Origin of the sequence: Bacillus sp. DNRA2, from assembly GCF_012843265.1 — a bacterium.
Lineage (GTDB): Bacteria > Bacillota > Bacilli > Bacillales > Cytobacillaceae > Bacillus_BU.
Window position 1 is genome coordinate 57,672 of sequence record NZ_JABAIT010000017.1, and the last position, 47,577, is coordinate 105,248.

General features: G+C 36.7%; 49 protein-coding genes, 1 rRNA gene, 2 pseudogenes and 2 riboswitches (1 of these 54 cut by a window edge). Of the genes and pseudogenes, 51 read left to right on the forward strand and 1 reads right to left on the reverse strand.

Annotated features, from left to right (window positions below):
- The 46 genes and pseudogenes from celB to HHO41_RS15035 form a co-directional block, all read left to right on the forward strand.
- Positions 1–1,142, forward strand: partial view of a PTS cellobiose transporter subunit IIC gene (gene celB / locus HHO41_RS14805; protein WP_169099988.1) — the 3' portion only. The gene continues 196 nt to the left of window position 1, outside the view; 1,142 of the gene's 1,338 nt are visible here — the last part of the coding sequence; its start codon lies beyond the left edge, outside the window; the stop codon is at positions 1,140–1,142.
- A 313-nt stretch (positions 1,143–1,455) separates the two neighbouring features.
- Complete coding sequence (locus HHO41_RS14810; RefSeq protein ID WP_282434287.1) at positions 1,456–1,791, forward strand: PTS lactose/cellobiose transporter subunit IIA; 336 nt, start codon at positions 1,456–1,458, stop codon at positions 1,789–1,791.
- Positions 1,792–2,002: 211 nt separating this feature from the next.
- Positions 2,003–3,493 (forward strand): family 1 glycosylhydrolase, encoded by a 1,491-nt coding sequence (locus tag HHO41_RS14815; RefSeq protein ID WP_169099990.1) that lies wholly within the window; start codon positions 2,003–2,005, stop codon positions 3,491–3,493.
- A gap of 489 nt (positions 3,494–3,982) precedes the next feature.
- Positions 3,983–4,279, forward strand: coding sequence for a WXG100 family type VII secretion target (locus HHO41_RS14820; RefSeq protein ID WP_169099992.1), 297 nt, complete (start codon positions 3,983–3,985; stop codon positions 4,277–4,279).
- Between the two features lie 191 nt (positions 4,280–4,470).
- Positions 4,471–4,722 carry an EsaB/YukD family protein gene (locus HHO41_RS14825; RefSeq protein ID WP_169099994.1) on the forward strand — a complete coding sequence of 84 codons (252 nt, stop codon included), beginning with the start codon at positions 4,471–4,473 and terminating at the stop codon, positions 4,720–4,722.
- Positions 4,723–4,790: 68 nt separating this feature from the next.
- Entirely contained in the window at positions 4,791–5,972 is a 1,182-nt protein-coding gene (gene essB / locus HHO41_RS14830; RefSeq protein WP_169099996.1) for a type VII secretion protein EssB, read from the forward strand.
- A 58-nt stretch (positions 5,973–6,030) separates the two neighbouring features.
- On the forward strand, positions 6,031–10,584 hold the full coding sequence (gene essC / locus HHO41_RS14835) for a type VII secretion protein EssC (RefSeq protein ID WP_169099998.1): 4,554 nt from the start codon (positions 6,031–6,033) through the stop codon (positions 10,582–10,584).
- The gene (locus HHO41_RS14840) at positions 10,544–11,674 is read left to right on the forward strand and encodes a peptidase M16 family protein (RefSeq protein ID WP_169100000.1); all 1,131 of its coding nucleotides are present in this window, start codon (positions 10,544–10,546) and stop codon (positions 11,672–11,674) included. The genes essC and HHO41_RS14840 overlap by 41 nt, the downstream gene beginning before the upstream one ends.
- A complete protein-coding gene (locus tag HHO41_RS14845) occupies positions 11,661–11,957 on the forward strand; it encodes a hypothetical protein (protein ID WP_169100002.1) in 297 nt (98 codons plus the stop codon). Before HHO41_RS14840 ends, HHO41_RS14845 begins: the two co-directional genes overlap by 14 nt.
- A 14-nt stretch (positions 11,958–11,971) precedes the next feature.
- On the forward strand, positions 11,972–13,375 hold the full coding sequence (locus HHO41_RS14850; protein WP_169100004.1) for a T7SS effector LXG polymorphic toxin: 1,404 nt from the start codon (positions 11,972–11,974) through the stop codon (positions 13,373–13,375).
- 39 nt (positions 13,376–13,414) lie between these two features.
- Positions 13,415–13,834 (forward strand): DUF5082 family protein, encoded by a 420-nt coding sequence (locus HHO41_RS14855; protein WP_169100006.1) that lies wholly within the window; start codon positions 13,415–13,417, stop codon positions 13,832–13,834.
- Positions 13,835–13,987: 153 nt separating this feature from the next.
- The gene (locus HHO41_RS14860) at positions 13,988–14,569 is read left to right on the forward strand and encodes a hypothetical protein (protein WP_169100008.1); all 582 of its coding nucleotides are present in this window, start codon (positions 13,988–13,990) and stop codon (positions 14,567–14,569) included.
- 23 nt (positions 14,570–14,592) lie between these two features.
- Positions 14,593–14,991 carry a hypothetical protein gene (locus tag HHO41_RS14865; protein WP_169100010.1) on the forward strand — a complete coding sequence of 133 codons (399 nt, stop codon included), beginning with the start codon at positions 14,593–14,595 and terminating at the stop codon, positions 14,989–14,991.
- A 97-nt stretch (positions 14,992–15,088) separates the two neighbouring features.
- Positions 15,089–15,538: a hypothetical protein gene (locus HHO41_RS14870; RefSeq protein ID WP_169100012.1), complete on the forward strand. Its 450-nt coding sequence runs from the start codon at positions 15,089–15,091 to the stop codon at positions 15,536–15,538.
- A 30-nt stretch (positions 15,539–15,568) separates the two neighbouring features.
- The gene (locus HHO41_RS14875) at positions 15,569–15,967 is read left to right on the forward strand and encodes a hypothetical protein (protein ID WP_169100014.1); all 399 of its coding nucleotides are present in this window, start codon (positions 15,569–15,571) and stop codon (positions 15,965–15,967) included.
- Between the two features lie 12 nt (positions 15,968–15,979).
- A complete protein-coding gene (locus HHO41_RS14880) occupies positions 15,980–16,411 on the forward strand; it encodes a hypothetical protein (RefSeq protein WP_169100016.1) in 432 nt (143 codons plus the stop codon).
- A gap of 28 nt (positions 16,412–16,439) precedes the next feature.
- Positions 16,440–17,234, forward strand: a complete 795-nt coding sequence (locus HHO41_RS14885) for a hypothetical protein (protein WP_169100018.1) — start codon at positions 16,440–16,442, stop codon at positions 17,232–17,234.
- Between the two features lie 177 nt (positions 17,235–17,411).
- The gene (locus HHO41_RS14890) at positions 17,412–17,867 is read left to right on the forward strand and encodes a hypothetical protein (RefSeq protein WP_169100020.1); all 456 of its coding nucleotides are present in this window, start codon (positions 17,412–17,414) and stop codon (positions 17,865–17,867) included.
- Positions 17,868–18,112: 245 nt separating this feature from the next.
- Positions 18,113–18,487, forward strand: a complete 375-nt coding sequence (locus tag HHO41_RS14895; RefSeq protein ID WP_169100022.1) for a hypothetical protein — start codon at positions 18,113–18,115, stop codon at positions 18,485–18,487.
- Between the two features lie 39 nt (positions 18,488–18,526).
- The gene (locus HHO41_RS14900) at positions 18,527–18,826 is read left to right on the forward strand and encodes a WXG100 family type VII secretion target (protein ID WP_169100024.1); all 300 of its coding nucleotides are present in this window, start codon (positions 18,527–18,529) and stop codon (positions 18,824–18,826) included.
- A complete protein-coding gene (locus HHO41_RS14905) occupies positions 18,823–19,533 on the forward strand; it encodes a DUF5081 family protein (protein WP_248278481.1) in 711 nt (236 codons plus the stop codon). The genes HHO41_RS14900 and HHO41_RS14905 overlap by 4 nt, the downstream gene beginning before the upstream one ends.
- Positions 19,526–19,852: a hypothetical protein gene (locus tag HHO41_RS14910; RefSeq protein ID WP_169100026.1), complete on the forward strand. Its 327-nt coding sequence runs from the start codon at positions 19,526–19,528 to the stop codon at positions 19,850–19,852. Before HHO41_RS14905 ends, HHO41_RS14910 begins: the two co-directional genes overlap by 8 nt.
- Before the next feature lie 3 nt (positions 19,853–19,855).
- On the forward strand, positions 19,856–21,667 hold the full coding sequence (locus HHO41_RS22410) for an AHH domain-containing protein (protein ID WP_248278482.1): 1,812 nt from the start codon (positions 19,856–19,858) through the stop codon (positions 21,665–21,667).
- Entirely contained in the window at positions 21,640–22,128 is a 489-nt protein-coding gene (locus tag HHO41_RS14920; protein WP_169100028.1) for a cytoplasmic protein, read from the forward strand. Before HHO41_RS22410 ends, HHO41_RS14920 begins: the two co-directional genes overlap by 28 nt.
- Before the next feature lie 146 nt (positions 22,129–22,274).
- Complete coding sequence (locus HHO41_RS14925) at positions 22,275–22,973, forward strand: SMI1/KNR4 family protein (protein WP_169100030.1); 699 nt, start codon at positions 22,275–22,277, stop codon at positions 22,971–22,973.
- 446 nt (positions 22,974–23,419) lie between these two features.
- Positions 23,420–24,721: an AHH domain-containing protein gene (locus HHO41_RS22415; RefSeq protein WP_248278483.1), complete on the forward strand. Its 1,302-nt coding sequence runs from the start codon at positions 23,420–23,422 to the stop codon at positions 24,719–24,721.
- 20 nt (positions 24,722–24,741) lie between these two features.
- Positions 24,742–25,251 (forward strand): ankyrin repeat domain-containing protein, encoded by a 510-nt coding sequence (locus HHO41_RS14935; RefSeq protein ID WP_169100032.1) that lies wholly within the window; start codon positions 24,742–24,744, stop codon positions 25,249–25,251.
- Positions 25,252–25,532: 281 nt separating this feature from the next.
- Positions 25,533–25,775: a hypothetical protein gene (locus tag HHO41_RS14940; RefSeq protein ID WP_169100035.1), complete on the forward strand. Its 243-nt coding sequence runs from the start codon at positions 25,533–25,535 to the stop codon at positions 25,773–25,775.
- 3 nt (positions 25,776–25,778) lie between these two features.
- On the forward strand, positions 25,779–26,738 hold the full coding sequence (locus HHO41_RS22655; protein ID WP_282434288.1) for a hypothetical protein: 960 nt from the start codon (positions 25,779–25,781) through the stop codon (positions 26,736–26,738).
- A gap of 5 nt (positions 26,739–26,743) precedes the next feature.
- Complete coding sequence (locus tag HHO41_RS14950; RefSeq protein WP_169100037.1) at positions 26,744–27,181, forward strand: SMI1/KNR4 family protein; 438 nt, start codon at positions 26,744–26,746, stop codon at positions 27,179–27,181.
- 533 nt (positions 27,182–27,714) lie between these two features.
- Entirely contained in the window at positions 27,715–28,014 is a 300-nt protein-coding gene (locus HHO41_RS14955) for a hypothetical protein (protein WP_248278484.1), read from the forward strand.
- Positions 27,993–28,319 (forward strand): annotated as a pseudogene (locus HHO41_RS14960) (DNA/RNA non-specific endonuclease); the annotation flags it as partial. The gene HHO41_RS14955 and the pseudogene HHO41_RS14960, both read left to right, overlap by 22 nt.
- A gap of 2 nt (positions 28,320–28,321) precedes the next feature.
- Positions 28,322–28,807, forward strand: a complete 486-nt coding sequence (locus HHO41_RS14965; RefSeq protein ID WP_169100041.1) for an antitoxin YezG family protein — start codon at positions 28,322–28,324, stop codon at positions 28,805–28,807.
- 286 nt (positions 28,808–29,093) lie between these two features.
- Positions 29,094–30,182 (forward strand): pre-toxin TG domain-containing protein, encoded by a 1,089-nt coding sequence (locus HHO41_RS14970; RefSeq protein ID WP_169100043.1) that lies wholly within the window; start codon positions 29,094–29,096, stop codon positions 30,180–30,182.
- A 13-nt stretch (positions 30,183–30,195) separates the two neighbouring features.
- Complete coding sequence (locus HHO41_RS14975; protein ID WP_169100045.1) at positions 30,196–30,540, forward strand: phospholipase D-like domain-containing protein; 345 nt, start codon at positions 30,196–30,198, stop codon at positions 30,538–30,540.
- 544 nt (positions 30,541–31,084) lie between these two features.
- Positions 31,085–32,308 carry an HNH endonuclease gene (locus tag HHO41_RS22745; protein WP_348981288.1) on the forward strand — a complete coding sequence of 408 codons (1,224 nt, stop codon included), beginning with the start codon at positions 31,085–31,087 and terminating at the stop codon, positions 32,306–32,308.
- Positions 32,305–32,793 carry an SMI1/KNR4 family protein gene (locus HHO41_RS14985; RefSeq protein ID WP_169100047.1) on the forward strand — a complete coding sequence of 163 codons (489 nt, stop codon included), beginning with the start codon at positions 32,305–32,307 and terminating at the stop codon, positions 32,791–32,793. The genes HHO41_RS22745 and HHO41_RS14985 overlap by 4 nt, the downstream gene beginning before the upstream one ends.
- Positions 32,794–33,055: 262 nt before the next feature.
- Positions 33,056–33,349: a hypothetical protein gene (locus HHO41_RS14990; protein ID WP_169100049.1), complete on the forward strand. Its 294-nt coding sequence runs from the start codon at positions 33,056–33,058 to the stop codon at positions 33,347–33,349.
- Between the two features lie 19 nt (positions 33,350–33,368).
- The gene (locus tag HHO41_RS14995; RefSeq protein WP_169100051.1) at positions 33,369–33,626 is read left to right on the forward strand and encodes a hypothetical protein; all 258 of its coding nucleotides are present in this window, start codon (positions 33,369–33,371) and stop codon (positions 33,624–33,626) included.
- A complete protein-coding gene (locus HHO41_RS15000) occupies positions 33,623–34,114 on the forward strand; it encodes an SMI1/KNR4 family protein (protein WP_169100053.1) in 492 nt (163 codons plus the stop codon). The genes HHO41_RS14995 and HHO41_RS15000 overlap by 4 nt, the downstream gene beginning before the upstream one ends.
- Positions 34,115–34,276: 162 nt before the next feature.
- Positions 34,277–35,320, forward strand: a complete 1,044-nt coding sequence (locus tag HHO41_RS22425; RefSeq protein WP_248278485.1) for a hypothetical protein — start codon at positions 34,277–34,279, stop codon at positions 35,318–35,320.
- A gap of 15 nt (positions 35,321–35,335) precedes the next feature.
- On the forward strand, positions 35,336–35,845 hold the full coding sequence (locus tag HHO41_RS15010; protein ID WP_169100055.1) for an Imm6 family immunity protein: 510 nt from the start codon (positions 35,336–35,338) through the stop codon (positions 35,843–35,845).
- A gap of 468 nt (positions 35,846–36,313) precedes the next feature.
- Entirely contained in the window at positions 36,314–36,790 is a 477-nt protein-coding gene (locus HHO41_RS15020) for a polymorphic toxin type 15 domain-containing protein (protein WP_348981289.1), read from the forward strand.
- 19 nt (positions 36,791–36,809) lie between these two features.
- Positions 36,810–37,354, forward strand: a pseudogene (locus HHO41_RS15025) (T6SS immunity protein Tdi1 domain-containing protein).
- An 89-nt stretch (positions 37,355–37,443) separates the two neighbouring features.
- The gene (locus HHO41_RS15030; RefSeq protein ID WP_169100061.1) at positions 37,444–37,869 is read left to right on the forward strand and encodes a pre-toxin TG domain-containing protein; all 426 of its coding nucleotides are present in this window, start codon (positions 37,444–37,446) and stop codon (positions 37,867–37,869) included.
- 129 nt (positions 37,870–37,998) lie between these two features.
- Positions 37,999–39,084, forward strand: a complete 1,086-nt coding sequence (locus tag HHO41_RS15035) for an FHA domain-containing protein (RefSeq protein WP_169100063.1) — start codon at positions 37,999–38,001, stop codon at positions 39,082–39,084.
- Between the two features lie 49 nt (positions 39,085–39,133).
- On the opposite strand, the gene HHO41_RS15040 is transcribed toward HHO41_RS15035, so the two are convergent.
- On the reverse strand, positions 39,134–39,388 hold the full coding sequence (locus HHO41_RS15040) for a YciI family protein (protein ID WP_147536262.1): 255 nt from the start codon (positions 39,386–39,388) through the stop codon (positions 39,134–39,136).
- A gap of 346 nt (positions 39,389–39,734) precedes the next feature.
- Positions 39,735–39,836, forward strand: a riboswitch (purine riboswitch).
- A gap of 114 nt (positions 39,837–39,950) precedes the next feature.
- Between HHO41_RS15040 and guaA the strand changes: the two genes are divergently transcribed.
- The 5 genes from guaA to HHO41_RS15065 all read left to right on the forward strand — a co-directional run.
- Positions 39,951–41,504 carry a glutamine-hydrolyzing GMP synthase gene (guaA, locus tag HHO41_RS15045; RefSeq protein WP_169100065.1) on the forward strand — a complete coding sequence of 518 codons (1,554 nt, stop codon included), beginning with the start codon at positions 39,951–39,953 and terminating at the stop codon, positions 41,502–41,504.
- A gap of 113 nt (positions 41,505–41,617) precedes the next feature.
- A riboswitch (purine riboswitch) is annotated at positions 41,618–41,719 on the forward strand.
- Between the two features lie 120 nt (positions 41,720–41,839).
- Positions 41,840–43,165: an NCS2 family permease gene (locus HHO41_RS15050; protein WP_169100066.1), complete on the forward strand. Its 1,326-nt coding sequence runs from the start codon at positions 41,840–41,842 to the stop codon at positions 43,163–43,165.
- Between the two features lie 173 nt (positions 43,166–43,338).
- Entirely contained in the window at positions 43,339–44,178 is an 840-nt protein-coding gene (gene glcT / locus HHO41_RS15055) for a glucose PTS transporter transcription antiterminator GlcT (RefSeq protein WP_169100068.1), read from the forward strand.
- Between the two features lie 189 nt (positions 44,179–44,367).
- A complete protein-coding gene (gene ptsG, locus HHO41_RS15060; protein WP_169100070.1) occupies positions 44,368–46,425 on the forward strand; it encodes a glucose-specific PTS transporter subunit IIBC in 2,058 nt (685 codons plus the stop codon).
- Between the two features lie 594 nt (positions 46,426–47,019).
- A 16S ribosomal RNA gene (locus HHO41_RS15065) occupies positions 47,020–47,577 on the forward strand; the annotation flags it as partial.

The window sequence follows — 47,577 nt, forward strand, 5'->3', positions numbered from 1 at the left end:
CTACATGGGCTGCAAAATTATCGTATCCAGTTGATGCAACTTTCAATATCATGTCAATTATTGCAGCATTTGCGGTGGCTTATAGATTAGCAGAAAGCTATAAGCTTGATGCGATGAGTGCTGGTACCATATCAGTCGCTGCTTTCTTTTTAACCATTCCATTTAGTTTCCAATTCACTCCAGCTGGAGCAACAGAAGGAGTATTGGTAACTGCAGCAATTTCTAAAGCTTTCTTAAGCAGTAAAGGTTTGTTTGTTGCCTTACTATTTGCGATTTTATCAACTGAAATTTATCGTTGGGTCGTTAAAAAAGATATCGTTATTAAAATGCCAGCAGGCGTACCGCCAAGTGTTGGTAAATCATTTGCAGCTTTAATTCCAGGACTTTTTGTTCTTCTTACAGTTTGGGTAATCCGTTTACTTGTTGAGTTTACGCCATATGTAAGTATCAATGGCTTAGTTACAACTCTTTTAGGTGATCCACTAAAAATGGTAGGTCTAACACTAGGTGGAACCATTGTTGCTGAATTATTCGTAACTGTTCTATGGTCTACTGGATTACATGGTACAAACATCGTTAAAAGTGTAATGGAACCAATTTGGTTCGGTGCGATGGGTGATAATATGACAGCCTATCAAGCTGGTGAACCGTTACCACACATCGTTACTCAACAATTCTGGGATAATTTCATCCACATCGGTGGAACAGGCGTAACATTTGGATTAGTTCTTTCCATGATATTGTTTGCGAAATCTCAACAAATGAAAAATCTTGGCCGTTTGGCACTTGGACCTGGTATCTTTAATATTAATGAGCCATTAATCTTTGGTATGCCAATCGTGTTAAATCCATTGTTAATCATTCCATTCGTTCTTACTTCAATCGTTACTGTTATTGTAACTTTCATTGGAATGGATATGGGATTAGTAGCTAAACCAGTAGGTATTGCAGTACCTTGGACAATGCCTCCGATTATCTCTGGATATCTTGCAAGTGGCGGACATGTTTCAGGGGCCATCATGAATGTGGTCAATATTGCTATCTCATTCCTAATCTATACTCCTTTCTTTAAAATGTATGATAACGCGAAGAAGAAAGAAGAAGATGCAATGAACACAACTGAAAAAGAGAATATCGCTTAATTAAGATACTGACGGGCATTAGTTTGGCTGATGCCCGTCATTTGCATTTGACTGTGTTAAAACGTATTGTTGATTTTCTGCAAGTTGATTGGAGCGGAAGGCACGAAGACTCCTGCGGGAGTAGCTGGTATGGGAGACCCCGCAGGCGCGAATGCGCCGAGGAGGCTCCCAACTAGCCCTGCGGAAAGCGAAGTGCCTGCAGCGGAAATCAACATTCATGTTTTATGTAATCTTATTTTATAATGTAAATGACCAAATGAGCAGGAAAGGGAACTGTCCCCTTCCTAGTAAATTATATGAAAGGCTGTTAAACATGAATAAATCAGTTATGAATAAAGAAGAACTTTACAGTCTTGCATTTCAACTTATCCTCCATGCTGGAAATGCAAGAAGCTTTGCGATGGAAGCGATGCAAGTTGCTAAAGAAGGAAATTTTGATGAAGCGGAAGCGAAACTAACCGAAGCAGATTCCGCCTTCAACGAAGCACATCATGTTCAAACTGATTTAATCCAAAAAGAAGCAGGCGGATCGGAATACGATATCCCTCTTATTATGATTCATGCACAAGACCATTTGATGACGGCATTGACTCTTAAAGAGTTGGCCAGAGAAATCATCGATTTGCATAAACTTATCAAAAAGGATTAATCCAAAAATCAGCTTCGAGCAGGACTAAAAAAGTTAAACATTGTTGTAAAACCTTGCGAAACGCATGGTTGAGAGACGCTTTCGACTTTCAACCGTTGTAATTGAAAATACTAGTCATTATTTAAAGCCCAATTTAATCTGGGCTTTTTTTAAATCAAACTTATTTCTCATTCTAATTCTTACAATATATTTAGAAAGGAAATGAAAATAAATGAAGAAAACATTCCCGGAAAATTTTTTATGGGGTGGAGCAACCGCTGCAAACCAATATGAAGGTGGATACAATCAAGGCGGAAGAGGTCTAGCGACAAGCGACTTTATTACAAATGGTACTGCAGACCGTCCAAGAAAAATTACCATCAAGCTAAATGATGGCCAAAAAACGATCGTAAATCGACGCCCAACTGGTGACCCTAAATTAGATACGATACCAGAAGGGGCAGCTGGATATATTGATGAAAATGTTTATTATCCAAGCCATAAAGCGGTTGATTTTTTCCACCAGTATAAAGAAGATATTGCGCTTTTTGGAGAAATGGGTTTTAAGTGTTTCCGATTATCGCTTAGTTGGTCTCGTATCTTCCCAAAAGGTGGAGTTGAAGGGGAACTGCCAAATGAGGAAGGGTTAAAATTTTACGAGGATGTTTTTAAAGAGTGTAAAAAATACAATATCGAGCCATTAGTGACTCTCTATCATTTTGAAACGCCTGCTTATTTGGCGGAACATTATAATGGGTGGGGCGGTCGTGAGACCATTGATTGTTTTTTAAGAATGTGCAAAGAGGCTTTTACAAGATATAAAGATTTGGTCAAGTATTGGATCACTATTAATGAAATTAATGTGTTAAATGGTTACGCCTTTATGGGAACTAGGGAGGCTACGGCACAGGCGCGTTATCAAGCAAAGCATCATATGTTTGTTGCGAGCGCCCTCGCTAACAAGCTTTGTCATGAGATTATTCCAGAAGCTAAGATTGGCTGTATGGTTGCCTTAAGCTGTATTTACCCGAAAGATTGTAAGCCAGAAAATGTATTTGGAGCCTTGGACTATCGAAGAGGAGCTTTGATTTATTCAGATATTATGATGAGGGGATATTACCCATCCTACGCCGACCATTTCTTTGAACAGATGGGCGTAACGATAAAAAAAGAACTAGGGGATGACGAAATCATCAAGGCGTATCCTTCTGACTTTTTATCATTTAGTTATTACCGTAGTAGTGTATACCATACAGAAATCGTTCAGAATACCGATACAGGCGGACAAATGGGGGATGTAAATCCATTTGTAGAAAAAACAGAGTGGGGTTGGGCGATTGACCCTGTTGGGTTAAGGTACACCCTATCTGAACTTTATGATCGTTATCAAAAACCACTCTTTATCGTTGAAAATGGAATGGGAACCATTGATAAACAGGACGAAAACGGCTATGTTGAGGATGATTATCGAATCCAATATTTCCGAGATCATATTGAAGAAATGAAAAAAGCGGTTACTTTAGACGGTGTTGACCTGATGGGTTATACACCGTGGGGATGTATTGATCTAGTTTCAGCAGGAACTGGAGAGATGAAAAAACGCTATGGTTTTATTTATGTAGACATGGATGATGAAGGAAATGGAACATTAAAAAGATCAAAGAAAAAATCATTTGATTGGTACAAGAAAGTGATTGCAACCAATGGTGAAGACCTTAGTTAAAGATTAACCGTCTGCGATTTTGTGAAGCTATAAAAATATTCTACACTAACAAATCACATTAGGGGAAAAGAAGACTACAATTCTTGAATTTCAAGAATGTAGTCTTTTTTTGTTCTATATAAATAAAAAATAAAAATGGTAAGAAAGACCTAAAAACGGTCGTGAAACCATTTTTTATTAATACAATGTATAACTTATAAAATGCGGTTTCATTATGTTTGGAATTAAAAATATAGAACATTTTCCCTGTGTCTGATATTAACATGAATGCAATTATTGGGTACAAAGCACTAGACGAAATTCGATTTATAATATGGGGCAATTTGACGAAATTAGACACAAATGGTAAAAAGTAATATAGGAAAAATAATCCAAATATTTCGAGTATTCTCGGAACGGAAGAATAAACATGGTTTATCATAATAATATTATATGATAAAAAATTTCCATATTAATATGGACAAACACGTATAAAGGAGATGGAGAAGAGTGTCAGGACAAATTCGTATGACTCCAGAGGATTTAAAAGCAAAAGCAACCCGCTATGAAAACGGGGCGCAACAAATTGAGGCAATTTTAAAGGATCTTACAAATTTACAAACAGAGCTTTCCGGAGAATGGGAAGGACAAGCTTTTAGAAAATTTGACGAACAATTTCAACAGTTATCACCAAAGGTTCAAAACTTTGCTCAATTAATGCATGATATCAACACTCAATTAAATAAAACAGCTGATGCGGTTGCAGAGCACGATGAAGCTTTATCCCGTAACTTTGGTCTTATTTAACCAATTGTAAGCTTGAGTTAATTCAAACAAAGAGGATTGAGTCTTCTAAAGTCTAGGTCAAAGGCCACGCGACAAAGGGTTGTGTGGCTTTTGGTCATGAAGAAATTTATTAGCTCAGGCCTAGTTATAACAGTTACCTGTGTCGGAATTTACCTTATGTTAAAAAAATGGCTTGGATAAGGAGTAGGATCATGCCAAAGGATACACATATTAACGTAACCGTTGACTTTCGTGAGTGGGGTAAAGGGAGCTATGACTTGCGAATCCCTGTTCATCAACCTGTTAAACAACTTCTGCGAAACCTAGTTGAAGCCTTGAATCTTGAAATGACGAAAGAAGATTTGTTTACGATAAAAATTCCAGCAAAGGGAATTTTGCTTACGGATGATGACCGACTAATAGATTATCCGGTAGCAAACGGTGATGTTTTACTAGTTTTATAGAAGAAAGGGTCACTTCTCCCCTCCCTTTCCAAAAGTAAGAGCGTAACACGAAAAAGGAGTCGAAAGACATGAAGGAAACAACGCTAAATATGGAGTCATTAAACCTCCAATTTTTAATTTATGAGGACCTATGGCAGTTGAAATTGCCAAAATCACAAACCCACGTGAATGATATACAGCATTTGTCGATGATGAATGGTGCCTCAGATTTATTTTTACCGGCAGTTATTGAAGAGGAAGAGGACCTAGTTACCTTTTCGTTTTTGATCAATCAAAGAGCGAAAACATGGGAAGAAGTACGCAAACTAAATCGAAGTGATAAGCTTCGTTTGTTGTGTAATGTTGCCCGCTTCAAAAAATGCCTTTCCTCACGTATTACTTTCTTCTTACATCCGGATAATTTGGTATTTGATGATAATCTTATGCCGAAGCTGGCATATCGCGGAATCCGAGATTTAGTTCCCCCTTATGAGGTGAATGAAGCAAAATTTCTTCTTCAATATAAATGCTTAATTATTGCATTATTTTCAAAAAAATATAGCTTTGAAGAACTTTATTACGGTTCATTAGCTAATGTCAAAGAAAGCGATTTTGAGCGAAAAATTGTTACGATTGAGGACTTTGATGCTTTGTTTAACTTTTTACAAACAAGTTATCTGAAAGAGGTTACCGAGCATGAAAAAACGATGCAAGTTGTACCTAAAAAACGATTCCGGCTTTTTAAGGGAATAGCATTCTCGATGATAACTCTATCCATTCTTCTAGCTATCCCATTAATCTATTTCGGATTTGTTAAACTTCCATCTCAAGGACATCTACTCGAGGCTAATCATGCCTTTTTATCAAACGATTACGGGAATGTGATAAAAGAGTTGGAAGGACAAAATCTGGAAAAGCTCCCGAAAGATAGCAAGTATATGCTGGCTGTTTCTTACATACAAAAGGAAAAACTTTCAAAAGACCAAAAGGAAGCATTCCTAAAAAATGTTGATTTGAAAAGCAACACAAATTATTTATTATATTGGATTTACAACGGCAGGGGTGAGTTAGATCAGTCGATGGACCTCGCCAAATTTCTGGATGATCCCAATTTGATCATACACGGACTGATTAAACAAATGGATCAGGTGAAAAAAGATCCGGAATTAAAAGGTACGGAACGTGAAGAAAAAATGGATAATTACATGGATCAATATGAGAAATACAAAGAGAAGTACGGACTAGACGATAACACTATAAAACCAGAATAACAGTAGGGATATTGCGAACGGAATATATGTTTTTATTTGATTGGAAAGGGAGAGAAAGATGGCGCAACGATTATTACTGCTGAGTTGTGGGGAGCAATTGCATAAATGCCATTTAAAGGTAAATGAACCGAAGAAATTGACGATTGGGAACGATTTATCCAGTACGATTACCTTTAGTAATTTCGACTATTCATTGTCAATTGGTTGGAATGGTGAATCCTGTTTGGTCGGAGAAAATCAACTCAATGTGAACGAGCGTTTAAAACTGAAGCATCACGATTTCACGATGCAGCTTTTTTTGATAGAAAGCAAGCAACCGTACGTATATGATACGACGCAGCGCTATAATCTTACGTTTGGTTCAAATGAATTTGACGATGTATGTGTAAAAAGTTCGACTGCTGATTTTATTTTTATTCGGGAGGAACTGGAAGCTCCGTTTAAATTGATCGTAAATAAAGGTCAGATTTTCCATAACTATCTTCAGACTAATGGCGATATTTGGCTAGAGCCAGGAGATGAGCTCTATTTTGATGGTTGTTTAGTTCGAATTGGCAAGGATTCAATTGGTATTCTCACTCCAGAGTCGATTGTGCAGACTAAATTAGTACGTTTGTATGGAGAGAATCGAGTCTTCGGGGAGAACTATCCTGATTACCATCGTTCTCCGCGAATTATTTATCGAGCGCCGGAAGAAAAACGCAGAATCGCCAAACCGTCTAATAAACCTGGAAAACCGAGTGAACAACTGGCCAGGACAATTGTTCCTTCAATTGTAATGATCGTGGCAACCGTATTAATCGCGTTTATGCGGACGAATGCTATTTATATTATCGCGATGCTTGCGATGACTGTAACAACAGTCATTTTTGCGATTACTTCTTATTTGAAAAATCTTAAGCAGTATCGGATTAATTTAAAGGAACGAGACAGTAGTTACCGTGATTATTTAAAAGATAAGACGAAAGAGCTTTATCAGGCTAGAAAAGAACAACGACATTCGCTTGAGTATCATTATCCAGGTGTAGACCAAATGCGGACGATGGCGATGAACGTTCATTCACGTATTTATGAAAAGACGATGTTTCACCATGACTTCCTGATGTACCGAACTGGTTTGGGGAGAGCGAAAACGAGCTTTGATATTGAATTTAATATTGAAGAGTTTACTCAAGAAAAGGATGAACTAGTCGAGGAAGCTCGAGCAATTCGTTCGCAATACCTTACACTTGATCATGTCCCGATAGTCACATCGTTAATGAAAGGTCCGGTTGGCTATATTGGATCGCGTCAGCTTGTACTCGAGCAACTTCAAATGCTTGTGATGCAGTTGTCGCTATTTCATAGCTATCACGAATTGCAATTCGTTACGATTTTTCCGGAAGAGGAAAAGGGAACTTGGGAATGGATGCGCTGGCTTCCTCATGCGAGCCTTAGAGATATCAATGTGCGCGGATTTGTTTATCATGAGCGCTCACGTGACCAAGTACTAAATTCACTATATCAAATCTTAAAAGAGCGCAAGTTAGCAGTTGATGAAAAAAAGAATAAAAATGAAAAATTCTATTTCTCACCTCATTATGTCGTATTGATAACAGATGAAAAATTGATTTTGGATCATTCTGTTATGGAGTATTTTAATGAAGATCCGCGCGAGCTTGGCGTTTCGCTTGTGTTTGTTCAAGATGTCATGCAGTCACTGCCCGAGCATGTGAAGACTGTCATTGATATTCGTGATGCAGCCAATGGAAATATTCTTCTTGAGGAAGGGGAACTAGTCAATCGCAGCTTCACCCCAGACCATTTTCCAGAGGAGTTTAATAAAGAAGATTTTTCACGGAGTTTGGCACCGCTAAACCATTTACAAAATTTAAAGAATTCCATTCCAGAGAGTGTGACTTTCCTTGAAATGTATGGGGTTGAGAAGGTGGAAGAACTCTCGATATCAAAGCGATGGGCGAAAAATGAAACCTATAAAAGCTTGGCTGTTCCTCTTGGCTTGCGCGGGAAAGAGGATTTGGTCAGCCTAAATCTGCATGAAAAAGCACATGGTCCTCATGGTTTGGTCGCAGGTACAACAGGTTCTGGTAAATCGGAAATCATCCAATCTTATATTCTATCACTGGCAGTGAATTTTCATCCACATGAAGTAGCATTTCTGCTGATTGACTATAAAGGCGGTGGGATGGCAAATTTATTTAAAAATTTGCCTCACTTATTGGGGACGATTACGAACTTGGATGGAGCTCAGTCAATGCGGGCGCTTGCTTCAATTAAAGCAGAATTACAAAAGCGACAGCGCTTATTTGGCGAATATGATGTCAACCATATCAATCAATATCAAAAACTCTATAAATCGGGTGAGGCTAATGAGCCAATGCCGCATTTATTTTTAATTTCAGACGAATTTGCAGAGCTTAAATCAGAACAACCTGAATTTATGAAAGAGCTTGTTTCGACAGCTCGGATTGGACGGTCACTAGGAATTCATCTTATTTTAGCGACGCAAAAGCCTAGCGGTGTTGTTGACGATCAAATATGGTCGAACTCAAAATTTAAGCTGGCATTAAAGGTCCAAAACTCAAGCGATTCGATGGAAATTTTGAAAACGCCTGATGCAGCCGAAATCACCCTACCAGGACGTTCCTATCTACAAGTCGGCAATAATGAGATTTACGAGCTATTTCAAAGTGCTTGGAGCGGAGCCGATTACATTCCTGATAAAAATGATGAAGATTTACAGGACACAACGATATACGCCATCAATGAACTAGGACAATATGACATTCTATCTGATGATTTAAGTGGGCTTTCAAGGAAAAAATCAATCTCGAAGGTCCCGACTGAACTCGACGCTGTCATAGATTACATCCAGTTTTACACGAAGGAAAACAATATCGAGGAGCTGCCTAGACCGTGGTTGCCACCGCTACCGGAACAAGTTTATTTGAATGAATTAAACTCTATAAACTTTAACGTGGAATGGAAGGGGCCGAAACGTCCGCTTGTTGCTACGATTGGTTTATTGGATCAACCAGAATTGCAGTCTCAAGTTCCTTTGACTTTAGATTTATCTAAAGAAGGACATATTGCTGTGTATTCTAGTCCAGGGTATGGAAAATCGACATTTTTACAATCGTTGGTCATGGATTTAGCTAGACAAAATAATCCAGAACAATTGAATGTTTATCTATTAGATTTTGGAACCAACGGATTGTTGCCATTATCAGGACTACCGCATGTAGCAGATACCATTATGGTTGATGAAGTGGAAAAGATGGAAAAGTTCTTACGTAGAATGGCGAACTTATTGAAAGAGCGAAAACAAAAACTAAGTAAACATGGTATGGCGAATATTAGTATGTATGAACAAGCTAGTGATGAATGCATTGCTAATATTGCCATTGTCATTGATAACTATGAAGCTGTTCGCGAATCTGGCTTTGCGGATGGATTTGAAACATTAATCACTCAAATTGCTCGTGAAGGAGTTAGTGTAGGCATTTATCTTGTTATCAGTGCAGGTCGCCAAAATTCTTTACGTATGTCATTAACTTCAAATATTAAAACTCAAATAGCACTATTTTTAATTGAACAAAATGAAGCACGTTCAATTGTAGGAAGAACAGATATACAAAGTGAAGAGCTACCTGGTCGTGGATTAGTCAAGCTAGAAACTCCAACCTTATTTCAAACAGCGCTTCCAGCAAAAGGCGAGGATCCACTGCAAATCATTAGTAATCTTCAATTTGAATCAAAAAATATGGCTGATACATGGAATGGAAAACGACCTAAACCAATTCCAATGGTTCCAGACGTTTTATTGTTTGATGAATTGGCAAGCAGGGTTGATACGGTGGAGATAGTTAACAATAGTCAAGTCACATTTGGTGTTGATACAAATGAGGTTAAGCCAGTACCGTTCCAAATTCAAAAGGTATCACCGTTTATTATTACTGGGAATGAATATGCCAAAACAACGAATGTTATGGAAATCTTAATAGATTCATATATTGAGCAGCCTGGGACGCAGGTCATCGTGATAGACAATGATCAATATAATTATGCAGGCTATCGGGATAAGGAATGCGTATATGGACAAGGACGTGACTTCTTCTTGCAATCACTCGATGATATTTTGAACTGGTTTAATGCCAGAAGAGATGCTGTAAATCATTTGCGGAAGTCTGGTGCATCAAGTGAAGAATTGATGAATGTTTATCAAGAAATGAATCCTGTCAACATTGTAATTACTGACCATGCGATGTTAAAAAACAAATTAGATTCACAAACTGAAGATAGATTTATAGAGGTACTCAAGCAATCTCGGGAGTACAACATTAACTTTATTATTGCTTCTCAGCTGCAATTGCTTGAAGGCTATGATTCATTATCCAAGTATTTAAGAGAGCATGGAAACGGTCTTTTATTCAATGAATTCAAGAAACAAAATGTGTTCAACTTCACCAACGGCGGTTCATATGAAAAGAACCTCAAAGAAGATGAAGCCTATTACATTGCCAATAATTCATTTGTCAAAATGAAAACAGCTAAAAAGGGAGGTAAAGTAAATGAAAATGTTCAGAACAAAAGGCCTTCTTACGCAAATTAATAATACACATTTAGATGGACGGATTTTTGTTTCAATTAATATCGGGGTGGGCTTCAGCTCATCCTGGATATATGCAGATGATGAACGTAAATTTCTAGGGTCAGCTACTTCAAAATTATTTTCCAATTATATAAAAGCGGTAGTTAAAGAAAAATATTCCTTAGATATTCATAGTATTGTCTCGATGAATTCTACAAGTTTTTTCTGGGAGTCATCTGAGGATCATTATCTTCAGGAAACTGAGAATATCATAAACGAGATGGTAAACCCGGTGATTAATGAATCTTTATTTAAACTTGAAAAACAAGAAACGATTGAGAGATTTAAGACAAATTATAAGAACTTAGAATTCCGCGGTCGGATGAAAATGCTAGAGTTTTCAAGTAAAAATCGAGATTATCATTTTGATCAATTAGCGATGGACTTGCAAAATGTTGATCTTGAAAATGTGAAACTTTTACAGAAGAACTTATTAATCCCGGATAATATATTTTTATTTTTCCATGGTAATGCAAACAAAGAAGACCTGAAAAATTTGAAACTTCCTACATTAACAAATAAGAATGTAAGATTTCTATTTGAAATTCCGAATCTTGCTGACCTTCAAGATGAATCTTTAGTGGTAAATAGTAAAGGTAACTACCAATGTGGTTGTATAAAATTTGAAAGACTTCCTCAAGAAAACAATTTAACGAAAGAATATACAGTCCTAGACATCATTGCGGAAATCATGTTTAACGGGGATTATACCCTCGACGTAGATCTTTTAGATGCAAGCATTACTTACTACAAACATCCTTTAAAAACATATAAAAACGAGGTCTTAAATTGTCTAACGGAAGAACATGTTGAAATTGCAAAAGCTAATCTATTAAAAAGATTAGGTAAAAGTTTAGCCCTCTATCCAAACGAATTTACAGAAACAGCCGGCAGGTTATTTTTTAATAAAATCAATATTTTTGAGTGGAAAGAAACTATATTGGATATTGACTATCAATCAATAAAAGAATTTCTCGATTCCAGAGATTATCAGATTAGAGAGGGATACTTAATGTATCACAAGGAGGATATAGAAAGTGGGATCATCTAAAGAAATCTTTTTAAAAGTAGACGAATTTGATGCAGAATTGAAAGCGTTAGAGGGCAGTGTTACAAGCATATCTAAGGTGAAATCGGACGATATTAAAAATGTGAATAAGAAGGTCATTTTAGAGTCAATGGATATCATGCATTCAATTATTACCACTTTCACCAGTAGCATTGAAGCATACGTAAAGCTTTCAAAAAAGGATATTAAAGAAGCAGAATCGATGAAGGAAAAGTGGATTACTAAGGATAATGAATTGGCAAATAGTATAAAAGGAGGAAAATGAGCTTGCCACGTTTAGTGAATGATGAAATAAATGAACTTGTCGACAATTTGAAGTCTTATAAAGAAGATTTATCGAAAGAAGTATACGGGCAATATAAAGCATCAGTCGTCCTTTCCAAAACTATTAATTTAAGAGGAAAAACAGGTGATGCTTTTAAAAACTACATCAGTGTTGTTCATCTGCAATTAGCACAAAAGATCATCAATATCATTGGTGAAATAGATAAAGCAGCAAACCAAATGAAAAAGGATTTCGAAAGCTATGAAAAAGATGATAAGGGAATTGTTGGCTCAGGTACGCTAACTGAGGTAAAAGAAACGATTCAGCAATCCAAAAGTAGTTTTGAAAAACTTGATAGTAAATCTGATTCCTTATTATGCAAAGCATCAGAATTTATTGCCACAACTAAATTACCTGGAAATAGCGTGTCTGACGATTACGATGCTGTAACAAAAAACATTACAAAAACAAAAGAACTCTTAGAGGAAACAGATGCAAAGGTGGCAAAGGATCTAACCCAGCTAGTCACCCGCGTTAATGAATTAAAGAAACAAATTAATACACTTTATAGTAAATTCCGTGATGATAATGGGATTAAGTATAGCAAAGTAAATAATATAAAAAATAATAAATGGTATACGGACGAAAAAAAGGGCTTATTTGGCAAAATGTATAAGGATGATCCGTTTACTTACAAAGCTGGTTCGAAAGCTCTTTATGAAGAACAATGGGTTAAGGGGACAAGTGATGAGAAATATGAATCTACAACAGTTAGTGCTTTTCAAGCATCAGGTTTTACTAAAAAAGATGAGGGGAATTTGGAGCTATCTGGTGAAGCATATACATTTTCAATTGATGGTCATTCCCAATTTAACAAATACCTGAAATCCGATGATAGTTTACATTTACTGGGTGGACAAGGGAAAACTGTTCTTGGCAAGGATGGGGTGGAGCTAGAAGGAAAGTTATTAGTATACGGTCAAGAGCATAGTGGTGTTCTGGGAAATGATAATTTTGATGGACATATAAATGGTCAATTAGAAGCATTATCTTTAGATGGGAATTTAGCTGTAATATTACCAGATGAAAAAGGTGATTTTAAACTTGCTTTGGGTGGAAATATTGTCGGTGCAAATGCAGAGCTGGGTGTAGGTACAAAGCTGTTTGGCATTGAGGAATTAACAGTGCCGGTTAAAGATAGTAGTGGGAAAATAGTAGAAAAATCCTTGTTGAGTTTAGAAGTTGGTGGAGGAATTGGTCCTCAAATAGGTGCTGGTGTAGAGTTTTCAAGTGAAACCGTGATTGAAAAAGACTTCTTTTATGTAAAATCAAATACTCTTTTGATTGACTTAGGCGCTGGATTTAAAGGAAATATTGATATTAGTGTTCCAACAGCCGGTTTGAAGTTCCCGTGGTAATACAAGGAAAAATCTAGATAAAAGGAGGCATTGGAATAGATGAGTGAAAAATCGCAACTCCAAAATAAGATTTCAAAAAAGCAAACGGAATTACAGAATTCATGTAGTCGTGTGTCTTCTTTAAATGGGAGAATCGAAAGAATAAAAGCAATTATTCAAGAATTTACTGACTTTAAAAGTGATATTAAGGACTTAAAAAGTAACGGTAAATCAATAGCAGGCAAGGAATACGACTATTGGAATGGAGACCGGTTTGATAAATACAAAGATAAACTTTCTGATAATTTAATTAATGGTAGTTTATCAGATTATATATCTAAAATAGATCGAAACCTAGATGACCTTAACGATGAATTAATGAGGTTACAGAACGAAGTATATAGTTCAGAAGGATTTATCGGTATGCTCAAATCAGATATTAACTGGTTAAAAACCAAAATTGAAAATTTAGTAAATTAGTAAAAATTAATTTGCAAAATTTTTTATAATATTAGATAATTTCTCATTAGGTGCACCATTTTATCGTGTGTCTTTGTAAATTGAAAATCAATAACAGGATGGGTTGCACATAAAATTTTATTTCAGGTTAATGAAAAGAAGGAGTAATTAATAATGAAAAAATTTTCTGTACTTCTGTTTATTTCCTTGCTTTTACTTCTAACATCATGTTCTGATACTACAGGTGGAAATAAGGATGAACAGAGCAAGAACAATGAAAAAGAGTCCATAATGAATAACGAAACCGAAGAAAAGGAAGATTTAACATTACAATTGCAAAAAGGGGATGAAGAAGCCGGTTTAACGATTGAAAATAGTGAAATCTACCAAATGGCAAACGATGCGATTAAAGGAAATCCTAAACTAGGTAATGAAAATGCATTTACTATGTATTTAGTGGATTCATTATCAAATGATGCAGGAGAGAAGGTATTACTCTTCTTGGCTATTAATAGATCTCCTGAATCTATGAAAAATGTAACTTTTGATTTTACGGTTGGAAATGAGAATGCCGGTTTCGTCTGGAATAAGTTAAAAGTAACTTTACCTGAGAAAAATATTGGTACTATCCAGAGCAATGGTGCAGTACCAATTATTATCCCAATATCAAAAGAAAAATTCACTACATTAAGTGAACTAAAAAAAGAAGATCAAGAAATCAAGCTTGAGAACTTTAAATATGAAATTGTCGAGTAAATGAATTCAAGTGAGGAAGAAAAATGCAAAAGCGGGCAAAAAATTCAAGTGTAGTTACATTAATTGGTGCAATCATTTTCCTTCTAATGGCTGTATATCTTATTGTTGATGGAATGATTTCGCCAATGCGGTTAACAGTTGATGGATACGAAACAAGTGCGTATCTATGGGAATTAGCAAACTATCCTGAGCAATTTAAGCTGATTATGACCTTGATCATGATGTTTATTGTTTTTGGTATAGTTGGTCTTGTTATCAGTAGAAAGATCAAAAAAGGGGCAACTATCTTTCAAGGGGTCACATTAATTATTTTAGGTATATTCTCACTTCTATTAATAGGGGGAATCTTTTACATCATTGGTGGAATTTTTGCATTACTATCACAAGAAAAGGGTAAAGAAATTCCTACTACAAATATGTGATTTTTGGATCCAAACTTTTAGGCGTATTTTCTGCTCTAGAAGTTTGGTTTCTTTCTATCTACCTTTTTAGTAAAAAACAAATAAGTAGTGGTGACTTATGAACAATAATGAGGAAAAACTGTGGAAATTAATGAAAGTCTATCCAAGGCGAACATTTTGGATGGCAGCGCTAATAGGAATCATTTTTGGATTAATGTTCGTCATTTTAATGCCAGTGGGGCTAATTTGGTTTCAAGAGGATAGTGAGAGGTTCATCCAGATTGGCTTAACTATTTTTCTATCAATGATGGGAATGGTATATATTGCCAACTGGATTATTTGCTTTCAATTTTTAAAAAAGGCCAATGAATTAAAATACAAGGATTTAGAGGAAGCTTTTCTTAAAAGACTGATAAAATTGTATATCTTCTTTTGTGTAGTCTATATGATTCCCCTTACATTTATTATCAGCATTAAAGGTTTCGGAGTTGTTAATCGGTTGGCGCATAAACAAATTGCTATTGGCGCACCACATGAAAAGCTCTATCTTTATCTAATGAGAAAATAGCTGCACAATACATAGAAGTGAGGGTCAAATTTGAATAAACATGCAAAATTATCAAGAAAATTAACACTAATCGGTGCAATTATATATTTTTTATTAGCAGCATATTTTATCGTTATCGGCATGATAGCACCGATTCAAATTAACATTAATGGACATCTAACAAGTGCGTATTTATGGGAGTTTACTAAATATCCTGGTCCTTTATCATTATGGGTTTCCTTTATATTGGCATTTATCGTTTTCGGAGTTGTTGGAGTGGTGTGTAGAAAGAAGATTACGCAAAAGGCTACAACCATTCAAGGAGTGCTTTTAATCATGACCGGCACACTTTCCCTTATCTTCGTAGCAGGAATTTTTTATTTAATCAGCGGGATTCAAACTCTACGTGCACGAGAAAATGATACGGAAATTCCTATTTCAAATAGATAGGAGAAACATTCTATGAAACTTATATACATTATTTCAATTTGTATATTGAGCTTGGTTATTAATATTTTCGGGGCTATTCATAACTTTTTCGCAAATTATAATGCTATGTTATCTCTCATTCTGTTTCTGTTTGTCATTATTCCACGTGTTCTCAAAAAAAGCTTATTAGATGGATACTTCGATAAGGAACAAAATCCGTTACTACAGGATCAAGAAATTGCAGAATATAACGCTAAATTGGGACGAAGAATGGTGATCACCAACAATCTTTCGCTTGTTTTTTCATTACTCATTTTTTATTCGGGAATAGCTGGCTCTATTTGGATGCAGACAGTCTATACCGGCCAAGTTCAGGTAATTACATGGCTTGGATGGCCCGTATTAATATTTGCGACAATCATCGTAACCATTGATGTCATTAACTTTTTACAGAAGAATAGCTAAAAATTGAAAATGTTTAGGAGTTTAAGAGATGTTTAGAAAATTAACTGAAGAAGATTTTGCGGTACTAAGAGGACCTTTCGAATCTGAAAGACAGAGTCCAACTTTAATGGGGGCTGCCTTGTTCTTATCCATATTTTTACAAGGCTTATTGTGGTACTTGGAATACCATTTTATGGATTACACTACCTATCCAAATGCAAAAGAAATTGTAACCTATCATTTCTGGTTTACCGCTGTATTAATTGTGTTGTCATTAATTTACTCAGTTCCAGCCGTGTTTAATAGAAGTCAGAAGATACAATATTTGATAGTAATCCTTGTTTCGCAAAATTTTGGGGCTGTTTCAGAATATATATTAGGTGTATTTTTATTAGCAGAAGGTTACTATGAGAGACCAGAGGTAATGTTAAATACTTTTACCAATGTAACGTTATTTTTTGGTGCATTGATTTTTATTGTTACGTTTGTAAGATTCTACCTTTTGCTTGCCAAGGGTGAATTTAGAAAAGGTTCAAAGAGAGATTTTTTTAGGGGAGACCTTGAAGCAGGTATAAAGTCAAATTTATCTTCAATAATTGTTGGTAGTACTGGATTGGTATTTATCATTCAATTTTTAGCGAGAAATGTTCAGGAAATAGATTTGGATTTAATAATGTCAGTTGTATTACCAATATTACTTTTCTTTACAATGATGTTTGTCCTTCCTGAACAATTAGTCATTCTCTTTTGTAAATATCGTTTTAAGAGCTTTAATTATGATAAGAATGGATACTTGTTATCAAAAGAATTGGATGCGGAAGGAAAATTAAATCATGGGAATTGAGAATCATTCGTAAAAACATCGCTAAAGTTGAATTGCTCGGGGAAGTACCTACAGGCTTTCTAGGACAAAAATCTGTTAGTAATCATAAGATTCTATAAATCTAGATTCAGTTATTCTTGGGCCAGGGTTGCTTTATAAAGGGGATGAAAATGAGTGATTAGGATATTCAGAAATATAATGGGTCTAACAGTCATCATTTTTTTAATTGGTGTTATTTCATTTTTGATTATTGGGAAGTATTCAGATTCGGTCAATACTTTCATATTATTAGTAGTCTCCCTGGGGATTACTTTGTTGCTTACAAGTTATATTGAAAAGAATGCTTATAGGATCAAACAAAAAGATTACGGAGTAGTAACAGTATCTAATAAATGGAGCCATTCTCAAGACCTTGAAGATGATGAAGATGAATTTTCAAAAATTGAGGATGCCCTTTTTGCGACAGGGAAAGTATCTTCGACCTTCATGTATAATCTTGCTGAATGGAACGAAAAACAAGGTGTCGTAACCATTACTCAAGATCCTACTTTTTTAGTAATATCTGATAATGGGAATGCCAATATAAAAATGGCAATGAAAAACCCTTTTATGACCACTTCTAACCTAGATGAAGTCTTACGATTTTTAAAATAGTACATACAAAGCATATGGGCGGTTAACTGTCATATCCAGCTAAGGGATTTGGCAGTGATCCGTCCATTTTTCTATCATCAACAGACAAGTTTCCGCATTTCTCTCCAATATGTACCAAAGAGTAGTAGAGATACCTTATATTTACATGGTAAAATTATCCTTATAATCCTATAAATCTAATAAACCTTTAGCAATCTCCATATATCTTCATATTTTTATGAAAAAGTAACAAGGAAGTGAATACTGTGTTTTTTAATTTTGGAAGAACGACGTATGAAAGAAAAAGAGACGAGTACTACACGTTATATCAGAATCTAGGGGATGCACTTTTAGAGCATGATAAGCATGTTATAGAAGCAAATTCCGCTAATTGTTCCTATATTAATGCAGTTCCAAATCTATCAAACTCGAAGATTCCTTCCGGGGACTTTGATACGAAACGAGAGGAATTAACCGCAAAGTTAAATAGTTATTTTAAATATGACCTTGAAAAACGAACAGATATTATTACAGCCACGGACAAGGCCTATCAAAGATATATCTATTACAAAAATCTAGCGATAAAGGAAGCTGAAGAAGAAGCTAAGAAAGCAGATGAAGCTAAGAAAGCAAATAAATAACAATTAGGGATTTCATAATAGAAAGGAGTTCGGAGTATTGTGGGAAATGTAATCATCTACGGTGATAAGGTGAATGAAGCGAAGGCAGCCGCAAAAGGATTAGAACAGTCAGTTCAAACTTCTTATGAAAGCTGTGAACAGCTAATTGCTTATATCCATTCTGCTAAGTGGAGCGGCAAAGCACGAGATAGCTTTTTGTCTTATCTCGAAATCATTCAGAAATACCATAAAGATATGCAAGATGCACTTGCTAAGCAAACGAAAGCCTTAAATAATCTCGAAGGCTATATGAATGACTTCCTTCAGGATAATGCTGTGAATGAAGTGAGAAATCTATGATGAATGAATCAATTGATGTTTTTACTGTACCAGAATTATACCTGTTGGCAGCAGCTTTTGATGGAAATGTTCTGTTTGGACTGCCGGAAAAACAAATCTATCAAATACAAGGTGAAGAAGTATTTGCGGATGCGCACCAACGCTTAAGCGAGAAGGGGATTCTTTCATCTGATGGAAAAATAACAAAGGGTGGAGCGATCATTATTCGGGCTATCGAGCTTTACCATCAGAGTGAAAAATACGTTCGAATCAATAACCTTATGTTCGCTTTTCAAGGTATGGAAGAAGATGAAGTCATTGTTCTAGTGGAATTAGCAGAACAAAAGGAATATCAGCTGCGAGTTATCTCAAAAGCAATCGTTTTGCAAATGTTAACTGCAAACTTTCCACTGATAGGAAGAGAACCAGCTGATAGGGAAAAGACGTTTCTAAAGGAAGAATTATCGTATCAGGAAAGACTGGAAACAGAAAACTTTGAACCCGAAACCATGTTTATGAATCTCGAAATCTTTCGACAAAACAGGGATCCAAAAGACCTTAATTTTTTACATAACCATCAACAGTGGCTGATTTTCATGAAAGGTGAAAAATTAATCATGGTGGACACAGTATATAAAAAATATTACCAAGCAAGCCAATATTGGTTTCTAAAGGTCCTCTTTGATGCACTGGATTTCCCATATAAGGAGGCGAAGTCAAATGCATAAAGCACACGGAGGTACCGGTGGTGCCAAAATTCTCGTCAATCCTGATGAGATTACAACAATATATAACTATTTACAGGAGATCCTTACTGAATTAAAGACCAATGCAGAACCTAACATTCAAAAACTAAGTAATTTAGATTTTTATACAGATGGAAAAGCAATGGAAGTAATGAAGGTTTATCATGAGGCAAATGAGAAAGTAATGGACCTTTCAGATCAGTATATTCGTGCATCTAGTTTAGTCATAGATATTCTCAATACAATGATGAAGGCCGATAACGAGATTGCCCAGCAAATCATCGCCAAGCTGGAGGTATAATCAATGGATGTAAAATATATCCCAAAAGACTGGGAAAATATGCGTGGAGGAATTGGAGATTTAATCGACATAGGACCTTGGGGCAAAGGGATGATTGATTCCCTTAAGGACCTAAGTGATAATTTAGAGGATATTGAACAGTTAATCGAGAAATATGATAGCGATGGCGTGATATCGTTTCACCATACGAGCCAAAAATCAAAATACCAGGCATTATATGAGGACTTTCAAGTCTTGCATGGGTTTACTGGAAAAGTAGGCGATATCGTTTACCGGACAATCGATGAAAGATTTTATACGGATATCGATGCGTTTGTGGAGGAAATGCGAGATTTATCGATCTCCAACTACACGACAAAAAACAGGCTAGGTATCAGTGAAACGGTTCATATAACGGCCGGTGTATACAGTTCGATAGAAATAGAAAAACCAGAAATAAGCCTAGACGACATCTTCAATGGTGATAACTTCTACGGTAAACAGATGAAATTGGAATACGAGGCTTGGAAAGAGCTCAATCCCGATCAAGATTTTTCTCAGAAAGAATACCAACAGGCCATTGTTAACACACGGGCTTTCGAGTATGAATCCATTAGTGACTCGCAACAATACAAAGAAATGTTGTTACAGACGGGTGCAATTGTGGTAATCGCTGGAGTTACGCTATTCTGCCCTCCGGCTGGAATGGCGTTGGGAGCTGTCTACGGTGCTTATGAATTGAGTTCGGCTGTGTCTGGAAAGGATTTAGTCTCAGATCGGGAACTCGAGACATCTGAACGATGGGTGCGAGGGCTGTTAGCACCACTCGATATTGTCCCAGGCGTCAGTGGCTTAACGAAATTCAGCAGCACTGTTCGTCTCGCAAGTATTAGCGATAATATTGGAAAGCTAGGCTTAAGTTCCGGTGTGAAGGGTGGCATCCAACAGGGAGCTACTTCTCGTATAAGTAACTTAGTAGAAACCGCATCTAAGTTTGGCTCACAGCGCTTGAGGCGTGCAGAGGCAGCCTTCCAAAACGGTGCCAATATCGTGAAAAATAAGGTCATAAAAGATACAATAGAAGCAGCACAAGTAGCGGATAAAGTGGTTACTGGGTTAAGGAATTACTTCCGTGTTCCCCAAAAAGCACAAGCGTTTGCAGGTGCAGGTTCTGTGGGGAAAACCCGTGAAGTAATTGAAAATACGCATACGATAGAGAATGTTGTTAGGGTTGTACTGAAAGTTAGTGATGAGGTTAAGATTGGTAGTGGGGGAACTAAGGGTACGGAAAATGCTAATAGACTTATTCCAGGTAATCCTGGAAACCCTACCTCAGGAGACCCGACTAAATTGGGAAAAAACTTATTAGAATCAATGGGGTTACCTCGCTCTTCAAGTTGGAAAGGTTATCAAGCACAACATATAATTCCTTCTCAATTAAATAAGCATCCAGTTATTAAAAAAATTGGAATGGAAATGAATGACTCCACAAACGGTATATTTTTACCTTTACCTTTTGACGATGTTAGTGGTCTATCTAGACACAGAGGTTTTCATGGTGTTTATAACAATGTTGTAAGAAAACAGCTTGATAAAATGGATGTTAATCAAGATATAAAAGTATTAGAAAAACAAGTTTATGAACTACAACAAAAGCTAAAAAAAGGAGTGGAAATTGGATTACCGTTATATAAGACTAAAATAAATAATATCGAGGAATTTTACAAAAGTAGTAAAAATGAAAAACTGCCTATTTGGAACAGAGGCGGTGGAGCAACGGAAGAGTTATGGGAAAGGTGGTTATCTAAATGGAATTTGGTGAAAACACTCAATTAGTGGAAGAAGTAATGGATTTTATTCGTGATTTTAAGATGTTTAATAATAAAAACTTTAATGTTTATAATTTAAAGGTAATTAATGATTTCAATGAAGCCCAAAATCTTGCCTGGTCTCAGGACTCAAGTAAAGTTGATACTGTCTGGGAATACGTTAAATCACAAGAAGCAGAAAGTATTGTTGAAAAGGTATATAATTTGGATTTAGTTTCGCAGCAAGATGATTTCTATGATTTTTTTAGTGACAATGATAATTACTCGAATGATTTTCTCCCTTTTGATTATATTGATATAAAAGAAGAAGTTGAGGGAGATCTCACAATGTGTGCTTTAAATCGATTAGTTAATGGGAATACAGATAACTTTTATGAAAAAATGTTTGAAGTTTATAAACAAGGAGGATGGCCTTGTGGGTGGAAGGGGACATACCCTATTGGTGAAATTATTGTGTATGTACCTTAAATAATAAGATAATTACAAACCTTGATTGGCAAAAATTCCTTTCAAGGTTTCTTTTTATGTGGGGCTACCGAGAAGGGACAAGGGGACAGAATTGCCCCTGAAGTAAATTATGAAGATCATTGCCATCTAAAAAGGAGTGATTATGGATGGAGAAGATATCTGTTTTAAAACAGTACAGAAAAAGAATCGAGATTGTATCAAACGAGAACATACTCAAAATTGAAAAAGAGGACATTCCTGAAAAATGGTTGGAGATACTTAAAGAAACTGATATGTCAAGAAAGAAAGATAAATTAATTATTTTGTGGAATAGTGTGTGTGAAAAGGAGTTAAGTAATACCATTTCATACTTGAATGAAAATTTGTTAGATTGTGAACTAATTATAGATAATGGGCAATATGCAGTATTATATAGCGTAAAAAGTGAAAATGAAGAAATTCTCTTTTATGAAGGTGGCTTACCAAACAATACGAATAATATTTCGAAAATTAAACAAAACTGGGTAAACATCTCGCAATCTATTAGGAATTTTTATGAAAATTTACACAATGGATTTTATTATCTCCCTAGTAGAGCTATGGGACTTATCCCATTGGAACGCATTACTCATTTTAAGGAATATGACTGGGGAATACTTGATGAATTAAATGAACCATTAGGAATTAATTTGGATACGACTTATGGTTTTTTTGAAAATGGAATGGGGGGATATGTTGCAATAGACTTAATTAATTGTAATGATAACTTAGCAACACTATGGTTTACTAATGATCAGCCAGATTATAATGTAAATTTCTGGGATATTGTAGATGAATGGATTGTAATAGGACTTCAAGATATTTGAAAACAGACGTGAATAATTTGAGATAGGAAACTAATTATTTACCATTCACATAGTAGCTATATGGGGGTTTAAAATTAAGAGGACATCCTGTGAAAGTTCATTATTTCTCCTGGGGATTTCCCTTAAAATATCCCTATATTTTAGCTAAACATACCAAATAATTGTTATAGCCTTCGCCAAGAGAAAAAAGCTTCACGTCTTGTAAAAAAGTAATTGAATCATTTTATCCAGTTCGCTGCCAAGCACTTGAATGCCTTTTAGGCAACAGGTGCTTTTTTATGTTCAAATGAAAAATACCTACGAAAAATTTAGTGATTTTCTAAGAAACCGGCTCAGCAAGTGAAACAGTTCATATTACGGCCGGTGTATACAATTCGATAGAAATAGAAAAACCAGAAATAAGCCTAGACGACATCTTCAATGGTGATAACTTCTACGGTAAACAGATGAAATTGGAATACGAGGCTTGGAAAGAGCTCAATCCCGATCAAGATTTTTCTCAGAAAGAATACCAACAGGCCATTGTTAACACACGAGCTTTTGAGTATGAATCCATTAGTGACTCGCAAAAATACAAAGAAATGTTGTTTCAGATGGGTGCAATTGTGGTAATCGCTGGAGTAACGCTATTCTGCCCGCCAGCTGGAATGGTGTTGGGAGCTGTATACGGTGCTTATGAATTGAGTTCAGCTGTGTCTGGACAGGAGTTAGTCTCAGGTCGGGAACTCGAGACATCTGAACGATGGGTGCGAGGATTGTTGGCTCCGCTTGATATTGTCCCAGGCGTCAGTGGCTTAACAAAATTCAAAAGTACCATTCGTCTCGCAGGTGTTAGTGATAATATGGGGAAGCTAGGCTTAAGTTCCGCTGTGAAAGGTGGCATCCAACAGGGAGCTACTCGAATTAGTAACTTAGTAGAAACCGCATCCAAGTTTGGAACAGAGCGTCTGAGACGAGCAGAAGCAGCCTTCCAAAACGGCGCCAAGATCGTGAAAAACAAGGTTATAAAAGATACAATAGAAGCAGCACAACTAGCGGATAAAGTGGTAACCGGGGTAAGAAATTACCTCCATGTTCCCCGAGAAGAACCTGTATTAGCGGGATTCGGTCCTGCAGGAAAAACGCGAGATGTAATTGAAAATACACATACGATTGAAAATGGTGTTAAAATTTTATTTAACACAAGCGATGGAGTTAAGGTTGGTAGTGGGGTAACTAAGGGTTCGGGCAATGCTGTAAATGATTATCTTGATGATATTATTGTGAATGTGAATGTCGATCCCGCTAAGATGAAAAAACTAAAAAATGCTATTCAGAATAATACTTTTAGTATAGATGAGCTGTCTGAGATTAGAAAAATGGTGTCTGATTTAGGAATAACTAAAGAATATGATGAAGCATTAATAAAAATGGATTTTGGTAAGTATCTTCGAGGACTAATAGGTGAACCGCCTGCTGATATGGTAGTTCCACATGCGCATCATATTCTATTCAAAAAAGGTCTAGGTGAGGCTCAACAAAAACTTGTTCAAGAAGGCCAAGAAATTTTAAGGAAGTATGGTATTGAACCTATAATTGGTAAAGAGAATTTAGTTTGGGCACCAAATAGAATTGCTGGGCAACATAATTTATCAGCCTTGGAAAATGTTGTAAATCAATTGAAAGCAGTTGATGCTGCAGGTGCAGACCTAGATGATATTATTGAAATACTAGAAGATCTTGGGAAACGAGCTGCCTCTAGAAGATAAAAATTAAAGGAGAAACTAAAATGGATAAGACTAAGATTGCAAAAGACATTAGAGCTGCCATTAAAAATGGCCAATTAGAAACATTAAGAAATTTACTTGAAAAAGAACCAGAAATGTTAATATGGATGACACCTTTTGGTACATGGTTACATGTAGCAGCTTCTCATGGGCATTTAGAAATAATAAAATATCTTATTAATACCGGGATAGATGTTAATGCACAGGGTGGAACTTTTTCGACAAATGCCCTGGAAAGAGCGGCTACAAAAGGGAATATAGATATTGTTGAATATCTTATTAATCAGAATATTGAAGTCGATACTAGCGAACCGGATAGAAATCCTTTGTTTGCTGCGATATATGGTGGTCATTTTGAAATTGTTAAATTGTTAGTTGAGAATCAAATAGATATTTCTATAAAATACTCTGGTGAAAACATGAAAGATATGGATGCTTATGCATTTGCCTTTGAAAGAGGACAAACAAAAATTGCAGAATATTTAAAGCAAAAGATGGATGAAAAAGAATAAAAGAGAATTTCAGGGAACGCAAAAAATTAAGCTATATAAATAAATTATTACTATCTCTTTCTTTGACCTACGAAGAATATATAATTTCGAAACAAAAAAGCACTTGATTGCCTTTAGGCAACAGGTGTTTTTTTCAAAGAAAGTATGCTTTGAACAACATGAATAATATTTTCGTGAATTTCAAATATCACAAAAGGAGTCTACAATTGAACTAATTTATTGAAAAGTCAGAAATAAACCTAAACAATATATTTAGTGGTGACAACTTTTACGGAGAAGAATTGAAATTGGAATACGAAGCTTGGAAAGAGCTCAATCCTAATCAAGACTTTTCGCAAAAAGAATACCAACAGGCTATTGTTAACACACGAGCTTTTGAGTATGAATCCATTAGTGACTCGCAAAAATACAAAGAAATGTTGTTTCAGATGGGTGCAATTGTGGTAATCGCTGGAGTAACGCTAATCTGCCCGCTGGCTGGAATGGCGTTGGGAGCTGTATACGGTGCTTATGAATTGAGTTAAGCTGTGTCTGGAAAGGACTTAGTCTCAGGTCGAGAACTCGGGACGTCTGAACGATGGGTGCGTGGATTGTTGGCTCCGCTTGATATTGTCCCAGGCGTCAGTGGCTTAACGAAATTCAGCAGCACCGTTCGTCTCACAGGTGTTAGCGATAATATTGGAAAGCTAGGCTTAAGTTCCGGTGTGAAAGGTGGCATCCAACAGGGAGCTTCGCGTATTAGTAACTTAGTAGAAACAGCATCCAGGTTTGGTACGGATCGCTTGAGGCGTGCAGAGGCAGCCTTCCAAAACGGTGCCAATATCGTGAAAAATAAGGTCATAAAAGATACAATAGAAGCAGCACAAGTAGCGGATAAAGTGGTTACCGGAGCGAAAAACCTTAACCCACTTCGAATAAAACTCGTGGAAGATACAATGGGCAATAAAGTATTAGCCCATGATTCGGCCGTCAATACACATAGTATTGAAAATGGTTTAAGAGATTATGTAAGTAGGATTGAAGGGGTTAATGTTGGTAGTGGGGGAACTAAGGGTACGGTAAAAATTGATTACAATCTAGCTAAAGGATGTATTAGAGATGTTGAGTCAAAAACTGGATTGAAACTTCATAAAACACAAATAGAAAAATTAAAGGACGCATTAAGAGAAAATATATATGAAAAAATGACACCATTGGAAACTTTAAAACACAGAAATAAATTCAATAGTGTAAAAAATAAATTGATTAAAGAATGGGAAGAAAACACGGGACAAACTTGGCCAAGATACACTAAGGAAATTTATGATAAAAAAGGAAGATTAGCAAGGGATATAGGTCAACCATATGATGCTCATCATATTATTGAAAATAATTTTGGTGGTCCTCATGAATGGTGGAATATACACCCTGCTAAATTTCCTGATGAACATCAGGCGGGAATTCATGGTAAAGGTTCGCCATCAAATATGTTATTTTCAAGGGGGTAGTTTTAATGGCTACATTTGATTTTTTGAAAAATGAGAAACATAAATTTATTAGGCTACAAGAAAAAGAACTGTTAAATGCTGAAGAAAGACTTGGGTTTGAGTTACCTAAAAAACTTAGAGATTTTTACTTAGAAGTTGGCTATGGCTTTATAAAAGGAGGCAATGGGAACGCAATAAATAGATTTATGGATCCAGATACTATAGCTGATATTACTTTAAGAGAAGGTATTTACGAGTTTGATCCAGATTTAGAAGGAATATATGAGGAGGATGATAAATTAGTGTTTTTTGAAGTAAACGAGGGGGTATATTTAACTCTTGATTTAAATTATCCGAAACAATCTCCTGTATATTTTTTTGATACCCAAATTGCTTGTTCATTGGAAGAATTTACAAGAAAGATTGATGAGGATGCAGAGTACTTTATGGATATGGTTGAATAATACTTCAAGGAACATGGGGACGGTTGTGCGGCCGAGCCTAGGTCGAAACATATAGCGGGTGGGATTCCCTTCGAGAAAGAACTAGCTATTCACTCGTAGCGAGTCTTGGAGGATAGCAGGTAACTGTTATCTTTAAGCGTAGACAGTTAGCTAATGGGCCGTAAGGCATATGGTTGAAGGGATTGAGCTCCGAAATCCGTGTCGATTAAGAGGGTTGATGCTGTAACCGTAGCAGAAAACAATATTTCAATATCGATTTGGCGAGATATTTGAAACCTCTTCGGAGTCGGTGACCATGGCACGTTAGACATTGATATGTCTCGGCAACTCGGGAGACCCTATCGGGTCTTTTTTTTTCAATAAGGAAGAGTATAGTTTCACAAGCGATACAAAGCAAGGAAACTAAATGCTCGGTAGGGAGTCGGATAGCTGCATAGTACCTATGAAGTAGGGTAATTCCGATGGAGGGAAGGCAGTTACCAGTTATTGACCTTATTAGGGAGACATTCACTACACACGGAGGTAGAGGGAGAATGGAAACGAAACTTCTAAGGATTGCAGAATTAGCTAAAGTAAAACCAAATATGAAGTTTACTTCGCTAACACACCTATTGAATGAGGAAGCGTTAACTCGATGTCATCATGAACTATCGAGTAGAAAAGCACCAGGAATAAATGGAACAACTAAAGAGCAATATCAAGAGGATTTAGTGGAAAATATTCAGGATTTAGTAAGGCGACTAAAGCAAAAAAGTTATCGCCCTGTTCCAGTTAGAAGAACATACATCGATAAACCAGGTTCTAATAAGAAAAGTCAATGCAAGTGGCAGTAGGTCTAGAGGATAGATTTCTTGATGATGATGGTGGACATTTGATAGGAACTCAGTTTTGTGGATCTGGAGATATTGATAATTTGCTTGCTCAGAATAAAAACATTAATCGCTCTGGTGGGGAGTGGTATAAGATGGAGACTGAGTGGGCAAACGCTCTGAAAGAGATTACACCGAAAATAGTCACCGTAAAAATTAAGCCAGTTTTCGTGGGGACTTCATTAAGACCAAATTCATATAAAGTAATTTATGAAATTGAGGGTAAAGGAATATTTAAGAAAACTATTGAAAATAGAGCAGGAGGATGAGTATGGAAAAGGAAATGAATAGATTGTATAAAGAGATAACCGAAAAAGTTAACGAAATGATACCGGAGGATTGGAATAAATTCCATTTTTATGCTCAAATATCAGAAAATGGGGGAGGAACTTACTTTTTTTATAATACGATCGAAAATAATCTATATAAATATAGTTTAGAAATTCCCTTAAAATATCAAATTGATGAAGACGAATTTGAGAGAAATGAAGATCTATTATATAAATTGAGTAAGAAACTTAGAGAGGTTTTTAAAGATAATGGACAAGAACTTTGGTATTCTTTTACAATGTCTCTAGAGAGTAGTGGAAAGTTCACATTACATTATGATTATACAAATTGGTTTGATACAGAATATAGTTTTAGTGACCAAATGATTATTTGGAAAAATAAATACTTAGGCGAAGTACCAAAGGATAAAAATTATAATGCTTTAATTGAAAAGTATCATAATGAATTTCCAAATAATCCGATTTAACTAAATAGAGTAGAGATGATTTTGCCGATGAGTGGTTTGAAGAAGTAAAAAATAATAACCTGTAAGCATATTTATAGATGTAGATATGCAAGGAAGGAACTTATTGTAAGTTGCACCGTTAAATAATATAAAACCACCGCCCTAGTTAGATAATAATTGAATAACTGATTTTTATTCAAATCACTAAAACACTTGATTGCCTTTTAGGCAACAGGTGTTTTTTTCATTAATCTGCATTAGTTGTTATTGTTGTGCAACGCTATTCTGCCCGCTGGCTGGAATGGCGTTGGGAACTGTATACGGTGCTTATGAATTAAGTTCAGCTGTATCTGGTAAGGATTTAGTCTCAGGTCGGGAACTCGAGACATCTGAACGATGGGTGCGAGGATTGTTGGCTCCGCTTGATATTGTCCCAGGCGTCAGTGGCTTAACGAAGTTCAGCAGCACCGTTCGTCTCGCAGGTGTTAGCGATAATATTGGAAAGCTTGGCCTAAGTTCCGGTGTGAAGGGTGGCATCCAACAGGGAGCTACTGCTCGTATAAGTAACTTAGTAGAAACCGCATCTAAGTTTGGCTCACAGCGCTTGAGGCGTGCAGAAGCAGCCTTCCAAAACGGCGCCAAGATCGTGAAAAACAAGGTTATAAAAGATACAATAGAAGCAGCGCGAGTAGCGGATAAAGTGGTTACTGGGTTAAGGAATTACTTCCGTGTTCCCCAAAAAGCACAAGCGTTTGCAGGTGCAGGTTCTGTGGGGAAAACCCGTGAAGTAATTGAAAATACGCATACGATAGAGAATGGTGTTAGGGTTGTACTGAAAGTTAGTGATGAGGTTAAGATTGGTAGTGGGGGAACTAAGGGTAGGGGTGATACTATCCAAGTTAAGAACATTAAAGATGAAGTAGATATTATTGCTGAAAGAACTAAAGGTTTGGACTTAACTCTAAGAGAAACTCCATATAAAATCATGGGTAGTAAAAAAATGAAACAATTGAACGAAAACGTAAAAAATAGAACTATCACAAGAGAAGAATGGAAACAATTGATGTGGAACAAGAGATTTAAACGCAGAAGAGATAACGGTGTAGATGACTTCTGGGAACAAGAAAGAGAACGCTTGTTAAATGGAGAAGCTACGAGGGTATGGACGGAGAAACAAGCAAAAGACATAATAAATGGTAAGGCTCCAAAATATGAAGGTAAAACTATGATTGGTCACCATACTTATAGCGCATCTAAATATCCGCAAATTGCCAATAAAGGCGAAATTATATATCCTTTAACATTTAGAGAACATTTGTATCGATGGCATGGTGGTAGCTATAAGAAAAGCCTACCTGGTAAACCACTAAATAATTCAGTTGATAATGACTTTTAAGGAGGATATAAATATGTCGGTAATACTTTTAGTGGTAGAACAAGATGAAAATCAAATGAAATATTTACCTGAAATAAGAAAAAATACAAATTTAGGATTTTCCGAGATAAAAAAAAGAATTGGAAATGGAAGTCCGATAATGGAATGTAATCTGTTTAAAGATGATGAGGACGATGCAAAACTTAAAAAATTAATAAATGAATTGATAAATGTTGGTGCGAAGATAAGACTGTTTGATGGTGAATTAGTTAAAAATAAAGAAATATCTGTTGAATACTTGATGAATAGATTTGATAGATATAAAGAAATACAAAAACAAAATGAAATGTTAGATGATTTAATGTATGGTGAAGATTAATTTGTGGGGATGTTATGTAGAGTCGAGAAGCTCATTTGTTACTCCAAATGTTTACATAGCCATCTTGTTTTAGCTAGACCTTACCATAATAATTGTTATAGCTTTCCGTAATATGAACAACAGCTTCAAGTCATGTAAAAAGTAAATGAGTCATTTTAGATAGCTTACTATAAAGCACTTGATTGCCTTTTAGGCAACAGGTGCTTTTTTATTGAACGACATGATTAATCCTTTTGTGAAATACAGAGTACAAGGACAAAAAACAAACTAGGCATCAGTGAAACAGTTCATATTACGGCTGGTGCATATAATTCGGTAGAAATAGAAAAACCAGAAATAAGCCTAGACGACATCTTCGGTGGTGATAACTTCTACGGAAAACAAATGAAATTGGAAGACGAGGCTTGGAAAGAGCTCAACCTCGATCAAGATTTTTCCCAAAAGGGAATACCAACAGGCCATTGTTAATACACGGGCTTTCGAGTATGCATCCACTCGTGACACACAAGAAAACAAAGAATTCTGGTTTCAGATTGGTGCATTAGTGGTAATCGTTGGCGCAACACTTATCTGCCCGCCGGCTGGAATGGCGCTGGGAGCTGTATGCGGTGCTTATGAGTTAAGTTCAGCTGTCTCTGGAAAGGATCTAGTCTCAGGTCGGGAACTTGGAACATCTGAACGATGGGTGCGAGGTTTGTTAGCACCACTCGATATTGTCCCAGGGGTCAGTGGCTTAACGAAGTTCAGCAGCACCGTTCGTCTCGCAGGTGTTAGCGATAGTATTGGGAAGCTAGGCTTAAGTTCCGGTGTGAAAGGTGGCATCCAACAGGGAGCTACTCGAATTAGTAACTTAGTAGAAACCGCATCTAAGTTTGGCTCACAGCGCTTGAGGCGTGCAGAGGCAGCCTTCCAAAACGGTGCCAATATCGTGAAAAATAAGGTCATAAAAGATACAATAGAAGTAGCGCGAGTAGCGGATACAGTGGTTACTGGAGTGAAAAACCTTAACCCACTTCGAATAAAATACATGGAAGATACAATGGGCAATAAAATATTAACCTATGATTCAGCCGTCAATACCCATAGAATTGAAAATGGTTTAAGAAATTATGTAAGTAGGATTGAAGGGGTTAAGAGCAGTAGTGGCGGAACTAAGGGTACTCACATAGATACTTACCGTTCTGAAATTGATGAAGTAATAAAAAACGATTATGATATAAACGGAAATTTGATAAATAGGTCCATTGCTCCAAAAGGTTATGAAAGTGTGGAAGACTTTTTGAAAGTGGTAGATGATACAACAATTAAGGAATATGGTTATGATAGTATAGAAGAATTTAAAGAAGTAGTGGGGCACGTGGATGATTATTTAAATGCTTCACCACAGCATAATATAGTTAATAAAGGATTAGCAGGGGGAAAACATGTGAAAGGCGTAGATTATGATGTATTAGGTTTTCCAATATTTAAAGGGGAAAATTTACTTTTTACGTTAAAAATGGATAAAGAATATTATGTTATGAAAGATACAATTCAGTTTAAAGAGTGTACAAGGATATTAAAAGAGGCAATTGAATATGGCGAATTGGCAAGTGATCTTTTTTCTCCCCAACAGCTTGATCAGATTGAGAAGGGGAGAGCTAGAATAAAGGGGTTTACTTGGCACCATCATCAGGTTCCTGGAAAGATGCAATTAGTATTAGAAGACATTCATGGTTCAGTTAGCCACCTTGGTGGAAATAAATTATGGGGGAAGGGTATTAGATGAGAAAAGATTTAGAGTGGGAATACGCTGATTCAGAAGTATCAGTGGCAAAGATAAAAGAATTTGGATTACAATTAGGCTTCCAATTACCTCAAGATTATATTGATTGTGTAAAAGTAAATGGAGGTGCAAGCGTATTACCAGAGGAATTTAGAGTGGGCAATGAAGAGCGTTGTTTTGGTAGTTTATTTAGTTTCGATGAGGAAAGTTGCGAGTACATTGTTAAAAAGTATGAAACATACAAACCATTTCTTCCGCAAAAGTTATTCCCTATTGCAAATGATCCTGCAGGGAATTTAATCTGTCTAGATTATAAGAATACTGAAAGACCAGTTGTGATTTTTTGGGAACATGAAAATGCTTGGGAAAAGGAAATGTTAATACTGGAAGAGGGGTTATCAGAGGAGCAGGCTGAAGAACGTGCAAGAGAAAATGTATTTTATGTTGCAGAATCCTTTACGGCATTTTTAGATAAGTTGCATGACTAAGGATTTATGTAAAAAAGTTTAAATTAAGTTTTAATGAAAGAAATACAATCTTTGCATTGTTTAAAAATTTATTGTTATTAATATAAGTTATAACTAAGCAATTTGAGATAAAGTGTAGTTTGTAACGCAGTACACGAAATAAAGCACTCGTTTGCCTTTTGGTAAAGAGTGTTTTTTATTTAGAAATTAATATTGACGATAAAAATTATTGTTTTTATACCTGGAGAATATCTTCAGTGGTGACAATTTCTACGGAAAACAAATGAAATTGGAATACGAGGCTTGGAAAGAGCTCAATCCCAATCAAGATTTTTCACAAAAGGAATACCAACAGGCTATAGATAACACACGAGCTTTCGAATACGAATCGATTCGTGACACGCAGGAAAACAAAGAATTCTGGTTTCAGATTGGTGCCTTAGTGGTGATTATTGGCGCAACGCTATTCTGCCCGCCGGCTGGAATGGCGTTGGGAGCTGTATACGGTGCTTATGAATTGAGTTCAGCTGTGTCTGGAAAGGATTTAGTCTCAGGTCCGGGAACTCGAGACATCTGAAAGATGGGTGCGAGGATTGTTGGCTCCGCTTGATATTGTCCCAGGCGTCAGTGGCTTAACGAAATTCAGCAGCACCGTTCGTCTCGCAGGTGTTAGTGATAATATTGGGAAGCTAGGCTTAAGTTCCGGTGTGAAGGGTGGCATCCAACAGGGAGCTACTTCTCGTATAAGTAACTTAGTAGAAACAGCATCTAAGTTCGGAAAAGACCGTCTGCGACGAAAACATAGTGTAAATCACCTAGGTGGTAACAAGTTATGGGGAGGCGGAATTAGATGAGAAACGATTTAACGTGGCCAGAACCGGATGAGACAGTCTTAGCAGAGTATGTTAATAAGGTAGGTAAACAGATAGGTTTTATATTTCCGAGTGATTATGTAGAATGTGCGATTCACTATAACGGTTCTGCAGTCCTTCCGTATAACTTTGAAGTCGATGGAGTAAGCAGAGTGTTGGGTACATTGCTATCGTATGATAAAGATAGTAGTGAAAATATAATTAAAGTATATCAAAAATATTCTTCTTCTTTACCTAAGGAGCTTGTACCTTTTGCATTTGACCCCGCAGGGAATTTAATATGTTTTGATTACAAGGGACATGAAGATAATCCAATTGTAGTTTTTTGGGAGCACGAAAATGCTTGGGAAAAAGAAATGTTAATACGAGAAGAGGGATTAACAGAAGAAACGGCTGAAGAACGTGCAAGAGAAAACGTATTTTATGTTGCAGAATCCTTTACGGCATTTCTAGATATGTTACATGACTAAGTGTTTGTGTAAATAAATGTATATATAGAGATTTCGTGAAAGTAGTAAAATCTTGGCTTGGTTAAACATTATTTTGTTATGGCAATATGTACGATAACTGTGCAACTTGACATAAATTATTAATTTCAACATAGTACACAAAATAAAGCACTTGTTTGCCTTTTGGCAACGAGTGTTTTTTTTTTAGAACAGTTATCTCTGCTTGTTATGCTCCCAATTATTAGCGGCTTAACGAAATTCAGCAGCACCGTTCGTCTCGCAGGTGTTAGCGATAATATTGGAAAGCTAGGCTTAAGTTCAAGTGTGAATGGTGGGATCCAACGGGGTGCATCTCGAATTAGTAACTTAGTAGAAACCGCATCCAAGTTCGGTGCAGACCGTTTGAGACGTGCAGAGGCAGCTTTCGAAAACGGCGCCAATATCGTGAAAAATAAGGTTATTAAAGATACGATACAATTAGCACAAGTAGCGGATAAAGTGGTAACCGGAGCGAAAAATATTCTCCAGGTTCCCCGAGAAGGACCTGTATTAGCGGGAATCGGTCCTGCAGGAAAAACGCGAGATGTAATTGAAAATACACATACGATTGAAAATGGTGTTAGAATTTTATTTAACACGAGCGATGGAGTTAAGGTTGGTAGTTGGGGAACTAAGGGTACGGGTAATGTTAAGGTCCAACTTGGTAAAGAAGATTTGGATGCTTTACGGAAAAAGTGGAATGTTCCAGAGACTAATACAATTGCAGTTGGTAAAACGGATGTAAAAGGACTTGAAGATTTGACTTTTGAAGGAGTATCTCTAGAAGTAAGAAAAGAGGCTGGACTGCCTTCATTGGATACAATCTTACCAAATAGGGAGATTAGGGCTCCATATGATCATATAAAAAATCCTAAGTTAGCACAGTTCACAAGGCATGCTGAAGAAGGAGTTTTAAATGAGTTTGATTCTGCTGTAAAGAAAGCAGGAATCGAACCAACGAAAGTAACAGGTATACTTAGAATTCATCAATCTAATCCAAGAGGTGTATGTAATAAGTGTAGTAAGGGATTACTGAAACCTTATCCTATTGAGAAGAGTGGCATATTTTATCAAGCTAGCAAAAAATATCCCAATCTAACAATAGAAGTAACATCAGAGGTTGATGACAGTGTTAAAACTAATGGACTGTTATCTTTCAGTTTAAAAGATGGAAAGATTATTGAATAATTTAAGGAGGAAATTATGGATAATATATTAATTGATAATTTACAAAAAGAAGTTAAAGTAGGCTTTGTTTTAACAGTTGCTGAAAGAGTATTTTCTGTAATCAGCAAGGATGATGAAAGATATCTAGATGGAAGAGAAGCCTTGGACAAATGCTGGTTATGGGTTGAATCTCATGCTGTTACTGGGGATGAACTATATGAGCTTATTGATAACGCGGACTTTACAGGGATTTCAGAATTTGCTGAGGAAGAAGAAGACTTGAATATTGCTAGGATTTGGTCACTATTAGTTGATGCTGTCGCTTATACTTCTTGGGAAGCTTATAAAAAAGAAGAAGTAAAATATTTACCGCAGTCACTAGAAGGTATAAATGCTGATAGTATTACTATCTTATTAAACAGTGCAGTTGAAACAAGTTTTCTCACAATAGATGAAATCGAAAGAATGGAATCTGTTCTTCATGATTATATTTGTACAAATAATCCAATTCTTATAAAAAAAGAAGAATTTATAAAACTATTTTAAGAATGAAATAAACCTATGAATTTGTTTGTGAAGGTGATAACTGGTAAAGCCAGTTATCACCTTATTTCATAAAGTATGCTGGAAGATATATTTTCTTCCAGTTTTTTTTATCCTTCTTCCTTCTTTATATTGTAATTATAAATTTTTGAACATAAATCCTTACAGAAGGTGAATTAGTAGTTATCCCGGAGACTCACTTGTCTGTCCTCCAGCGGGAATGGCGTTAGGTTCGGTCTATGACACTTACGAATTAAGTTCAGCCATATCAGGAAAGGACTTGATTACAGGCCGAGAGCTCGGCACAAAAGGAAGGGCTCTAGTAGAAAATACTCATGCCTAGAGAATTGGACAGAAGCTACACTTAACAGATTCAAGGGGGTAAAATCCGAGGGGATAGATGGTGTAGAGGATACTGCAAAGGGTGCGGGTAATGCTAAGCATTTAGATGAAGTATCTAGAATAAACGAAATTAAAGTAAACTTTAACAGAAATGTTAATCATGATCCAGAAGAGTTTGAAAGACAATTAAAAGACCAAGAAAAAGGTATGAATGAACTTACTGTTGAGGAGTACTTGCAAAATCGAGAAAGGTATATTGCTGAAGGTCGAGCAATAGAAGGAAATGCAGCTCAAAAAATGGCTAGACAAGAAGCACGTAAAGACAAAATTGCTGAACTGCGAAAACAGGGACTTTCCAGAGCAGATGCGACAAAGCAAGCTTCTGAATGGCTGGAAACAAAAGCAGCACTTCATAATCCAGGTCAAATAGCTGGAGGGAGAGCGGATATGATTGGAGGTTTGGGGGATAAAAGAGTAAATTCCTCGATAGGCTCACAATGGAAATATAGAATTGATGTTGTTGATGAGCAAATTAGGGAAATTGGGAAGTATATGTCACCTGAGCAGCAAAAGAATACTTATTTAAATGTGAAATTAACTCAATAATCAAAGGAGGGTATTTTAATTGGAAACTAAATTTAGCGATTTTATAAAACATAAAACAGTTAATGAAGATGTTATTTTAAAATATAAAGATAAACTTCCTGAAGAATTAATAGAAACATGGAAAAATATGGTTTTGGTACTTTCGTAAATGGCTTTTTAAAAGTAATTAATCCAGATGAATATTTAGATATTTTAGAGAGAAGTTATCTAAGGTATAATCAGGCTATTCCTATTTTTTCTACCGGAATGGGTGATATTATAGTATGGGAAAAAGATAAGTATGTAAATTTATTAAACTTTAGGAAAGGGTATGTAAATGTTGTTTCATCCGGATTTGAATTCTTTTTTGATGACCTAATAGATAGTGACTTTATGAACGATGAATTAATGTGGCAGCCTTATCCTGAAGCGGTTAGTAAATACAGTGCTCCTAACTATGACGAATGTTATGGATACACCCCACTATTAGGTTTAGGTGGGGAAGAAAAAGTAGAAAATCTAAAAAAAGTCAAATTGAAGGAACATATTCTTATTATTACTGAATTTATGGGACCACTTCAGTAATGATTAGGATTATGCTTTAGAATAAACACTTGATTGTCTTTTAGGCAACGAGTGTTTTTTATTTAGAAATTAATATTGAGATTAGAATTATGTTTTTATACCTGGAGGACATCTTCAGTGGTGATAACTTTGTTGGGGCAACGCTATTCTGCCCGCTGGCTGGAATGGCGTTGGGTGCTGTATGCGGTGCTTATGAATTGAGTTCGGCTGTGTCTGGAAAGGATTTAGTCTCAGGTCGGGAACTCGAGACATCTGAACGATGGGTGCGAGAGCTGTTAGCACCACTTGATATTGTCCCAGGCGTCAGCGGCTTAACGAAGTTCAGCAGCACCATTCGTCTCGCAGGTGTTAGTGATAATATTGGGAAGCTTGGCTTAAATTCCGGTGTGAAAGGTGGCATCCAACAGGGAACTACTCGAATTAGTAACTTAGTAGAAACCGCATCCAAGTTTGGATCAGAACGCTTGAGACGAGCAGAAGCAGCCTTCCAAAACGGCGCCCATATCGTGAAATAAAGTTCAGTAGAACAATTATTTACTAAACCACCACATTGCATGGTAAAATTAAACTGATAATTGGTAAAATTAAAATATATTATTAATTAATCAATCGTTTGATTAGTATTTAGATAGCGGGAGATTTTTATGGGAAATACAGCAATTGAACAAAAAAATAACAAATATTTGGTCATGAATAGGTTAGTCTATCCTGAAACAATTAACGAACGCGAATTAGATATCATAATCGGAAGAAAAGTAGGAGGTCTGTTGCCGGTTGCGACGGAAACGTCGAAAAAGAGTGTAATGGTAAAAAGCACCTTTGAAAATATGACTCCATTAAAATCCTATTTTAGTGGCAATGTCAGTAAGAAAATGTTCCTAGATATCATCATTCAGCTTGTTGCGATTGTGAAGGACTGTGAAAAGAATCTTATGAATGTAAACAATCTTATGCTAGATTGGGAGTACATTTTTCTTACGCCAAGAACCAAAACAGTTCAATGTTTTTTCTGGCCTGTTTTTAACAATCAATCTGATCAAGATCTGGCCGGATTTTTTAAAGAGATTCCATTTCGGGTTGTTTTTTCGAAGCAGGATGACCATGACTATATCACTGATTACTTGCAGTATTTTAATAGCCAAACCATTTTTTCAATTAATAGTTTTGAGAAAATGATTCTTGAATTGATGGGTAAAGGTATGGATAACAAGGCACACCGACAATTTGTACCACCTTTAAAACAAGAGCAAGTGAAGAGATGTTCAAAGTGTGGAAATGTTTGTGAGGAAAGCGCGAAGTTTTGCATCGTCTGCGGTACACCCATTCAAGTTAATATGATGGAAAGAGAAACGGCAAAGCCATCAGACTATCCTGGAATATCGCAAAGATATGTGGAGGGGACAACCGTCTTAAATGCTGATTTTGATGAAAAATCAAGCTTTCCATACTTGATAAGGGAAAAGACGCAAGAGAGAATTGACGTAAACAAGTCTACATTTAGGATTGGGAAGGATAAAAGATCCTGTGACTATAGTGTAATAGATAATAACGCAGTTAGCCGAAATCATGCGAGTATTATTAGTAAAGATGGGCGTTATTTTATTATTGATCATCATTCAACTAATAGCACCTATGTAGATGGAAGGATTATTGCGGTACAAACAGAGGTGGAAATCTTTTCTGGAACAAAGTTAAGATTGGCCAATGAATCCTTTGTCTTCTATCTTTAAATCAATTGTTTAAAATAAAAAAGATGTTTCCCGATTCGGGAAGCATCTTTTACTTTGTCATCCACTCTTTCACGACGATGGTAGACGAGCCACTTTTAATAAGAGGGTCTAATTGGCCAATTCGCTGTGCCTCGGTGAACGAACCAGCTCGGATAATATAAGCCCCACCCGTAGCATCACTAAACGGGCCGTACATTTCTAATTTGTTTTCCTTTTTGAGACGATTGAGATACTCGTAATGGGCAGGAATCTGCTCTGGGTCGAATTTTTCTGTTCTAGTTGTAATAAATAAGTACTTGTTCAAAGGCAACTCCTCCGTCATTAGAACAATATGATAACATTATTTTATCACTATTTTGAATTTTGTGTTATTATTTTTGTGGTTGCTGCTTTTGCTCGGCGTTATATTTGTTGCTTTTTGTCGAAAAGCGGTTAAATGGCTAAATTCGTCGGATAAACTGTGGATATCGTCGGATAAACGGAAAGATTCGTCGGATAAATAGCAAAATTCGTCGGATAAACGCAGCAAAACGTCGGATAAAATCAGACGACTCCCATTTGAACCGTCCTAAAGCAATGCTATCGTCTTGAAATAGCTAATAATGTCGAGAATTGCTTGACCAAAAAATTATTGTACTGATAAAATAATCAAGGAACTATTACATAACCTTCATATACACTCGAAAATATGGTTCGAACGTTTCTACCAGATCACCGTAAATGATTTGACTATGAAGGCAGATTAAACAGTATATTTGCACCTATACTAGAATTCTGCTTTTGTGAATAACGAGGGGAGAATTCTAGTTTTTTTGTTTATGGTTTATAATAAGTGCAAGATTAATTTTGATAAAGAGGTGTCCAAAGTGACAGAAAAGTCGGAGTTTAAGGATTTAGAGAAAATTATTGTGCTTGATTTCGGAAGTCAATATAACCAACTCATCACGCGTCGAATCCGTGAGTTTGGTGTATTTAGTGAGCTTCACCCGCACACAATTACAGCAGATGAGCTCAAAGCGTTAAATCCAAAAGGAATTATTTTTTCAGGCGGTCCTAACAGTGTTTATGATGAAAACTCATTTCGCGTTGATGAAAAAATCTTTGAATTAGGATTGCCAATTCTCGGAATCTGTTATGGTATGCAGCTAATGACTGTAAGCTTAGGTGGTACAGTTGAGCAGGCTAAACAGCGAGAGTATGGTAAAGCTGAAATTAAAGTAGAAAACCAAACTAAGTTATTCTCAGAATTACCAACAGAACAAGTAGTTTGGATGAGTCATGGAGACCTTGTCACAAAAGCTCCGGAAGGATTTACTGTTGACGCAACAAGCCCTAGCTGTCCAATTTCTTCAATGAGCGATGAAAATCGTAAATTTTATGGTGTCCAATTCCATCCAGAGGTTCGTCATTCAGTGTACGGAAACGAGTTATTAAAGAACTTCGTGTTTGGTGTATGCGGTAGCGAAGCAAACTGGTCAATGGAAAACTTCATCGAGTTAGAAATGAAAAAGATTCGTGAATTAGTAGGCGATAAAAACGTACTTTGTGCATTAAGTGGCGGTGTTGATTCTTCCGTTGTTGCTGTGTTGATTCATAAAGCAATTGGTGATCAATTAACATGTATCTTTGTTGACCACGGTTTATTACGTAAAGGTGAAGCGGACAGTGTTATGAAAACATTTGCTGAAGGCTTCCACATGAACGTCATCAAGGTTGATGCAAAAGAAAGATTTATGTCTAAGCTTGAAGGGGTTTCAGATCCTGAAAAGAAACGCAAAATTATCGGTAATGAATTTATCTATGTATTCGATGATGAGTCCCATAAGCTAGAAGGCATTGATTTCTTAGCTCAGGGTACCCTTTACACTGACATTATTGAGAGTGGTACTGCAACCGCACAAACAATTAAGTCACATCATAACGTTGGTGGACTACCAGAGGACATGCAATTTACATTAATCGAACCGTTAAATACTCTATTCAAAGACGAAGTACGTGCATTAGGTACTGAGCTAGGTATTCCGGATGAAATCGTGTGGAGACAGCCATTCCCAGGTCCAGGACTTGGTATTCGTGTGCTTGGCGCTATCACAGAGGATAAATTGGAGATTGTTCGTGAATCAGACTATATTCTTCGTGAAGAAATTAAAAAAGCAGGACTTGATCGAGATATTTGGCAATACTTCACAGTACTTCCAGATATCCGTAGCGTGGGCGTAATGGGAGATGCTAGAACTTACGATTACACAATCGGAATTCGTGCGGTAACCTCTATTGACGGCATGACATCAGACTGGGCCCGCATTCCTTGGGAAGTTCTTGAAACGATTTCTACTCGGATTGTAAATGAAGTTGCCCATATCAACCGCGTTGTTTACGATATTACAAGTAAGCCACCTGCAACAATTGAGTGGGAATAAGCTAATTAACTAAAAAATGATATATACGAACGATAAAAAAACGAACATGAATAATGTTCGTTTTTTTATGTTGACGCATGTTATGTTGATATAGTAATATATAAAAGTGCTTAAGAATATAATAGATTTACCATCGTATAATATTGGGGATAAGGCCCAAGAGTTTCTACCGAGCTGCCGTAAATAGCTTGACTACGAGGTAAAGTGTAATATATGGGGAAATTCTATTGCTATTATCTTTAAACTCTTCTCCCATCTTTACCTACCTCATGTCAATGCTCCAGAAAGCTCTCGGAGCATTTTTTATTTTAGGAAAAATCATGAGGAGGAAGACCATGAAGAAGTATTTTCAGTTTGAAGAGCTAGGTACAAATTATCGCCGCGAAATATTAGGTGGACTCACAACGTTTTTAGCAATGGCTTATATTTTAATTGTCAATCCGCTTACGCTAACATTAGCAAATATTCCAGATTTACCAAATCGCATGGATCACGGGGCTGTTTTCGTAGCAACTGCACTTGCAGCTGCGGTTGGTTCGATTGTCATGGGCTTGCTTGGGAAATTCCCGATTGCGCTTGCTCCGGGTATGGGTTTAAATGCGTTTTTTGCCTATACAGTAGTATTAAGCAGTGGTATGCCATGGCAGCATGCTCTTGGCGCAGTATTTATTTCAAGTGTCTTTTTCTTGATTTTAACCTTAACAGGCTTTCGCGAAAAGCTTATTAATGCAATCCCAGTTGAATTAAAGCACGCAGTTGGGGCGGGTATTGGACTATTTATTACATTTATTGGACTTAAGAATGCTGGAATCATTGTCAACAACGATGCAACATTGGTTGGATTAGGTGATTTAACAAACGGAAATACATTGCTTGCGATTTTCGGTATTGTCATTACAGTCATTTTAATGACAAAGAAAATAAATGGTGGCGTATTTTATGGAATGATTATTACGGCAATTGTGGGGATGATCTTCAATCTAATCGATATTCCAACTAAAGTTGTGGATGCGATCCCTAGTATTGAACCAACCTTCGGCCAAGTATTTACGTCTTTCGGAGATAGTTCGTTTTATACATCAGAAATGCTCGTGATTATATTAACTTTCTTATTCGTTGATTTCTTCGATAACGCAGGAACTCTTGTAGCGGTTGCTAACCAAGCGGGCTTAATGAAGGACAACAAGCTTCCGAATGCTGGAAGAGCGTTATTAGCAGATTCAATTGCATCTTTAGTAGGTTCAATTTTTGGTACATCAACAACAACTTCATATATTGAATCGTCAGCAGGTGTTGCAGCTGGTGCGAGAACGGGCTTTGCAGCATTGGTTACGGCGGCATGTTTCTTGTTATCGCTATTCTTTTTCCCTTTATTATCAGTTATTACTGCTCCGGTTACTTCAGCGGCTTTAGTAATTGTTGGGGTGCTTATGGTATCGTCTCTAGCTGAAATCAAATGGTCAAAATTTGAAGTTGCGGTTCCGGCATTTTTAACAATGGTGGCTATGCCGCTTACTTATAGTATTGCCACAGGTATTGCGGTTGGATTTATCTTCTACCCAATCACGATGATTATGAGTGGTAAAAGAAAAGAAATCCATCCAATTATGTACTTGTTCTTTGTAATCTTTGTGTTATATTTTGCCTTCTTAAAAGAATAGACATTAGCTGTGAAAGGCCGTGGATTGTCCACGGCCTTTTTTTGTGTCTTATTATTTGTTCTCCTTTATAGGGAACCTGTGATTTTGACTATGGTTTTCCATTGACTTGCAAAAGTGCTTGAATGTAATATGGGGGTTAGTATAGTTGAATAATGTTGAAGTGAGGAGAGCCAATGAGGGTAGAAGTAGAAAAGGTCTTAAATAACAACGTGCTGATTGCGAAGCATACCTCTTTTGGTGAAGTAGTAATTATTGGTAAAGGGGTTGGCTTTAACCGAAAAAAGGGAGACCCTATTGATACCAACACAGTTGAAAAACTGTTTGTATTAAAGGACGAAAAGGAGCAAAAAGATTATATAAAGCTGCTTCCATTTGTCGATAATGATCTCCATGAAGTAATTATTTCAGCTATCGACTTAATTAAAACGAAAGCAAATGCTCCGCTCAATGAACACATCCATGTGGCTTTAACTGACCATTTAATGTTTACTTTTAATCGAATGAGTAAGGGAATGGAAATTCGTAACCCGTTCCTTGTTGAAACGAAAACGCTTTACCCTTTTGAATATGGTATTGCGCGGGATGTTGTTAATCACATTGCTTTAAAAACTGACATTTCAATGCCTGAAGGGGAAATTGGTTTTATTGCTCTCCATATTCACAGTTCTATCATGAATCGTGAATTATCTGAGGTTAATCAAGATTCGCAACTTGTGACAAAACTAGTAAATATGATCGAGGATCAATTGAAAATTAACATAAATAAAGACAGTATTGATTACACAAGACTCGTGCGCCATCTGCGTTATACGATTGAACGGGTAAAAAATGGCGAACGTGTCGAAGAGCCAGAGAAAATTTCTTCCCTCTTGAAAGAAGAGTATCCTGTGTGTTACAATTTGTCATGGAAACTCATTAAGGTTTTACAACAAGCATTGTCAAAGCCGGTTTATGATGCTGAGGCAGTATACTTAACGATGCATTTACAACGGCTCCAGAAAAAAATTAAATAATACAGTCATTATCATTTATTTACGTGTTACTGATTCGATCAGGCATGAGTAAAGAAGGGTAATTGAAATAAAAGTTTTTGGGTAATCTACCCTTAAGCTTTTGTTTTCTCTTACACTCTTTCCTCATGCCTTTTTTATTTTGCTTGTATGTAAGCGGTTAATGAGTAATAAAAAATGGAGGTTGTCTTTATGTTTAAAAAAGCTTTTGGTGTACTTCAAAAAGTTGGTAAAGCTTTAATGTTACCTGTAGCCCTTCTTCCAGCGGCAGGTATCTTACTTGCTCTAGGTGCTGCTTTAAGAAACCCTACTTTATTGGAATTAGCACCATTTTTAGATAATAGCGGAGTTGATATGGTAGCTGCAGTAATGCAAAATGCAGGAGATATCGTCTTTGGAAATTTAGCCCTGCTATTTGCGGTGGGTGTTGCTGTTGGTTTAGCTGGCGGTGAAGGAACTGCTGGACTAGCTGCCCTTATTGGTTACTTAATTATGAATGTAACCATGGGTACTGTTTTAGGGATTGAACCTGGCGATGTAGGTCAAGCTACTGTACTCGGAATTTCGACATTACAAACAGGTGTGTTTGGTGGTATTATCGTCGGTATTATCGCAGCTTCTCTATACAATAGGTTTTATGAAATTGAACTTCCGTCCTATCTAGGATTCTTTGCAGGTAAACGCTTTGTTCCGATTATTACTGCTGCATCAGCTGTAATTCTTGGCCTCATCATGATTGTCATCTGGCCGCCAGTTCAATCGGGATTAAATTCGTTCTCTCATAACATGGTTAACTCAAATTTAACGCTTTCTGCTTTTGTCTTTGGGGTAATTGAACGTTCATTGATTCCGTTTGGCTTACACCACATTTTCTACTCACCATTCTGGTTTGAATTTGGAGAATATGTAAACAAAGCTGGAGATGTAGTTAAAGGTGACCAAGCGATTTTCATGGCGCAAATTAGAGACAATGTTCAAAATTTAACAGCTGGTACATTTATGACTGGTAAATTCCCATTCATGATGTTTGGATTACCGGCAGCGGCATTAGCAATTTATCAAGAAGCTCGTCCGGAAAGAAAAGCGGTTGTTGGTGGTTTGATGGTATCTGCTGCCCTAACTTCTTTCTTAACTGGTATTACTGAACCGATTGAATTCTCATTCTTATTCGTAGCACCAATCCTATTTGGTATTCACGCAATCTTTGCAGGTTTCTCGTTTATGATCATGCAACTATTAAATGTTAAAATTGGTATGACCTTCTCTGGTGGTTTAATTGACTATATTTTATTCGGTTTAATTAACCCGCAAACAAACGCTTGGCTCGTTATTCCTGTTGGTTTAGGATTCGCTGTTATTTACTATTTCGGCTTCCGTTTTGCAATCCGTAAATTCAACCTTAAAACTCCAGGTCGTGAGGTTGAAGAAGTAGAGGATGAAGTTACAGATAAAACAGGTAATGAACTTCCGTATAATATCTTAGAGGCAATGGGTGGACAAAGCAATATCGCTCACTTAGATGCTTGTATCACTCGTCTTCGTGTTTCGGTAAATGATATTAAAAATGTTGATAAAAACCGTCTAAAAAAATTAGGCGCAGCTGGTGTTCTTGAAGTAGGTAACAATATTCAAGCTATTTTTGGACCTCGTTCTGAAACGATTAAAGGCCAAATGCAAGATATTATTAGTGGGAAAAGACCAAAACCTGCATCAAACGCGGCTTCTGGAGCTCAAAAAGTTGAACAACAAATTGAAGCTGTAAACCCAAGTGCTTTGCAAAATGACACTGTAAAAGAAACAACCATTATTTCTCCTATTAAAGGTGAAATTAAACCAATCACAGAAGTTCCTGATGCAGTATTCTCGGGTAAAATGATGGGTGATGGTTTTGCGATTGTTCCTTCAGAAGGAACTATTGTATCTCCGGTCGATGGTAAAATCGTTAACCTTTTCCCAACTAAACACGCAATTGGTATCCTTTCTAACGGTGGTCGTGAGATCTTAATCCACGTCGGAATAGATACTGTAAACTTAAAAGGACAAGGTTTCGAAACGCTTGTTTCGGAAAATGATACGGTAACACAAGGGCAGCCGTTATTAAAAGTTGATCTTGATTACATTAAACAAAATGCACCATCTATTATCACTCCAATTGTATTTACTAACCTTGAACAAGGTGAAACAATTGTATTGAAAAAACAAGGCGAAGTGGGCTTAAAAGAGGAAAATATCATTTCAATCACAAAATAAGCTTTGCGGAAACCGAACTCGTTTATTGATGGGTTCGGTTTCTTTTTTTGTCTTTGCAATAGTCTGTGTTAAAGCTTAGTGTTGATTTTTCGTAAGTTGATTGGAGCGGAAGGCACGAAGACTCCTGCGGGAGTAGCTGGTATGGGAGACCCCACAGGCGCAAAAGCGCCGAGGAGGCTCCCAACTAGCCCCTAAGGTGCGCGAAGTGCCTGGAGCGGAAACTCGACATTCATGTTTAACACAGCCTTACAATAAGAGGTTTTTTGGTGAAAAGTTATGTTTTCGGTTTTGCTAATCTGAAGAGGAATTATTTTGATGAGTAATTTTATAAAAATAAAGGTTGCTTATTAATAACCAGGATGCTATTATAGAAAAACAGCGTCACCGAGGCAAATTCGATTTTAAAAATAAATAAAAAAATCGTTGACTTTTTATCAAGAAGTTGATAAACTAGAAAAGTTCGCTTCTGGCGATGATGAAAAAATTGTTCTTTGAAAACTAAACAAACAAACGTCAACAATAAACAAATAATCGTGTTTCTTCTATTATATAGAGTAACACGAGCCAACGTAACTTTTATGAGCTAAATCAACTTTCTTGGAGAGTTTGATCCTGGCTCAGGACGAACGCTGGCGGCGTGCCTAATACATGCAAGTCGAGCGGACTTGAGGGAGCTTGCTCCCGATAGTCAGCGGCGGACGGGTGAGTAACACGTGGGCAACCTGCCTGTAAGACTGGGATAACTTCGGGAAACCGGAGCTAATACCGGATAATCCTTTCCCTCTCATGAGGGAAAGCTGAAAGACGGTTTCGGCTGTCACTTACAGATGGGCCCGCGGCGCATTAGCTAGTTGGTGAGGTAACGGCTCACCAAGGCGACGATGCGTAGCCGACCTGAGAGGGTGATCGGCCACACTGGGACTGAGACACGGCCCAGACTCCTACGGGAGGCAGCAGTAGGGAATCTTCCGCAATGGACGAAAGTCTGACGGAGCAACGCCGCGTGAGCGAAGAAGGCCTTCGGGTCGTAAAGCTCTGTTGTTAGGGAAGAACAAGTACCGGAGTAACTGCCGGTACCTTGACGGTACCTAACCAGAAAGCCACGGCTAACTACGTGCCAGCAGCCGCGGTAATACGTAGGTGGCAAGCGTT

Excerpts from the sequence above, each read along its gene's own strand:
- HHO41_RS14810 (WP_282434287.1), top strand. The coding sequence starts at position 1,456 with ATGAATAAATCAGTTATGAATAAAGAAGAACTTTACAGTCTTGCATTT.
- HHO41_RS14815 (WP_169099990.1), top strand. The coding sequence starts at position 2,003 with ATGAAGAAAACATTCCCGGAAAATTTTTTATGGGGTGGAGCAACCGCT.
- HHO41_RS14825 (WP_169099994.1), top strand. The coding sequence starts at position 4,471 with ATGCCAAAGGATACACATATTAACGTAACCGTTGACTTTCGTGAGTGG.
- essB (WP_169099996.1), top strand. The coding sequence starts at position 4,791 with ATGAAGGAAACAACGCTAAATATGGAGTCATTAAACCTCCAATTTTTA.
- essC (WP_169099998.1), top strand. The coding sequence starts at position 6,031 with ATGGCGCAACGATTATTACTGCTGAGTTGTGGGGAGCAATTGCATAAA.
- HHO41_RS14840 (WP_169100000.1), top strand. The coding sequence starts at position 10,544 with ATGAAAATGTTCAGAACAAAAGGCCTTCTTACGCAAATTAATAATACA.
- HHO41_RS14855 (WP_169100006.1), top strand. The coding sequence starts at position 13,415 with ATGAGTGAAAAATCGCAACTCCAAAATAAGATTTCAAAAAAGCAAACG.
- HHO41_RS14860 (WP_169100008.1), top strand. The coding sequence starts at position 13,988 with ATGAAAAAATTTTCTGTACTTCTGTTTATTTCCTTGCTTTTACTTCTA.
- HHO41_RS14865 (WP_169100010.1), top strand. The coding sequence starts at position 14,593 with ATGCAAAAGCGGGCAAAAAATTCAAGTGTAGTTACATTAATTGGTGCA.
- HHO41_RS14870 (WP_169100012.1), top strand. The coding sequence starts at position 15,089 with ATGAACAATAATGAGGAAAAACTGTGGAAATTAATGAAAGTCTATCCA.
- HHO41_RS14880 (WP_169100016.1), top strand. The coding sequence starts at position 15,980 with ATGAAACTTATATACATTATTTCAATTTGTATATTGAGCTTGGTTATT.
- HHO41_RS14885 (WP_169100018.1), top strand. The coding sequence starts at position 16,440 with ATGTTTAGAAAATTAACTGAAGAAGATTTTGCGGTACTAAGAGGACCT.
- HHO41_RS14890 (WP_169100020.1), top strand. The coding sequence starts at position 17,412 with ATGGGTCTAACAGTCATCATTTTTTTAATTGGTGTTATTTCATTTTTG.
- HHO41_RS14905 (WP_248278481.1), top strand. The coding sequence starts at position 18,823 with ATGATGAATGAATCAATTGATGTTTTTACTGTACCAGAATTATACCTG.
- HHO41_RS14910 (WP_169100026.1), top strand. The coding sequence starts at position 19,526 with ATGCATAAAGCACACGGAGGTACCGGTGGTGCCAAAATTCTCGTCAAT.
- HHO41_RS22410 (WP_248278482.1), top strand. The coding sequence starts at position 19,856 with ATGGATGTAAAATATATCCCAAAAGACTGGGAAAATATGCGTGGAGGA.
- HHO41_RS14920 (WP_169100028.1), top strand. The coding sequence starts at position 21,640 with ATGGAATTTGGTGAAAACACTCAATTAGTGGAAGAAGTAATGGATTTT.
- HHO41_RS14925 (WP_169100030.1), top strand. The coding sequence starts at position 22,275 with ATGGAGAAGATATCTGTTTTAAAACAGTACAGAAAAAGAATCGAGATT.
- HHO41_RS22415 (WP_248278483.1), top strand. The coding sequence starts at position 23,420 with ATGAAATTGGAATACGAGGCTTGGAAAGAGCTCAATCCCGATCAAGAT.
- HHO41_RS14935 (WP_169100032.1), top strand. The coding sequence starts at position 24,742 with ATGGATAAGACTAAGATTGCAAAAGACATTAGAGCTGCCATTAAAAAT.
- HHO41_RS14950 (WP_169100037.1), top strand. The coding sequence starts at position 26,744 with ATGGCTACATTTGATTTTTTGAAAAATGAGAAACATAAATTTATTAGG.
- HHO41_RS14955 (WP_248278484.1), top strand. The coding sequence starts at position 27,715 with ATGGAAACGAAACTTCTAAGGATTGCAGAATTAGCTAAAGTAAAACCA.
- HHO41_RS14965 (WP_169100041.1), top strand. The coding sequence starts at position 28,322 with ATGGAAAAGGAAATGAATAGATTGTATAAAGAGATAACCGAAAAAGTT.
- HHO41_RS14975 (WP_169100045.1), top strand. The coding sequence starts at position 30,196 with ATGTCGGTAATACTTTTAGTGGTAGAACAAGATGAAAATCAAATGAAA.
- HHO41_RS14985 (WP_169100047.1), top strand. The coding sequence starts at position 32,305 with ATGAGAAAAGATTTAGAGTGGGAATACGCTGATTCAGAAGTATCAGTG.
- HHO41_RS14990 (WP_169100049.1), top strand. The coding sequence starts at position 33,056 with ATGAAATTGGAATACGAGGCTTGGAAAGAGCTCAATCCCAATCAAGAT.
- HHO41_RS15000 (WP_169100053.1), top strand. The coding sequence starts at position 33,623 with ATGAGAAACGATTTAACGTGGCCAGAACCGGATGAGACAGTCTTAGCA.
- HHO41_RS15010 (WP_169100055.1), top strand. The coding sequence starts at position 35,336 with ATGGATAATATATTAATTGATAATTTACAAAAAGAAGTTAAAGTAGGC.
- HHO41_RS15030 (WP_169100061.1), top strand. The coding sequence starts at position 37,444 with ATGTTTTTATACCTGGAGGACATCTTCAGTGGTGATAACTTTGTTGGG.
- HHO41_RS15035 (WP_169100063.1), top strand. The coding sequence starts at position 37,999 with ATGGGAAATACAGCAATTGAACAAAAAAATAACAAATATTTGGTCATG.
- HHO41_RS15050 (WP_169100066.1), top strand. The coding sequence starts at position 41,840 with ATGAAGAAGTATTTTCAGTTTGAAGAGCTAGGTACAAATTATCGCCGC.
- glcT (WP_169100068.1), top strand. The coding sequence starts at position 43,339 with ATGAGGGTAGAAGTAGAAAAGGTCTTAAATAACAACGTGCTGATTGCG.
- ptsG (WP_169100070.1), top strand. The coding sequence starts at position 44,368 with ATGTTTAAAAAAGCTTTTGGTGTACTTCAAAAAGTTGGTAAAGCTTTA.